This window comes from Phocaeicola sp. ICN-14070 (assembly GCF_037892625.1).
Classification (GTDB): Bacteria; Bacteroidota; Bacteroidia; order Bacteroidales; family Bacteroidaceae; genus Phocaeicola; species Phocaeicola plebeius.
The window spans coordinates 1-48,697 of sequence record NZ_JBBKBF010000027.1 but is presented as its reverse complement, the minus strand read 5'-3'; the positions used below and the strand labels follow the sequence as shown (position 1 = coordinate 48,697).

Annotated in this window: 38 protein-coding genes, 1 tRNA gene, 4 pseudogenes and 1 riboswitch; of the genes and pseudogenes, 24 read left to right on the top strand and 19 right to left on the bottom strand. The window is 41.7% G+C overall.

The features are described 5' to 3' along the window. Positions 1-384 (top strand): alpha/beta hydrolase family protein (locus tag WKT20_RS09240; protein ID WP_340417260.1); only part of this gene is annotated, 384 nt, incomplete at its 5' end. Between the two features lie 694 nt (positions 385-1,078). Here the strand turns inward: WKT20_RS09240 and nrdG are convergent. From nrdG to WKT20_RS09225, 3 genes are all read right to left on the bottom strand, one after another. Next, positions 1,079-1,540, bottom strand: a complete 462-nt coding sequence (gene nrdG / locus WKT20_RS09235) for an anaerobic ribonucleoside-triphosphate reductase activating protein (RefSeq protein ID WP_118243702.1) — start codon at positions 1,538-1,540, stop codon at positions 1,079-1,081. A gap of 17 nt (positions 1,541-1,557) precedes the next feature. Next, positions 1,558-3,942 carry an anaerobic ribonucleoside triphosphate reductase gene (locus WKT20_RS09230; protein WP_117702616.1) on the bottom strand — a complete coding sequence of 795 codons (2,385 nt, stop codon included), beginning with the start codon at positions 3,940-3,942 and terminating at the stop codon, positions 1,558-1,560. Positions 3,943-3,973: 31 nt separating this feature from the next. Beyond that, a riboswitch (cobalamin riboswitch) is annotated at positions 3,974-4,164 on the bottom strand. 257 nt (positions 4,165-4,421) lie between these two features. Further along, the gene (locus WKT20_RS09225; protein ID WP_022054638.1) at positions 4,422-5,852 is read right to left on the bottom strand and encodes a CCA tRNA nucleotidyltransferase; all 1,431 of its coding nucleotides are present in this window, start codon (positions 5,850-5,852) and stop codon (positions 4,422-4,424) included. Between the two features lie 328 nt (positions 5,853-6,180). Here WKT20_RS09225 and WKT20_RS09220 point away from each other — a divergent pair, with 328 nt between their 5' ends. Beyond that, the gene (locus WKT20_RS09220; protein ID WP_117702652.1) at positions 6,181-7,005 is read left to right on the top strand and encodes a hypothetical protein; all 825 of its coding nucleotides are present in this window, start codon (positions 6,181-6,183) and stop codon (positions 7,003-7,005) included. 46 nt (positions 7,006-7,051) lie between these two features. Here the strand turns inward: WKT20_RS09220 and WKT20_RS09215 are convergent, their stop codons facing one another. After that, entirely contained in the window at positions 7,052-7,501 is a 450-nt protein-coding gene (locus WKT20_RS09215; RefSeq protein ID WP_040312501.1) for an acyl-CoA thioesterase, read from the bottom strand. Between the two features lie 120 nt (positions 7,502-7,621). On the opposite strand from WKT20_RS09215, the gene WKT20_RS09210 reads away from it, so the two are divergent. Then, positions 7,622-8,905: an O-acetylhomoserine aminocarboxypropyltransferase/cysteine synthase family protein gene (locus WKT20_RS09210; RefSeq protein WP_007559857.1), complete on the top strand. Its 1,284-nt coding sequence runs from the start codon at positions 7,622-7,624 to the stop codon at positions 8,903-8,905. 71 nt (positions 8,906-8,976) lie between these two features. Here the strand turns inward: WKT20_RS09210 and WKT20_RS09205 are convergent, their stop codons facing one another. Together WKT20_RS09205 and pnp are read right to left on the bottom strand one after the other, a co-directional pair. After that, positions 8,977-10,149, bottom strand: a complete 1,173-nt coding sequence (locus WKT20_RS09205) for an iron-containing alcohol dehydrogenase (protein ID WP_117701752.1) — start codon at positions 10,147-10,149, stop codon at positions 8,977-8,979. Positions 10,150-10,305: 156 nt separating this feature from the next. Next, entirely contained in the window at positions 10,306-12,489 is a 2,184-nt protein-coding gene (gene pnp / locus WKT20_RS09200; protein WP_340417259.1) for a polyribonucleotide nucleotidyltransferase, read from the bottom strand. A gap of 245 nt (positions 12,490-12,734) precedes the next feature. Between pnp and WKT20_RS09195 the strand changes: the two genes are divergently transcribed. The 4 genes from WKT20_RS09195 (at position 12,735) to WKT20_RS09180 (ending at position 17,580) form a co-directional block, all read left to right on the top strand. Continuing rightward, positions 12,735-13,880, top strand: coding sequence for a TlpA disulfide reductase family protein (locus WKT20_RS09195; protein ID WP_117701750.1), 1,146 nt, complete (start codon positions 12,735-12,737; stop codon positions 13,878-13,880). A gap of 286 nt (positions 13,881-14,166) precedes the next feature. Beyond that, the gene (greA, locus tag WKT20_RS09190; protein WP_007559849.1) at positions 14,167-14,631 is read left to right on the top strand and encodes a transcription elongation factor GreA; all 465 of its coding nucleotides are present in this window, start codon (positions 14,167-14,169) and stop codon (positions 14,629-14,631) included. 53 nt (positions 14,632-14,684) lie between these two features. Continuing rightward, complete coding sequence (locus tag WKT20_RS09185; RefSeq protein ID WP_117701749.1) at positions 14,685-15,092, top strand: HIT family protein; 408 nt, start codon at positions 14,685-14,687, stop codon at positions 15,090-15,092. 118 nt (positions 15,093-15,210) lie between these two features. Continuing rightward, positions 15,211-17,580 (top strand): TonB-dependent receptor, encoded by a 2,370-nt coding sequence (locus WKT20_RS09180; protein WP_445323273.1) that lies wholly within the window; start codon positions 15,211-15,213, stop codon positions 17,578-17,580. A gap of 83 nt (positions 17,581-17,663) precedes the next feature. Here WKT20_RS09180 and WKT20_RS09175 read toward each other — a convergent pair whose 3' ends face one another. Beyond that, complete coding sequence (locus WKT20_RS09175; RefSeq protein WP_117701759.1) at positions 17,664-18,707, bottom strand: mannose-1-phosphate guanylyltransferase; 1,044 nt, start codon at positions 18,705-18,707, stop codon at positions 17,664-17,666. Between the two features lie 166 nt (positions 18,708-18,873). Here WKT20_RS09175 and WKT20_RS09170 point away from each other — a divergent pair. The 8 genes from WKT20_RS09170 (at position 18,874) to WKT20_RS09135 (ending at position 24,867) form a co-directional block, all read left to right on the top strand. Next, positions 18,874-18,957 (top strand) — tRNA-Leu (locus WKT20_RS09170). 240 nt (positions 18,958-19,197) lie between these two features. Further along, on the top strand, positions 19,198-20,091 hold the full coding sequence (locus WKT20_RS09165) for a hypothetical protein (protein WP_340417257.1): 894 nt from the start codon (positions 19,198-19,200) through the stop codon (positions 20,089-20,091). A gap of 140 nt (positions 20,092-20,231) precedes the next feature. Continuing rightward, the gene (locus tag WKT20_RS09160; protein WP_005633171.1) at positions 20,232-20,519 is read left to right on the top strand and encodes a helix-turn-helix domain-containing protein; all 288 of its coding nucleotides are present in this window, start codon (positions 20,232-20,234) and stop codon (positions 20,517-20,519) included. 5 nt (positions 20,520-20,524) lie between these two features. Next, entirely contained in the window at positions 20,525-21,598 is a 1,074-nt protein-coding gene (locus WKT20_RS09155; RefSeq protein WP_118435157.1) for an AAA family ATPase, read from the top strand. Positions 21,599-21,761: 163 nt separating this feature from the next. Continuing rightward, positions 21,762-22,727, top strand: a complete 966-nt coding sequence (locus WKT20_RS09150; RefSeq protein ID WP_119194092.1) for a toprim domain-containing protein — start codon at positions 21,762-21,764, stop codon at positions 22,725-22,727. 146 nt (positions 22,728-22,873) lie between these two features. Beyond that, positions 22,874-23,257 (top strand): MobC family plasmid mobilization relaxosome protein, encoded by a 384-nt coding sequence (locus tag WKT20_RS09145; RefSeq protein ID WP_117748691.1) that lies wholly within the window; start codon positions 22,874-22,876, stop codon positions 23,255-23,257. Then, positions 23,223-24,143, top strand: coding sequence for a relaxase/mobilization nuclease domain-containing protein (locus WKT20_RS09140; RefSeq protein ID WP_117748692.1), 921 nt, complete (start codon positions 23,223-23,225; stop codon positions 24,141-24,143). The genes WKT20_RS09145 and WKT20_RS09140 overlap by 35 nt, the downstream gene beginning before the upstream one ends. 4 nt (positions 24,144-24,147) lie before the next feature. After that, positions 24,148-24,867, top strand: coding sequence for a hypothetical protein (locus tag WKT20_RS09135; protein WP_340417256.1), 720 nt, complete (start codon positions 24,148-24,150; stop codon positions 24,865-24,867). A gap of 113 nt (positions 24,868-24,980) precedes the next feature. On the opposite strand, the pseudogene WKT20_RS09130 reads toward WKT20_RS09135, so the two are convergent. From WKT20_RS09130 to WKT20_RS09105, 6 genes and pseudogenes are all read right to left on the bottom strand, one after another. Further along, a pseudogene (locus WKT20_RS09130) lies at positions 24,981-25,102 on the bottom strand (helix-turn-helix domain-containing protein); the annotation flags it as partial. A gap of 32 nt (positions 25,103-25,134) precedes the next feature. After that, complete coding sequence (locus tag WKT20_RS09125; RefSeq protein ID WP_118435135.1) at positions 25,135-25,779, bottom strand: HAD family hydrolase; 645 nt, start codon at positions 25,777-25,779, stop codon at positions 25,135-25,137. A 12-nt stretch (positions 25,780-25,791) separates the two neighbouring features. Continuing rightward, positions 25,792-26,418 (bottom strand): NUDIX hydrolase N-terminal domain-containing protein, encoded by a 627-nt coding sequence (locus WKT20_RS09120; RefSeq protein ID WP_118435133.1) that lies wholly within the window; start codon positions 26,416-26,418, stop codon positions 25,792-25,794. Between the two features lie 80 nt (positions 26,419-26,498). Then, the gene (locus WKT20_RS09115; RefSeq protein WP_118435131.1) at positions 26,499-27,062 is read right to left on the bottom strand and encodes a Crp/Fnr family transcriptional regulator; all 564 of its coding nucleotides are present in this window, start codon (positions 27,060-27,062) and stop codon (positions 26,499-26,501) included. A gap of 314 nt (positions 27,063-27,376) precedes the next feature. After that, positions 27,377-28,516: a PDDEXK nuclease domain-containing protein gene (locus WKT20_RS09110; RefSeq protein WP_340417255.1), complete on the bottom strand. Its 1,140-nt coding sequence runs from the start codon at positions 28,514-28,516 to the stop codon at positions 27,377-27,379. 25 nt (positions 28,517-28,541) lie between these two features. Beyond that, positions 28,542-29,765, bottom strand: coding sequence for a site-specific integrase (locus tag WKT20_RS09105; protein ID WP_117984904.1), 1,224 nt, complete (start codon positions 29,763-29,765; stop codon positions 28,542-28,544). A gap of 433 nt (positions 29,766-30,198) precedes the next feature. On the opposite strand from WKT20_RS09105, the gene WKT20_RS09100 reads away from it, so the two are divergent. Continuing rightward, positions 30,199-31,008 carry a Fic family protein gene (locus tag WKT20_RS09100; RefSeq protein ID WP_118025930.1) on the top strand — a complete coding sequence of 270 codons (810 nt, stop codon included), beginning with the start codon at positions 30,199-30,201 and terminating at the stop codon, positions 31,006-31,008. A gap of 131 nt (positions 31,009-31,139) precedes the next feature. Here the strand turns inward: WKT20_RS09100 and WKT20_RS09095 are convergent, their stop codons facing one another. From WKT20_RS09095 to WKT20_RS09070, 6 genes and pseudogenes are all read right to left on the bottom strand, one after another. Continuing rightward, the gene (locus WKT20_RS09095) at positions 31,140-32,012 is read right to left on the bottom strand and encodes a helix-turn-helix domain-containing protein (protein WP_117670502.1); all 873 of its coding nucleotides are present in this window, start codon (positions 32,010-32,012) and stop codon (positions 31,140-31,142) included. Between the two features lie 37 nt (positions 32,013-32,049). Then, complete coding sequence (locus WKT20_RS09090; RefSeq protein ID WP_118166061.1) at positions 32,050-33,690, bottom strand: MFS transporter; 1,641 nt, start codon at positions 33,688-33,690, stop codon at positions 32,050-32,052. 4 nt (positions 33,691-33,694) lie between these two features. Further along, positions 33,695-34,789: an HlyD family secretion protein gene (locus tag WKT20_RS09085; RefSeq protein WP_118025928.1), complete on the bottom strand. Its 1,095-nt coding sequence runs from the start codon at positions 34,787-34,789 to the stop codon at positions 33,695-33,697. A 51-nt stretch (positions 34,790-34,840) separates the two neighbouring features. Further along, the gene (locus tag WKT20_RS09080; protein WP_340417254.1) at positions 34,841-36,166 is read right to left on the bottom strand and encodes a TolC family protein; all 1,326 of its coding nucleotides are present in this window, start codon (positions 36,164-36,166) and stop codon (positions 34,841-34,843) included. Positions 36,167-36,679: 513 nt separating this feature from the next. After that, a pseudogene (locus WKT20_RS09075) lies at positions 36,680-37,312 on the bottom strand (mobilization protein); the annotation flags it as partial. Further along, a pseudogene (locus tag WKT20_RS09070) lies at positions 37,296-37,835 on the bottom strand (toprim domain-containing protein); the annotation flags it as partial. The pseudogenes WKT20_RS09075 and WKT20_RS09070, both read right to left, overlap by 17 nt. 206 nt (positions 37,836-38,041) lie before the next feature. Between WKT20_RS09070 and WKT20_RS09065 the strand changes: the two are divergent. The 8 genes and pseudogenes from WKT20_RS09065 to WKT20_RS09030 all read left to right on the top strand — a co-directional run. Continuing rightward, positions 38,042-38,599 carry a sugar O-acetyltransferase gene (locus WKT20_RS09065; protein WP_118025927.1) on the top strand — a complete coding sequence of 186 codons (558 nt, stop codon included), beginning with the start codon at positions 38,042-38,044 and terminating at the stop codon, positions 38,597-38,599. Positions 38,600-38,875: 276 nt separating this feature from the next. Then, on the top strand, positions 38,876-39,541 hold the full coding sequence (locus WKT20_RS09060) for a hypothetical protein (RefSeq protein WP_302463060.1): 666 nt from the start codon (positions 38,876-38,878) through the stop codon (positions 39,539-39,541). 24 nt (positions 39,542-39,565) lie between these two features. Next, positions 39,566-40,156, top strand: coding sequence for an RNA polymerase sigma-70 factor (locus WKT20_RS09055; RefSeq protein ID WP_302463061.1), 591 nt, complete (start codon positions 39,566-39,568; stop codon positions 40,154-40,156). A 67-nt stretch (positions 40,157-40,223) separates the two neighbouring features. Continuing rightward, positions 40,224-41,234: a FecR family protein gene (locus WKT20_RS09050; RefSeq protein WP_340417253.1), complete on the top strand. Its 1,011-nt coding sequence runs from the start codon at positions 40,224-40,226 to the stop codon at positions 41,232-41,234. Between the two features lie 234 nt (positions 41,235-41,468). Further along, positions 41,469-44,717 carry a TonB-dependent receptor gene (locus WKT20_RS09045; protein WP_270653557.1) on the top strand — a complete coding sequence of 1,083 codons (3,249 nt, stop codon included), beginning with the start codon at positions 41,469-41,471 and terminating at the stop codon, positions 44,715-44,717. 12 nt (positions 44,718-44,729) lie between these two features. Then, positions 44,730-46,400: a RagB/SusD family nutrient uptake outer membrane protein gene (locus WKT20_RS09040; RefSeq protein WP_340417252.1), complete on the top strand. Its 1,671-nt coding sequence runs from the start codon at positions 44,730-44,732 to the stop codon at positions 46,398-46,400. 31 nt (positions 46,401-46,431) lie between these two features. Then, complete coding sequence (locus WKT20_RS09035) at positions 46,432-48,087, top strand: hypothetical protein (RefSeq protein WP_340417251.1); 1,656 nt, start codon at positions 46,432-46,434, stop codon at positions 48,085-48,087. A 265-nt stretch (positions 48,088-48,352) separates the two neighbouring features. Further along, positions 48,353-48,697: pseudogene (locus tag WKT20_RS09030) on the top strand (hypothetical protein); the annotation flags it as partial.

Below are 48,697 nucleotides of genomic sequence, written 5' to 3'. Positions count from 1 at the left end.
GTTTCTTGTGCAGGTAATCATGATAACCGTATCTACAACCGTTGGTGGAGCGAAACGCATCATGGGGTAAAAGAAGAAATTTCAGAAAAGGGAGACACTACTTTTGCCTATAAGATTGCCACCAATCCAGAGATTGTAAAGCAGTTGAAAGGACATTTGATGTTGGTACATGGAGATATTGACAACAACGTGCATCCGGGAAATACCATTCGCGTGGTTAATGCACTGATTCGCGCCAACAAGCGTTTTGATATGCTGATACTGCCGGGGCAACGTCATGGTTTCGGCGATATGGATGAGTATTTCTATTGGAGAATGGTTGATTTCTTCTCAGAACATTTGAAAGGAAAGAAAGAATCTTCGGTAAATATTCCTCAGCGATAAGATAACTTGTTGCATGTTGATTCACGGCGGGATGGCGTAGGCTGTTCCGCCGTTATTGTATCTAGGCGGTTACAAACGATTCATAAGTTCACGTACGGGCATAAAAAAAGCGAGAGTTCGCTGAACCTCCGCTGCCTTCCTAAAGAACCCCCATTTAAGGGTTCTTTTCATCTACATGATTTTTGTGTTTTCTGTTATCCTTACTTTCGTTTTTCTTTTTACCTGAAGATATTCCTAATACCTTCTCAGACCTAATTCCTGAAAACTTTTACCTTTAAAATCTAATACCTTAACTTAAATCTAATCTAAATACCTTAATCCTAATACCTTAAATAGTCTAGCTAATACCTTGAAATAAATAATTTCTTTTTTACCTTATGTATTCTAATACCTAAATGTTTTTCTCTTTTTACCTATTGGTTTCACAACCACATTGCAAAGGTAATTCTTTTTTGATTGATAGCAAGAACTTGCAAGATGTTTTTTTAATAAATAGTTGTTTTCATGATATAAATCAAGAAAAGGGCTATTTTAAGTCTTTGTGTACGAAAACGGAGGTCGTGCGCGACAACGTTTTTCGCCGTGCGCGATAACAATGTAACGAAACGGGAAACGGGTATAAAATATATCCCTCGATTTTAGTTAATAAATTCGTAACTAAAATCGAGGGATATGCTAACGAATCAATGTTCGGCTATTTCAGTTTAAGGATTCGCTGGTTATTGCTCCCGCAAAAGTTCAGAAAAGGAGAGTAGAGCGATTCGATGAAAGGACCGTCCACGAGTACGTCTATGTAGGGGAGTAGTTTCTGGCGGATAGGGTCCTCTTTCAGTTGTTCGTATGTATATCCTGTATAACACCAGATATTCATGCCCGTTCGCTGGCTGACTTCTTTCAGGACAGGCAGAAATTCTTCCGGATTGTAAAAAGGGTCACCGCCTGAAAAGGTAACTCCGTCCAGCAGAGGATTGGCATTGATTTCCTGAATGATTTGTTCCAGGACTTCCTGCGTGAGAGGTTTGCCGGCCTTCGGATTCCATGATTCCGGATTGTGACATCCCTTGCAACGATGGGTACATCCAGCCAGATAGATGGAATACCGGATGCCCTCACCGTCGACAATTGTTTCAGGATATGTATATAAATAATGTAACATGTACGTTTCCTTTCGGCTTATGCATGCTTTACACGGTCGTGCTCTTCCGCTCTCTTGGCAGAGTTCCAGCTGCTAAGGTCGCCTGTCAGGTAACCGGTGATACGGCGCATGCGCAGGATATTCTCGCTGTTACATACCGGACAACGGCTGTAGATGACTCCCTTGTAGCCACAATCGTGACAAGTATCTACCGGGTGGTTGATAGAACCGTATCCAATCTGCTCGTCGTGCATCACCTTTACAATCTTCGCAATGGCCTTCACGTTTTTCTGTGCTTCTCCATCCAACTCTACGTAGGTGATGTGTCCGCCACGTGTCAGTGCATGGAAAGGAGCTTCACATTTGATTTTCTCGACAATGGTAATCGGTTCTTTCACGTCCACATGGAATGAGTTGACATAGTAATCACGGTCGTTTACTCCTTCAATGATTCCATATTTGCGTTTGTCCATACGGGTAAATCTACCGGACAATCCTTCGGCGGGAGTTGCCAGTACCGAATAATTCAATCCGTATTTCTTTTTGTAGTCTTCGGCCACTTTGTTCATCTCTTCAATAGCCTCGTAAAGCGTGTTCCACGCCTGCTGGTTATGTCCATGTCCTTGGCCGTATAATGCCATCATAGCATTGTGTCCTCCAATAAAGCCGATACCTAAAGTACCCTGTTTCAACACATCTCCGACTTCTTCGTTGGGATGAAGGGCACCTCCACCTTTCCATACATTATTGCCCATCATGAACGGGAACTGACGCGCAAGAGCGGTATGCTGGTACTGGTAACGGGTATACAACTGCTCTGCGATGAATTCAGCCATGGAGTGTACCGACTGGAGGAAAAATTCCTTTGCTTTCTGGAGCTTGCCTTCCGGAGTCTCGTTAGTCAGACTTTCTGCTTTCCGGTGCGCTTCAATGGCCAGACGAGGCAGGTTCATGGTCGTAAATGAAAGGTTACCTCTTCCCAATGAAGTCTTTTCTCCATTCAGGTTCTCGAATACGCGTGTGCGGCATCCCATGGTTGCCAGTTCATAACGGTAACGTTTCGGGTCGTCAGCACTCCATTTCTCGTGTTTGTTGAACGGAGTATCCAGGAACATAAAGTTAGGGAACAGTGCTTTGGCCGTCGTACGGCATGCCTGCAGGAAGAGGTCGAAGTTTGGGCATTCAAACTTCACTTCTCCTGAGAGAGCTGCTTCAAAATCCTTCATGGCCAGTTGATAATCGGCTTCGGAATAGCTCACTCCGTCTTTCACTTTAAAAATCTGGATAGGGAAGACTGGAACTTCTCCATGATTCCCCAAGCCTTCGATGGTAGCTTTCAATAATTCCTGAATCACCATTCTTCCTTCTGCCGAGGTGTCCGTACCATAATTGATGGAACTGAATACCACCTGATTACCTCCTCTGGAATGCATGGTGTTCAAGTTGTGGATAAAGCCCTCCATGGCCTGATGTGTATCTTTGCGGGTTTGTGCCAGCGTTTTGCGGAGCACGTACTTCAATTCGTCTGCTGTCAGGTCGATGCCTTCCGCTTGCAAAGAATCCAAGTAAGCCTTTTCAGTCTCTTCGTTAGGAGCGATGCTGTGGAAATGGGCACGTATCCCTTTCAGGATTTCTTTCTCGTCCGTTGTGTGGCCTTTGATGTCGAGCAGCAATCCTAAATGAGTAGCCATGACTTTCTGGAAACTTTTCAGCACTCCCTTGGCCATGAAAAAGTCGAAGGCCGGAATTGCCTGTCCTCCGTGCTGTTCATTCTGGTTCGTCTGGAAAATGATGGTAGCCAGTGTAGCGTAACTCTGGATGGACTGCGGCGTACGGATGCTTCCGTTCTTGGTGTGAAATCCGCGTTCGAACAAATCATCTAAGTCATACTGTATGCAGGTAGTCGTCTTTGTGGGATAATAATCCAGGTCGTGGATGTGTATGTCGCCCATCTGATGCGCTTCTGCATATTTTTTCGGAAGAAGATATTTGTAAGTATAGTCCTTGGTGATTTCTGAAGCAAAAGTCATCATCTGTCCGGCCGGTGTATGACTTGACATGTTGGCATTGTTCAGGTTTACATCATTCTTGTCGATGGCCACAATACCGTCCATGATATGTTTGATGTGTGTTTTCCGGTCTCTTTCCGTATTTCTCCACTGACGGTAGATGATGTATTTCTTGGCCACTTCTGGCTGCCCCTTCATTAATTCGTTTTCCACAAGGTCCTGAATTTCTTCCACACCGATGGTAGGCTGCGAGAAGTGTGACACTACCTGTCGGGTAATCAGATCCAGTTCCTCTTTCTGCTGAGGAATGCCGGTTGCTTCAAAAGCCTTTCCGATGGCGTTGGTGATTTTTGCGGCTGAAAAGTTTTCCTGCTTTCCGTCGCGCTTGATGATGCGGATTTCTGTCAAATTCATTTTTTCAATTAAATGAGGTAAAACATAACTTATAATTGTGCTTTTCCGGGCAGGTCTTCTGACTGATCTTTCCCCACAGACGCCTTCCCATGAATTCGATTCACAGTGGCTTGCAATGCATGTCCAGGTTTACGCAAGAATCACAGCAGCAGGTACTGTTGCCGATTTCCACGGCATTCCCTTTTGAAACGGTTAGGTTACCTTTTGAAAAGCAGGACAAAGATAGAGATTTGGGAGAAAAATAAAAAATGAGATTTTCCGAATGTTTCTAAATTGGGAGAACTTTTATGAACGAAATCCTCCTTGTATGACATTGTAGGAGGTTTAATTGGGTAACTCTAATTTGTAATAGCTCTCAGATATTGGAAATTCTGAAATATTTTTCTAGTTTGTCGACAAGCGAATAACTATATCGGAAAAATCTTTCGAAGCTTCTGTAGGTCAAGGGTGACAGAGGCTTCGAAAGAGGTTGGGTTAGCTTATTTTTTTTCAGGCAGGTTCACGGGCTTTAGTCCCATTTGTTCCGCCTTTTTCAGCATATATTCAAAGGCTGCGTCGTGCTCGTTCGGGATGGCACCATCCAGAATCGCATCCTTGATAGAACTTTTCAGGCTTCCGATTTCACGGCAAGGCTGCAGGTTGAATACCTGCATGATTTCGGCTCCGTCTACGGGCGGTTGGAAGTTCCGGATGCGGTCTTTTTCTTCCAAATCTTTCAGCTTCTGGCGCACCAGTTTGAAGTTGTCCAGAAAGCGTTGCTTGCGGGCTTCGTTTTTGGAAGTAATATCTGCTTCGCAAAGCATCATCAGATCGTCGATGTCATCACCGGCTTCGAAGAGCAGGCGGCGTACGGCCGAGTCGGTCACTTCTTCATCGGCAATCACAATCGGACGCATGTGCAGACCGACGAGTTTCTGTACGTACTTCATTTTCTCGTTCATCGGAAGCTTCATCTTACGGAAGATTTCCGGAATCATTTTCTCACCGATGAAATTGTGGTTATGGAAGGTCCATCCTGCCTTAGGTTCCCAGCGTTTGGTTCTCGGTTTGCCAATATCGTGTAGCAGGGTAGCCCAGCGTAGCCACAAGTCGTTGCTTACGCGTGAAATATTATCCACCACTTCAAGCGTGTGGTAGAAATTGTCTTTGTGACCGCGTCCGTTGCGTACTTCCACTCCCTGCAGTGCCACCAGTTCCGGAAAAATCAATTCCAGCAGTCCGCAGCGGTCCAGGTCGATAAAACCCTTGGAAGGGACAGGTGACAGCAAAATCTTGTTCAGTTCGTCGGCGATACGTTCGCGCGAGATAATCTTGATGCGTTCCTTGTTGCGTTCCAGTGCTTCGAACGTTTCATCGTCTATATAGAAATTCAATTGCGTGGCAAATCGTATGCAGCGCATCATGCGCAGCGGGTCGTCGCTGAACGTGATGTCCGGATCAAGCGGAGTACGGATGGTACGTTCCTTCAGGTCATCCAGCCCGCCGAAGGGGTCTACCAATTCTCCGAAACGTGCCTTGTTCAGGCAAACCGCCATGGCATTGATGGTGAAGTCTCTGCGGTTCTGGTCATCTTCCAGTGTGCCGTCTTCTACTATCGGCTTGCGGCTGTCGTGGCTATACGATTCCTTGCGTGCCCCTACAAACTCCACTTCGGTATCCTTGAACTTGACTTGTGCCGTACCGAAGTTCTTGAAAACAGATACATGCGCACCTCGTCCCAGCTTTTTGCCGAAAGCCTGAGCCATTTCAATTCCGCTTCCTACCACCACTACATCTATGTCCTTGGAAGGTCTGTTCAGGAAAATATCTCTTACATATCCACCTACAACATAGCATTCCAGTCCCAGCTCATCGGCCGTTTCTGATATCAGACTAAAAATTCTGCCAGCGAAGTGTTCTTTCAGTTCCATTGTATGCATTTTTTCAATTTGCCGCAAAGTTACAAAAAAAATCCCTTTGTCCATTTTTTGCCGCTTGCTTGAAATCTTACATTTGTTTTTCTGGTTGTGGAAAGACATTGAGGAAACATCAGGCTGTTAAGAAACAAACCTTTCTGCATGTTTTACGTTTCGCTTGTGCGAACCCTATGTTTCTCAAGGCCGAAACGTAGGTTTTCCTTTCGCAAAACGTAGGTTTCCGGTGAGGGAAACATAGAAAATGCATGGAAAAAAGCAGGAATGTGCGGAGGAGTTCCGAAAATAGTTGTATTTTTGCCTGCATAGAATGATAGATAAACGTATGAAAAAGATAGGATTATTGCTCGTTCCGATGGCATTGGCACTTTCTGCTTGCCAGAACGGTGAGAAGCAGGCTGGCCAGTTGTTTCAGCGTGCGGAATCTGCGTATGCGGCAGGTGAGTACAGCCTGGCTAAATTGCAGATAGATAGTATTCGTACCCTGTATCCCAAGGCATTTGAAGTGCGCAAGGCGGGCATCAAGCTGATGCAGCAGATTGACCTGGCTGAACAGACCAAGACGTTGGCTTATCTGGACAGCATGATGACGGTGAAGCAGGCTGCGCTTGACTCCATCAAGGGAAAGTTTGTATTGGAAAAAGATACAGCCTATCAGGAAGTAGGAAATTATTTTTATCCCACTCAGGTGGTCGAAAAAAACATTGGCCGTTCGTTCTTGCGTGCGCAGGTGAGCGAATTAGGTGAGATGTCGCTGACCTCTATTTGTTGTGCGGGAGGAAGTATTCATCATACGGCTGTAAAGGTTTCCGTGGATGATACTTTTGCGGAGACTCCTACGTCAATAGATAGTTATGAAACTACAGACTTGGGACGTCCGGTAGAAAAGGCCGACTATAAACTGGGTAATGACGGAGGGGTGATTGCATTTCTGGTTGCCAATCGTGATAAGAAAAACATCCGTCTGGAATTTATCGGCGACCGGAACTATAAGACAGTGATGCATCCGAATGATGTGAAGGCAGTCGCAGAACTGAGTGATCTGGCACGTGTGTTGTCTGCCATCGAAGAAATCAAGAAAGAACAGAAAGAGGCCAACTTGAAAATCAAGTTTGTGAAACGGAAGATGGAAGAGAATACGGAAGAATAAAACTTTGTACAAACATAAGAAATCCTGCCCTAAGGGCAGGATTTTTTTATTGAATAGGCTGGGATAGTTCGCTTAATGTTTTTCCTTCATAATCACAGATAGCTTGTTTATATGCCATCGGAATTTCCATGGGTTCTTTGGTCAGTATATCATATCCCACTAATACGGTACGGCACTGGCACTTCAATACACCGCTGGCCTTATTGAAGGCTCGTTGTAGCATGGTTAAACTCTTATGCCCGAGGTGGATCACAGTCGTTTCAATCATGAGTTCGTCAGAAAAGAATACAGGTGCTAAAAAGTCTGCATTGATATTGACTACTACCACATTGAATTTGTCGCGTTCTTCTTCCCCAAACACATCGCGGAAATAGGATGTTTTAGCCAGGTCGTACAACGAAAAATACACGGAATTATTCATGTGACCGTACTGGTCTACATCACTGAAACGGATTTGTACAGGGATTTCGTGTTTGAATTGGAATTCTGCGTTCATAGTAATGCTTTTAAGTTTTCACCAAATGTACATCTTTTTTTCATGAATCTGCTATCAATGGTGGAATATTTCTTACTTTTGTCCGTCAGAATGATTTGTAGATAAATAATATTATATAAGATGGAACAGAAATTCAACAAAGAGACACTTTGTGTACAGGCTGGATGGACTCCGAAAAAAGGAGAACCTCGTGTATTGCCTATTTATCAAAGTACAACGTTTAAGTATGATACCAGTGAACAGATGGCTCGTCTTTTCGATTTGGAAGACAGCGGTTATTTTTATACTCGCTTGCAGAACCCAACGAATGATGCCGTAGCTGCCAAGATTGCAGCATTGGAAGGAGGAGTAGGAGCTATGTTGACTTCATCGGGGCAGGCAGCCAACTTCTATGCTGTATTTAATATTTGCGAGGCAGGCGACCATTTTGTCTGCTCATCTACCATTTATGGAGGTACATTCAATCTGTTCGCTGTAACGATGAAGAAACTGGGTATTGAGTGTACCTTTATTGATGCGGATGCTCCGGAAGAAGAAATAGAAAAGGCTTTCCGTCCGAATACTAAATGTTTGTTCGGAGAAACAATTTCTAATCCGGGTATCAATGTGCTTGATATTGAGAAATTTGCCCGTATTGCCCATAAGCACGGAGTGCCTTTGATTGTGGATAATACTTTTGCTACTCCGATTAACTGCCGTCCTTTTGAATGGGGAGCAGACATCGTGACACATTCTACTACGAAATACATGGATGGACATGCCACTTGTGTGGGAGGTGCTATTGTAGATAGCGGTAATTTTGACTGGGATGCGCATGCTGACAAATTCCCGGGATTGACACAGCCAGATGAGTCTTATCATGGACTTACTTATACAAAGGCTTTCGGAAAGATGGCTTATATGACCAAGGCTACTGCGCAACTGATGCGTGATTTGGGTTCTATACAGTCACCGGAGAATGCGTTCCTGTTGAATCTTGGACTGGAAACATTGCATTTGCGTGTGCCGCGTCACTGTGAAAATGCGCAGAAAATAGCGGAATGGCTGGAAGCAAATCCGAAAGTGAAATGGGTAAACTATTGCGGATTGAAGAGCAACAAGTATTATGAACTGGCTCAGAAATATATGCCTAACGGTTCTTGTGGCGTGATTGCTTTCGGCTTGGAAGGAACTCGTGAAGAGGCTATCAAATTTATGGATAGTCTGAAGCTGGCTTGTATTGTGACTCACGTGGCAGATGCACGTACTTGTGTGTTGCATCCGGCCAGCCATACACATCGTCAGTTAACAGATGAACAGCTGATTGAAGCGGGTGTGGCTCCTGATTTGATTCGCTTGTCTGTCGGCATTGAAAATGTCAACGATATTATTGCCGACCTGGAACAGGCTATGGCACAGGTTTAAAAGTTTTAAAACTGAGATAGAAAAAAGGAGGAACAAACATTCCTCCTTTTTTTTGTATCTCTCTCCGGCTTTTATCGGAAAGATTTCTGGTAAATTTGTAGCACTTCTTCATCGGTCAGCGGACGCGGGTCGAGAGTAAACAATGACCCCATGGTATCGCGTGCGTTTTGTACCATGAGAGGAAGTTCTTCTTCTTTCACTCCCCAGTCGCTCAGTTTCAATTGGTATACGTTGCATTCTTTCTGCATGCGTACCAGTGCATCGATAAAATCGCTGGGACGGTTACTCTTTTGCTGAGTCATGATTTCAGCCATTTTCATGTAACGTTTCATGCAGTCGTTACGGAATGTTTCGAAATATGCTTCGCTGATGGCAATCAGTCCGGCGCCGTGCGGCAGTTCTGGATGGAAGGCACTCATAGCGTGCTCCATAGAGTGTTCGGAAATGCAGCAGGAAGTGGCTTCTACCAGTCCGGCCAATGTGCTGGCCCATGCTACTTTCGCGCGTGCCTTGAGGTTACGTCCGTCTTTTACGGCTACTGGAAGGTATTTGTACAATAAACGAATGGCTTCAAGGGCATACAAGTCGCTGATAGGAGTGGCGCAGTTTGCTAAGAACCCTTCGGCAGCATGGAAGAAAGCATCAAATCCCTGATAAGCAGTAAGATGCGGAGGAATGGAAACCATCAGTTCCGGATCAATAATAGAAAGTACAGGGAAGGTCAGTGTGCTTCCGAAGCCGATTTTCTCTTTTGCTTCTTCATTGGTAATCACGCTCCATGGGTCAGCTTCCGTACCCGTTCCTGCAGTGGTAGGAATGGCAATCACGGGCAGTGCCTTGGTTACAGGACGTCCTTTTCCGCTGCCTGCCGGGATGTAATCCCAGTAATCTCCGTCGTTGCAGGCCATGACGGCAATGGCTTTCGCAGAGTCAATACTACTTCCTCCGCCAAGTCCGACGATGAAATCACATTTCTGTTCACGACAGGCAGAAGCTGCTTCCATTACGTGAGATTTAATCGGGTTGGGCAGAATCTTGTCAAAGACAACAGATTCCGTATTGTTTTCTTGCAACAGTTCAACGACTTTGTCGAGGTAGCCGTATTTCTTCATGGAGGTTCCTGACGAGATGACAATCAGGGCTTTCTTGCCGGGTAACTTTTCTGTCGCCAACTTTCTTAACTCTCCGCATCCGAACAAAATTTTGGTCGGGATGTGCAAACTGAATACAGGATTTGCGTTCATAATATAGCTATTTAAAGTTCATTTATCCAAAAATACGAAAATAAAAACAGAATGGTTCAGGAGGGATGTTAAAAATGTCTTTTTGTGCGTGGTGGTATCAAATAAAAAAGGCTGCCGGTAAGGGCAGCCTTTGGGGTTAAAGGATCTATAAGTAGATTATTCTTTATCCTTGTGGTTGTTCTGCGGACGACGTTCGCGCTTCGGATGATTTTCAGCCATTCCTTCCGGTTTTGGAAGCAATACCTTGTGTGACAGCTTGAACTTACCAGTTTTCGGGTCGATGTCCAGCAGTTTCACTTCAATTTTATCACCTTCTTTCAATCCGGTTTCTTCGATTGTTTCAAAGCGTTTCCAGTCGATTTCAGAGATATGTAACAATCCGTCTTTTCCTGGCAGGAATTCTACGAATGCACCGTAAGGCATGATAGAGCGAACCTTACCAGTGTATACTTCACCTACTTCAGGAACAGCTACAATAGCCTTGATCATACGCATTGCGTCGTCGATACATTTCTTGTTTGTTCCTGCAATTTCGATGCGGCCTGCACCGTCTACTTCTTCAATAGTGATAGTAGCACCGGTTTCTTCCTGCATACCCTGGATAATCTTTCCGCCCGGGCCGATTACAGCTCCGATGAATTCTTTCGGAATAGTCAGAGTTTCAATACGTGGAGCATGAGGTTTGAGTTCTGCACGAGGTTCTGCAGTGCATTCAGTCAGTTTGCCGAGGATGTATTCACGTCCTTGTTTAGCCTGCATCAATGCTTTTTCCAGAATATCGTAAGTCAGACCGTCACACTTGATATCCATCTGAGTAGCTGTGATACCGTCGCGTGTACCTGTAACCTTGAAGTCCATGTCACCCAAGTGGTCTTCGTCTCCCAAAATATCTGACAATACAGCGTATTTATCTTCGCCGGCATTTTTGATCAATCCCATCGCAATACCTGAAACCGGCTTCTTGATAGGTACACCTGCATCCATCAAAGCCAATGTTCCGGCACAAACTGTAGCCATAGAAGAAGAACCGTTAGATTCCAGAATATCAGAAACTACGCGTACGCAGTAAGGATAATCTGCCGGAATCTGTCCTTTCAATGCACGCCATGCCAGGTGACCGTGACCAATTTCACGACGCCCTACGCCACGCTGTGCTTTTGCTTCTCCTGTAGAGAAAGGAGGGAAGTTGTAATGAAGCAGGAAGCGTTCTTTGTGCTGGTCGAGTACATCGTCTACAATTTTTTCGTCCATCTTTGTACCCAGTGTAACAGTACTCAAAGACTGAGTTTCACCACGAGTAAAGATAGAAGAACCGTGAGGACCTGGCAGCGGACTGGTTTCGCACCAGATAGGACGGATTTCTGTAGTAGCACGGCCGTCCAGACGTTTGCCTTCATCAAGGATACAACGACGCATTGCTTCTTTTTCTACGTCGTGATAGTAGCGGTCAATCATCGGACCCTTTTCTTCCAGTTCTTCTTCAGAGAACTGAGCCTTGAATTCTTCGCAAATTGCATCGAAAGCATCTCCTCTTTCGTGTTTGTTTTTGTTGCCTGATTTTGCAACCGCATATGCCTTTTCGTAGCAAGCATCGTGTACGGCTTTGCGCAGGTCTTCGTCATTTTCTTCGTGACAGTATTCACGTTTTACAGTCTTGCCGACTTCTTCCATCAGCTCCATCTGAGCCTTGCAGTGAACCTTGATTGCTTCGTGAGCAAACTTCATGGCTTCCAGCAAGTCTTGTTCAGAAACTTCCTTCATTTCACCTTCCACCATCATGATGTTTTCATAGGTAGCGGCAACCATGATGTCCATGTCAGCACGTTCCAGTGCTTCGAATGTCGGGTTGATGACGAACTGACCGTCGATACGTGCTACACGTACTTCAGAAATCGGACCTCCGAACGGAATGTCAGAAACAGCCAGTGCGGCAGAAGCAGCCAGACCAGCCAATGCATCCGGCATATCTACGCCATCTGCAGAATAAAGTATGATATTTACGTAAACTTCAGCATGGTAATTGTCTGGGAACAGAGGGCGCAATGCGCGGTCTACCAGACGGCAAGTGAGGATTTCGTAATCTGAAGCCTTTCCTTCACGTTTGGTAAAGCCACCGGGGAAACGTCCGAATGCGGAGTATTTTTCTCTGTACTCTACCTGGAGAGGCATAAAATCTGTACCGGGAACTGCATCTTTTGCTGCACAAACAGTAGCCAGCAACATGGTGTTACCCATGCGTAGCATAACAGCACCATCTGCCTGTTTTGCCAGCTTTCCCGTTTCGAGTGTGATGGTTCTTCCATCATTCAGCTCGATCGTCTTAACAATAGGATTGATCATAAAAATTGATTTAATATTATTTCATCTAAAAAAGCGTACAAAGATAATGTTTTATTATGGATAAAAGCGGGTATTTATGTAAAAGTTTCAGTATGAAGTGCTTTTTATATAATAATTTGTCGTAAAACAACGGTTTTCGTCGGTTGGATGATGGATTTATCTTTTAAAAACTTTGTGACGTCATGAAAAGCCGTATCTTTGCACCTTGAATTTACATAAGAATGTGAGATTAAAGAAAATCAGGTATGAGAAGAAATACTTATCTGTTAACGGCATTGCTGTCGGCCGGACTGATGGCATGTCACAATGAGCCTGCTTTCAAGGTAGAGGGAACGGTATCGGGTGCAGCTGACAAGATGCTGTATCTGGAGCATACCAGCCTGGAAGGTATAGTAAAAGTCGATTCTGTCAAGTTGGATGAGAGTGGAACGTTTCACTTTTCAGGTGCTCGTCCGGATTCTCCTGATTTTTATCGGCTTCGACTGGATAATCAGGTGATTAATTTCTCTGTTGACTCTACTGAAACTGTGACGGTGAAAGCCGATAATTCCGGTTTTGCTACCGCTTATCAGGTGGAGGGCTCAGAAAATAACCAGAAGATAAAGGAACTGGTACTGCTTCAGGCAAACTTGCAGGAGCAGGTGAATAAACTGGGACAGTCCGGACTTCCTGCCGGAGTAGCTCAAGACAGTCTGTTCTCATTGGTGAATGCATATAAAGATCAGGTGAAGCGCAATTATATTTTTGCAGCTCCTAACAAGGCATACGCTTATTTTGCTTTGTTCCAGCAGTTGAATGGTTATATGATTTTTGATCCGCTGACGAGTAAGGAAGATGTGAAATGCTTTGCGGCGGTGGCTACTAGCCTGAATAATCTGTATCCTCATGCCGATCGTTCACGTAACCTTTACAATATGGTAATAAAGGGAATGAAGAATACCCGTACGCCTCAGGTAAAAGATGTGACACTTCCAGCTGATAAGATTCAGGAAGCTTCTATCATTGATATTGAGCTGAAGGACTTGAATGGAAAGACACATCGCTTGACAGACCTGAAAGGTAAAGTTGTCTTGATTGATTTTACAGCTTATTCTTCTGCCGCTTCGGGAGCGCGTAACTTAGCTTTGCGTGAACTGTATAATAAATATGCTTCTCAGGGACTGGTGATTTATCAGATTTCTTTGGATGCAGACGAACATTTCTGGAAGACAGCTGCAGATAATCTTCCTTGGATATGTGTCCGCGACCCGCAAGGACCTTATTCTACCTATCTTAGCTTGTACGGTGTAACCCAGTTGCCTACTGCATTCCTGGTTAACCGTAATAACGAGTTGAGCTTGCGTGTGGAAGAAAAGACAAATATGGAAGAAGCCATCAAGGATTTGTTGTAACATGTTGAAAAGCATGTACGGATAAACTTGACTGGTATTGTAAAAAGATTTATCTTTGTCGCAAGATATAAGACTCTGAGAAAGAGAGGCTGTATCAAAATAAAAATTGATTTGTCAGATTGTCATTCTGAACAAAGTGAAGAACCCGTTTGTTTCCCATCCTGTGGAGGGTTCGCTCTTCGTTCAGAATGACTTTACTTTTGTGATAAACGGTTCTTATTTTGGACAGCCCTTTACTTTTGTTGAAAATAAATAATTTAATAACGAATATTTAAGGAGAAAAATTATGGCTTACATGTCAGAAGAAGGCTATCAGAAACTGGTAGCTGAATTGAAACATTTGGAATCGGTGGAACGTCCGAAGATTGTGGCTGCTATTGCAGAAGCACGTGATAAAGGCGATTTGTCAGAGAATGCAGAATACGATGCTGCAAAAGAGGCACAAGGCTTGCTGGAAATGAAAATCAACCAGTTGAAGGCAACCATCGGTGATGCCAAGATTATTGATACATCTAAACTGAAGACTGACACTGTGCAGATTCTGAGCCGTGTGGAACTGAAAAATGTGAAAACAGGCATGAAGATGGCTTACACTATCGTATCAGAAAGTGAAGCAAACCTGAAGCAGGGTAAGATTTCAGTGAATACACCGATTGCGCAGGGCTTGTTAGGAAAGAAGGTAGGCGATGTAGCAGAAATCACTATTCCACAGGGAAAGATCTCTTTGGAAATTATGGGTATATCATTTTAATGTATAAGGCAGGTCCGCTTTGGCGGGCTTGCCTTATTTAATATCTTAACAATATGGCAACAATATTCAGTAAAATCATTGCAGGCGAAATTCCGAGCTACAAGGTAGCCGAAGATGCCAATTTTTATGCGTTTCTTGACATCAATCCTTTGGTGAAAGGACATACGCTGGTAGTTCCCAAACGGGAAGTAGATTATATCTACGATTTAAGCGATGAGGAGCTGGCTCAGATGCATGTGTTTGCCAAGCATGTGGCGCTGGCTATCCAGAAAGCTTTCCCTTGCAAGAAAGTAGGTGAGGCTGTGATTGGTCTGGAAGTTCCTCATGCACACATTCACCTGATTCCTATCCAGAATGAATCGGACATGTTGTTCTCTAATCCAAAACTTAAACTTTCTCAGGAAGAATTCATTGAAATTGCCAATGCAATAAATTCTGCTTGGAAAGCTGAAAGCAAATAATTTTCTTCTCAAAAATACCTTTGATATAAAGGATTCCTCGTATTTTCAGGCGTGGTTTTCAGTTGGACAGATTCCATGAAAACCATGCCTGTTTTTTTAAGAATTGTAGCCTATGCGTATTAGACGAATTTCTTTCTTTATTCTTCTTTGCTGTCTGTGCTGGAATGTTTTTGCAGCCGAATATCAGATAAAAGGAGTGGTGATTGACAAGTCCACCCGTCAGCCGTTGGAGTTTGTGAATGTGCTTGTAGTGGGATTGGGTATCGGGGCTTCTACCGATGCCAATGGAAATTTTCTCATCACTCAGGTGCCACCGGGTATTTACCGTCTGCAAGCTTCTTTCCTTGGGTATAAAACGGAGCTGACTCCGGAATATCGGGTGAACCACGTGACACCTTATGTACAGATTGAACTGGAGGAAGAAAATGCGTCGTTGAATGAGGTGGTTGTGGCAGCTTCTCCTTTTCAGAAAGTACCGGAGAGTCCTGTCAGCCTTCGGGTGATTGGTTTGCAGGAGATTGAAAAAGCTCCGGGTGCCAACCGGGATATTTCAAAAGTTGTACAGAACTATCCGGGGGTAGCCTTTTCTCCTATAGGCTATCGCAATGACCTGATTGTGCGGGGAGGTGGTCCTTCCGAAAACCGTTTCTACCTGGATGGGGTAGAAATTCCGAATATCAATCACTTCAGTACACAAGGAGCTTCCGGAGGTCCTGTCGGACTGATTGATGCCGATTTGATTCGTAGTGTGAAGTTTTACAGCGGGGCATTTCCTGCCGACAAAGGTAATGCGTTGAGTAGTGTACTCGACTTCAGTCTGCGCGATGGAGACATGGAGCGCAATTCCCTGAAAGCAACTTTAGGTGCCTCAGAGGTTTCACTCAGTTCCAATGGACATATTGGCAACAAGACTTCTTATTTGGTGTCGGTACGCCAGTCTTATTTGCAGGCATTGTTTAAAATCTTGGGCCTGCCTTTCCTTCCGGCTTATACCGATGCTTCCTTTAAAATTGAAACTCGTTTTGACAGCCACAACGAACTGACTTTGCTTGGTCTTGGAGGAATTGACCGCATGAAACTCAATTTGGGGATTGAAGGAGAAGATGCCGAATATATGCTCAGTTACCTTCCCGAAATCAATCAGGAAACCTATACCGTAGGAGGTGTGTATCGTCATTATTCCCAGCGGCATGTGCAGTCAATCGTATTAAGTCAAAGCTATCTGAACAACCGGAATGTAAAATATCGCGACAATGACGAAAGCAGTGAAGAAAATCTGACGCTGCGGCTGGGCTCTATTGAGCAGGAAACCAAATTGCGTATGGAAAACACCTCTTCATGGAGCGTGTGGAAAGTAAAAGCCGGGTTCGACCTGAATTACTCTCGTTACAAAAGCAATGAATATCGCAAGGTCTTTGCCAATGCCTTGCGGGAATATGATTACCATACCGATTTATCTCTCTGGCGTTGGGGAATGTTTGCCTCAGTCGACTATGCTGCTCCCGACAAAAGTTTTACAGCTTCCATGGGCGTACGTACCGGCGGAAATAACTATAGCGATAAAATGAAGGAATTGTGGCGTCAGCTTTCCCCCCGTTTGTCAGTATCTTACCAGTTGATTGAGGGGCTTACTCTGAGCGGTCATGTGGGACTGTATTATCAGCTTCCTTCTTATACCGCCTTAGGCTTCAAAGGTGAAGAAGGGGAGTATGTTAACCGTCACTTGGATTACATTTCTGTGTCACAGGAAAGTCTGGAATTGTCATGGACACCCAATGAAAATATGGAGCTGTCAGCGGAAGGCTTCTATAAATTATACGGGCACATGCCTTTCTCCTTGTCCGACCAGATACCACTCTACTGCAAAGGAAATGATTATGGAACCATTGGCAATGAAGCACTATCTTCTGAAGCAAAAGGTCGCTCGTACGGGGTGGAACTGATGTTCAAGTGGCTGCTGACCCAAAAGCTGAATCTCTCTTCCTCACTGACCATTTTCAAGAGTGAATTTAAGGATGGCGAGCAAGGAAGCTACGTACCTTCCGCCTGGGATAACCGTTTTATTCTGAATATGAGCGGAACCTATAACTTTCCCAAACATTGGAGTTTAGGAGCTAAAGTCAGTTGCATAGGTGGCTCTCCTTATACGCCTTACGATGTGGAAAAATCTTCGCTGGTGGAAGCTTGGAATGTGCAGGGACGTGCTTACTATGATTATAGCCGCTATAATCAGGAGCGTTTGCCGGTTTTCGGACAACTGGATGTACGGGTAGATAAAACCTTCTATCTGAAAAAATGTATGTTAGGATTTTATCTCGACATCCAGAACATTACAGCCAGCAAGCTGCGTCAGCCCGATGCCCTGATGAGTACGGGACAGATTGAGAATCCTTCTGCACCGCTGAGCGAGCAGCGATATGTCATGAAATTCATCCGGCAGGAGAGTGGCACGTTACTCCCTACGTTAGGAATTACCTTTGAGTATTAAGTTGAGTTGCTATAAAAAGAATGGCTTGTCTTTCCACCAGAGAGACAAGCCATTCTTTTATGTGTGAGAAGGTTTATTGTGACTCATGAATACAACTCACCAAACTTCATTTCTGCATCGTTGACAAACTTCCGGATGGCATTCTGATCATCCTTTTTGCAGATAAGCAGGGCATTCCCCTGTTCTGCCACCAGATATCCTTTCAAGTCTTGTACAACCACTAATTTATCTTTGGGAGTCATGATGATATTGTCCTTGCAGTTATATAGCAACGCATTACTGTGCGTCGTCACATTCTGATTTTCATCTTTGGGAGAAGCATCGTACAATGCGTTCCATGTGCCTATGTCTGCCCACCCGAAATCACAAAGCAGTACATATACATTGTCAGCCTTTTCCATGATGCTATAATCGATGGAACTGTTGGGGCAAGTACTGAATTTCGGCATGTCACATTCCACTTGCGGACATACCTCCGCCATCATTTCATGGAATGCCTTCATTATTGTTTTGACGTGCCATACAAAGATACCGGAATTCCAATAGAACTCATTACTTTGCACAAATACCTCGGCAAACTCCCGTAACGGCTTCTCAATGAATGTCTTGACTTTGTAAAAATCTTCTTCTTTTTCTTCCGAAACTTGGATATATCCATAGCCCGTTTCCGGATAGCTGGGTTTAATACCCAATGTCAGGAGTTTGTCTGAATGGGATGCAAATTCCAGCGATTTCAGAATATCCCGTTTGAACTCATCCATTTTTAGAATCAGGTGATCGGAAGGAGCTACCACGATGCTGGCATCCGGATTGATTTTTTGAATGACATACGATGCGTATGCAATGGCAGGTGCCGTATTCCGGTGTTCCTCTTCCACAATCAGGTTAGATTCGCTGAAACCGGGAAGCGAGTTCAGTACCAGTTCCCTGTAATGTTGGTTGGTCGTAATGAAAATATTCTCTGCAGGAAGAATCTGCTTATATCTTTCGTAAGTTTGCTGCAAGAGTGTCTGGCCAGTTCCGAAAAAGTCTAGAAATTGTTTGGGTAAGGCTTTCCGGCTGTATGGCCAGAACCGACGCCCGGTTCCTCCGGCCATGATGATGCAATAAAAATTTTTACTGTTCATGGTTGATACTGGCATTAAAGTTTGATGCTAAGATAGGGCTTATTTTGCAAGAAACGCTCGAAAAGGATTCTAAATAGTGTTAGAAAACTTTTTTTCAACTTTTTTGTTCGTATTCCTTGCACTATTGAAAAATATGTGTACCTTTGCACTCGCAATCAGAAATGATGCCCAGATGGCGGAATCGGTAGACGCGCTGGTCTCAAACACCAGTGGAGTAACATCCATCCCGGTTCGACCCCGGGTCTGGGTACTAATAAACCCTGATAATCGACTGATTATCAGGGTTTTCTCTTTCTATAAGGCGTACTAAATGTGTACTGAGCGACAAAAACAAGAATAGAGTATACTTTTGTGGTTTTCATCCTTTTATGTTTATGATTTCTTAACTATTATACTCTCTTTTCTGTCTTATTCTTGTTGATGTTTTCTCGGAAAATGCGATTTCTACCTTATATTTGTATCTGAGAACAAAATTATATAAGGTACAGTTATGGAAAATCATATAGAAGCCAATTTCAGAGCGATACAGAAGATCTTAGATAGTTGCGTAGCGCATGACTATAAAACTAAAGTTGATGCACTATTTTTAAAGCGTGAATATCTGACAAAGGCTCAGATAAAGGATTATTTGCGGCAGGAAATTTTCCGTGTTACCGAAAATATAGTAGCCATTCAGCAAAAATACCGTGTCGTGCGTGACATTGTACAGGATATGGATATTCCCGATTTTTTGTGGGAAAGCGGTTATTTTGAGGACTTGACTTCTGATGAGAGGAAAAAGTACATCGCTTTCCGTTGTTCTGATTTTGATATGGATGCATATTTGCATAATCCGTCTTGCTATGATGAACGGCTTCCCTATTTTTCTATCATCGTTAGCCTTGTGGTACTTTCCAGGTATTTGTACTTTCTGCAAGAACAGGAGAGAAAATACCATATAATCTCGGTTGTCATTCAAGAACAATCTTTGTCAAAAGAGAAAGATGACAGCATCGATGTTTCTCAAACCAAGATTGTGGGCAAAAACAATCCTTTCAAATCTACCTTGAAAGCCCGTGAAATCAAACTTTTGACTGAATGTGTAAACGAAGCGAATGTGTTTACTACTACTGTCAGCACCAAAATACTTACCGATTTTTTCAACTGTAAGTTGGACGGTGTATTGAAAGTTAATAATACCCGTCTGTTGGCTTATCTAATGATGCAACTCAGCTGTTATAACTACATCGTTTATGAGTGGCAGTCAGTTATAGCAAACAACAAGTTGATATTGAAGAAGATAAAAGGAGAACCGCTTACACGTACTGACTTGTCGAGTGCGACAGACCAGGCGAAGAACATCTATCCGAAAGGATATGAAATCATAGACAAATACATCAAATAACTGCAAAAAGGTTGAGCATAGATTGAACGCTCAAACAAAGGTCAATTAGACTTCATTTTCAACCTCTTAACTTTGCTCCCGTTAACACAAAAGACGAGGGTGCGCACCTTCATATTGTTTCACCTAAAATCCCAAACGATATGGAAAAAGACTTGGAGTTAAGAGTTTCCGAACTCGAAAAGATGTTGTTCCTTTCAAAGAACGTGCTTAGCTTCGATGAAGCGAGCAGGTTCTTGAACCTTTCTAAAAGTTACCTGTACAAGCTGACTTCAGGTAACTTGATACCCCATTACAAGCCGCAGGGCAAAATGCTTTATTTTGAAAAAGCTGAGCTGGAAGCATGGTTGCGTCAGAACCCGGTGAAGACGCAGGCGCAGATAGAGCAGGAAGCGCAAAAGTATATCCTTAACCGTCCTCTAAAGAAATAATGGCTATGGAAAACAAGAAGAAAGAGGAAATCGGACAAGGCACAGCCATGACGAAAGAGGATTTTGCAGCCCTCTGGAAAACCATCCGTCTAAAAGTGACGGACACTTATGAAGTACCGCCCGAAATTCTTTGGGTGAACGGCTCTACTATCGGCACGTTGGGCAATTTCAGCGCATCCACAGGCAAAGCCAAGAGCAAAAAGACATTCAACATTTCCGCCATTGTTGCGGCTGCATTGAAGAATGACGAGGTTCTGAAGTATTCGGCATATTTGCCACCGAACAAGCGCAAAATTCTCTATGTTGATACCGAGCAGAGCAAGTACCATTGCCATAAGGTCATGGAACGTATTTTGCGCCTTGCTGGACTGCCGACCGATAAGGATGTGGACGATTTTGTTTTCATTGTGTTAAGGGAGCAGACCCCCGACAAACGTAAGCAGATAATTGGCTATATGTTAGAGAATATGCCCGATGTGGGGCTGCTCATCATTGACGGAATCCGTGATTTGATGTACGACATCAATAGTCCGAGCGAATCGACTGACCTAATCAACCTTTTGATGCGCTGGTCAAGTGGGTATAATCTGCATATTCACACCGTACTGCATTTGAACAAGGGGGATGATAACACAAGAGGACATATCGGTACAGAGCTGAACAACAAAGCTGAAACCGTCCTGCAAATAACGAAAAGCACGCAGGACGGCAATATAAGTGAAGTAAAGGCGATGCACATCCGTGACCGGGAGTTTGATCCGTTCGCATTTCGCATTAATGACAACGCTTTGCCTGAAGTCATGGACGGTTATGTATTCCAGCAAACCAAGCAGGACAGGAGCTTTCCGCTTACAGAGCTGACGGAACAGCAGCACCGGGAAGCATTGGAGAACGGTTTCGGCAAGCAGGTTGTACAAGGCTATTCCAATGTGATAGCGGCATTAAAACAAGGTTACGCAAGTATCGGCTACGAGCGTGGACGCAATGTCCTTGTGTCGCTTAACAAGTTCCTTGTGAACAAGCGCATGATTGTAAAAGAGGGCAAGGGCTATCGCTACAATCCCGATTTTCATTATTAAAAGTCGGTTTGGTTTAGTCCGGGTGTATATATAAGTGGAACGGACTGTCTGTCTCCCGGTATCAACAGCAGGCAGGTTTAGTATGGTACGGGTATATATATGACGGACTAAACAGGACTGGCGCACTTTTCAACTATTTTTTTATCCCCAAAAAGAAAATGTTATGAACATCGAAGATGTGAAACAAATACCCATTGCAGACTATCTGCATAGTTTAGGTTATTCGCCCGTCAAGCAGCAGGGTAACGGCTTATGGTATAAATCACCACTGAGAGAGGAACACGAAGCGTCCTTTAAGGTAAATACAGACCGCAACCTTTGGTATGACTTTGGTGCAGGGAAAGGCGGCAACATCATCGCCCTGGCAAAGGAACTTTACTTTTCCGACAGCCTGCCCTACCTTTTAAAGAGGATAGAAGAGCAGACCCCGAATGTTCGCCCAGTCAGTTTTTCTTTTTCCCAGTGTAGGACAGAACCAAGTTTCCAACATTTGGAAGTCCGGGACTTAACTCATCCGGCATTGCTCCGTTATTTGCAGGGACGGGGTATCAATATTGAGCTGGCAAAAAGAGAATGTAAGGAACTTCATTTTACCAATAACGGGAAGCCATTCTTTGCTATCGGGTTCCCGAACATGGCAGGAGGTTACGAGGTTCGCAATTCCTTTTTCAAGGGCTGCATTGCCCCGAAAGACATCACCCATATACGGCAGCAGGGAGAGCCGAGAGAGAAGTGTCTGGTATTCGAGGGATTCATGGACTATCTCTCTTTCCTTACGCTCCGCATGAAGAACTGTCCGACCATGCCTGACCTTGACAGGCAGGACTATGTTATTCTTAACTCGACTGTCAATGTGCCGAAAGCCATTGATGTGCTATACCTGTATGAACGCATCCACTGTATGCTTGACAATGACGAGGCGGGGTATAAGGCTACACGGGCTATCGAATTGGAATACTCCTACCGTGTGCGTGACTTCTCGCACAATTACAGAGGATATTCGGACTTGAACGATTACCTGTGCGGCAGGAAGCAGGAACAGAAAAACGCAGCCAGCCAAGTACAGGAAATAAAGCAGAAAACCGGACAACGTGCCGCCCCAAGACAAAAGAAGGGCAGGGGCATTTAATCCGGCAGGATTGCCAGCGGCTGGCGGTTTCATAGGGAGAGCAAGGTTATGTTTCGGTAGACCGAAACCACCTTGCTTTGCTCACCGCAAAGGAAATCGCTCCCGTTGGTCGCAATTTCTAAGACACCATCAAAAAGTAAAAAGGCATGAAAAAGATACAGGACAAGCCAGGCGGTCGCCCGGCAAAGAAACGGACGGAAAAGCAGAAAAAGGTAGTCAGTACGAAGCTGACCGAGTTGCAGTATTACGCCATCAGGAAGCGAGCTGGGGAAGCCGGGTTGCGCATCAGTGAATATGTTCGGCAAGCAGTTATTTCGGCAGAGGTCATACCCCGGCTGAGCAGGCAGGATGCAGATGCTATCCGCAAGCTGGTAGGGGAAGCCAACAATATCAATCAGCTGGCGCATCGGGCAAATGCCGGAGGTTTCGCATTGGTGGCGGTGGAACTGGTGAAGCTCAAAAATAGGATTGTTGAAATCATAAATCATTTGTCGAATGATTGGAAAAATAAAAAAGGGAAGCGGTTTTAAGGGCTGTGTGAACTATGTGCTTGGCAAGGAGCAGGCGGTTTTGCTTCATGCGGACGGAGTTCTGACAGAGAGCCGGAGCGATATAATCCGCAGCTTCTGTATGCAGACCGGGATGAATCCCGACTTAAAGAAGCCTGTCGGACACATTGCGTTAAGTTATTCGGCGGTGGACGCACCCAAACTGACGGATGAGAAGATGATACAGCTTGCGCAGGAGTATATGCGTGAAATGAAAATCACCGATACGCAGTACATCATCGTGCGCCATCAAGACCGGGAGCATCCACACGTGCATATCGTGTTCAATCGTATAGACAACAACGGCAAGACTATTTCAGACAGGAACGATATGTACCGTAACGAACAGGTATGCAAGAAGCTGAAAGCCAAACACGGGCTTTATTTCGCCAAGGGGAAAGAGCAGGTGAAACAGCACCGATTGAAAGAGCCGGACAAGTCGAAATACGAGATTTACATGGCTGTTAAAAATGAAATCGGCAAATCCCGCAATTGGCAGCAGTTGCAGCAAAGGTTAGCGGAAAAGGGTATCACTATCCAATTCAAACGAAAGGGACAGACCGATGAAATACAGGGTATATCCTTTTCCAAAGGAGAATACACGTTCAAGGGTTCGGAGATAGACCGCAGTTTCAGTTTCTCCAAACTGGATAGATATTTCGGAGATGCAGGAATGAATGTTACCGAAAGCCAACAGCAAACAACTTTCGCATCCATCCGGGAACAAATACCCACACGGAGCAATGCTGAAAGTCCGTTTATAAGCGGTTCGCTCGGTCTGTTTTCTGCATCACCGTACCCGATGGATGAAGAACCGAACTTGAATTTGAGAAAGAAGAAGAAAAAGAAAAAACAACTAAAACTGTAAAGATATGGAAGACAATTTGATTTTAGAGGGGCTTCTCTCTATGGTTACAGAAATGAAAGAGAAGCTGGAAGCGCAGGTAATGCCAGCCAGCCGGGAGGAAACTCTCGAACGGTTGGGAGCGATTGAACAGGCATTGTCGAGACTGCACAGTAACCCGGCTGTTCCTATGGAGAAGTTGCAGACTATCCAAAGTCAGCTTGACGATGTACGGAACAAGATGCAAGGTCAGCAGCAGCATATCAAGGACACCAAGAGAATATCTTTGGAAATCTATCGTAATTTTAAAATAATGGTTGATACCTTGAATTCCTACAAGACGGATAAAGAGGAAGTTGCCCCCTTGCCGTTCTATCAACGGATTTATAACAAGGTTACTTCTTGGATCCGTCCGGGATTGTTTATTTTTTCGGCAGTGCTGGTTCTTTGTTCCGCTTCCATATGGTTGAATATCCGTTTGGCTACACGGATGCAGCAGTTACAGGATAACGATATGAAATACCGCTTTTTGCTGATGCGGGGTTGGGCAAATGGAGAAGTCCTTGATATACTGGAAACCAAATTCAACTGGCAGAGGGATAACGATTTCATCCAAAGTTTGACAGATTCTGTGATAGATTTTGAATATCGCAGCAAGAAACAGGCGGAAGCGTTGGAGCGAGCAAGATTGCTTAATGAACAAGCTGAGCAGTTGAGAAAGGAAGCTGATAAATTGGGTAAACCATAAACGAAGTAAAGCCGGAGTTATGAACTATGTTCAACGCTTCGGCTTTTTTCAAATTCATTTTTTCCCTTCGTGCAGTATTCTTTCTCGAATTTTCGAAATGTAGTTGCGCTGAATCATTCTTTAATGAACTCTCAGACATCGGAAAATTTGTAATACATTTTTTCGCTGATTATGAAGTAAGGTAGTGCACCGATAGTCCGGTAGATTGCAGGGTTTTGTTGCTTATTTTAAACAAGCAGTCAGTTTTCTTCTTTTACTATTTTTAATTTAGTAATTATGCGATTCATATTTTAATAGAACTTTGTTTATATCATTGGGTACTTTAAAATAATAGTCTGCACGTATAGGATTACATACATTATTGCTCCATAAAACCAATCCGGAATCAACACCGGCATTGTTAGCACATTGAATATCATAAATACTATCACCGATATAGAGAGCGTTTTCGGGACTTGCATGGGCTTTAGCCAAATATGCTGCTAAGGGTGCTGCTTGGGGTTTATGTTCATCAGTATCATCGGCACATACAATTGTGGAAAAATAGTCCGCTAACCCTAATGGCTCAAAATCAGAATAATATTCTTGATATGTTTTGGAGGTTACAATGCCTAAAATATAGCCTCTTGATAAAAGGGATTGCAAGCATTCTTTGATACCTTGAAAAGGTTGAATAGTGTGCTGGAGCAATTTCATATTCCTATCCCATCGTTTCAATGCATCTTCTATGTCGGGTATTTTGAGTAATTCCAACGCATTTCTTCCGGTAATGCCTAAAGCAAATTTCAGACTTTCATATTGAGGTGTGCGTCCTGTTATTTCTGTAATTGTTTTTATTAAAGAGTTGATGACTGCATATTCCGTATCTATCAATGTACCGTCTATGTCGAATACGATATGTTTATATTTCATGTGTTTGATTTATTAGTCAAATAATACTTGCCAGTTTCTATCGTAGTAAGCTGAAAAGCACATTTTAATTTGTTCTTCGTTATTTTTCTCTTTTGCAAGAATAGGTAATTCTTTCAATCCGAAATAAGCACTCTCATCCGTTTCAATATTGGGTCGGAAATATCCGCTTTCAATCTCACAAAGAACAAAAACTTTACAAACATTGTAGGCATAGGGGGGAATATTATGCAAATTTCTATCTTGTATAGCTATTATCCGGATAGCTTTTACATTTAATCCTGCTTCTTCTTTTACTTCTTTTTCTGTATTAGTCTTGATACTCTGATTTATATCGACCCAACCACCGGGTAAAGACCAAGTTCCATTTTTCTCTTTCACAAGCAGTATTTTATCATCTTTGAATATAGCAGCTCGTGTATCTAATTTAGGAGTTTGAAATCCTGTTTCATTGCAAAACAGATTCTTTACCTTTTCTATGGGTATTTCACTTTGCAGACTAAGCATTTCTGCTGCAATTTCTCTAATGCGTTCAAAGCGTTCTATATCAAATACATCTTTGGAGTATGTCAATCCCCCTTGGGCAATGAATTGTAGTTCTTTTGCCCATTCAAGCCATTGTGGTTGTACTATTTTATTCATATAGTGAATGTTAGTATCGTTATATTAATTTACAAATGTATGGAAAATAAAATTATCTATTTTTGTCCTATGTTAAAAAATCATCGGCTTGACCGGATTCTGCTAAGAGAAGGTTGTGTTATTCCTAAAAAAGAGGCAATATGTCCTAAAGTCACTCGGTGGAAAATGCTGGGATATTCTTTTATCAACTTTTCATAACGTTCTTGGGCAGACAAGTTCAGCCGGGAAATATGAATGTCCTGTAAAAGTAGAAAATTTTCTTGCTGTAACACTCTCATCCAATTGGCAATGTCAATACGGGATTTATATAAATCATTCAACTTGTCTATAGAAATGGAGTAGGTTAAAGTTTCTTCTAAGGTTTCTACATATTCAAATCCTGCTTTGTGCCGATATAAATCCCATGAACCACAAGTTGCATCGCCTTCCATAGAAAACCATGTTGTTATTTCTTTTCCATTATGCAGGATAAATGAACGTGTTATACCTTTTTCTATAAAATAAACCTGATTATCAAAACGACCAGCTTGTATGATGATAGTTTTAGCCGGAAAAGTATGTTGTTTGAAACAGTACTTTAGCAGGTGCAATGAATCATGCGAAACAGGATAGAGTTCTTGTATCTTTCTTATTATATTATCCATTATCAATGTTTTTGCTCTTTCTACAAAAATACGAAAACAGAAAGGGATAATATTGTTGCATTCATAGTTTAAAAAGGAATTTGACTATTTTTAGCAAGGTGGGATGAAAAGAGAACCACGATGTTGATATGTGATATAGGTAAAAGAAATAAGTGGTGCAAAACTACGTTTAGTTTATCCTTTTGTCTATATAGCCAAAACGAACTAAACCTATTTCTATTGACAGCAAAATACGTGTGCTGGCGAAAAAAGAAATAGTATTACCTTTTTCGCCAGTATCGTTTTTAGCAATCTTTTTCAGTCTTGATTTATCCTTAATAGTTTGAGGAAGAAATGAACTCTTTTATTTCTTCCTCACTTGGAAGTTCTATCATGTATTTTTGTACGAAGATATTCGGGTCTAATCCGGCAGTGGCATACTTAACCAATGTATCTCCCTTTTCTGTGCAAAGCAGAATACCGATAGGCGGATTATCATCCGGCTGCATCACTTCCGCCTTGAAATAGTTCAGATACATATTGAGTTGTGAAGCATACTCATGGCGGAACTTGTCTATCTTCAATTCCACGATAACGTGGCACTTCAAGATGCGGTGATAGAACACAAGGTCGGCAAAGAAATAATCTTCGTCTATCAAAATACGTTTTTGTCGGGCTTCAAAGCAGAAGCCATGCCCCATTTCCAGCAGGAAGCGTTGCAGGTTGTCAAGAATGGATTGCTCTAAGTCGTTTTCTGTTACTAAGGCTCGTTCATTCAATCCTAAGAACTCTAAACTAACAGGGGTGTTGATAACATCTTTAGGTTGTAATAGGGTTGCTTGTTGCTGGACTAAAGCGGAGAGGGCTTCTTTGTTTTTGGAGAGTCCGCTACGCTCGTAATATAAAGATGCTATTTGTCGTTCCAACTCCTTTACAGACCAGCAGCCACGAATAGTTTCCATTTCATAGAAAGCACGTTTTACCGGGTTTTCAATTCCCGATATGGTATTTAAATGGGTGGAAGATAATCTGTTGAATAATCTATCAGCCGGAATCATCCATGTTTCGGTTTGTGGGTGTTCTGTTGATAGTTTCCAAACGCCATTTTCAGATTCGGCGGTCACCAACCGCCGAATTGGTTCGGTGAATTCGGCGGTCAATGACTGCCGAATTTGAATTTGCGATGTAATATACTGTGCAATAGGTTCTTTTAGCTGTGGATAAACAAGATACAGCCGTCTAAATTCACGGAATCTACGTTCATTTAGTCCTTTTGTATTCAGCCGTTGTTCCAATTTCTTCAAAAGCTGTTCTCCGTATGCGGCACGGTCTTCCCCATTTTGTTCAAACTCCACGATATAGCAACCCATAAGCCAGTTACGGGAAGTAAGGGCAAGGTTTACAGCGTGTGCGGCTTGTGCCTGCAACGTGTTCTGTATCGTGCTGATATGTTTTACTAATGATTCAAAGTCCATAGTTACAAAGATAGGTCTTTTATGGTTAAAACTTTAGTTCGGGCAAGCTGTTTATTGCTTCCTCTTTTAATTTATCCACCGCACGGGTGTACTTCTCCGTATGCTTTAATCCGCTATGTCCTAAAAGGCTGGCTACGGTTTTGATATTTGCCCCATTGTTCAGAATATTCACGGCAAATGAATGTCGAGCGCAATGCCAGCTTATATGCTTGTCTATTCCGGCTCTTTTTACCCAACGCTTAACCGATTTGCAGCAGCTTTCGTATGTAGGTAAATCGAATATCAAACAGTTCTTGTCTGCCGGAGCTTCGCCAATAATGGATAATAGACCATCATTCAAGGGAATAACTACACCGCTACTGGCAGAATGTCCCTTTGTTTTACTTTGTTCAAACTTCAATAACCGATTTGCGTAATCCACATTCCTATAGGTAAGGTCTTTTACATCGCAGAAGCGCAGACCGCAATACAGACAGAAGATAAACGCTCGTCTGATTGTGGGGTTTTCGTTGTCATAATGACACGCCATCAGCTTTTGTATTTCTTCGGGCGAAAGCACATCTTTCCGAAGCATCTGGCTATCTACTTTGCAGGTGACATCTTTACAAGGGTCTTTCAGCATTACATCATGCTCTATTGCATAGCGAATGACTTTCTTGAAACGCTGGTAAATGCTTTTAGCACCTTCGCCAACGCTTCGGGATTGCAGATAAGCTACAAACTGTTCCATCATTTCTTTGGTGATGAGTTCCGGTTTAATGCTACACTCATTCATGGGGTACTTTTCTTTTAAGAAGTCTTTGAAACGGCTCAGCGCAATTTGCACCATGCGAATATCTTTCTTGGTATAGCTGTTGATATAGGCTTGAAAGTAGTCCAAGAAATTAACAGCCCTGTCTTTCTTTAAGCGGTAACCCAACATGCTTTCTTTAAACTCCTGTTCACGCTCTGCACGTATGCGCATGGCGAGTTCCAAAGTTTCCTTGTTCTGTTGCCGTTCCGCAGGAGTACGGGGTTTGTCTATCAGATACAGGCTAAGGTTTTCTTTTCGCCTGTTATGCTTTACTGCAAACTTGGGTTTGCCTTGCATTTTCCCACTATCGTAATACACCTGATTACCGTTTTCATCCAATACGGGCTTTTCCTCTCTACCTAAATAATACTCTAAGTAAAGGCTTATTCTACCGTCCGAGAGCTTATTTTGCTCCAACTTGGGGTTCTCTTTCGTTTTATTTTCTAACTTTGCCATTGTTTAGAGGTTTTATCCCGATTTAGGTACCGTAACCGGGTAATTACACTAAATAGTTGATTTTCTTTTGTTTTCCGATATTGCAAAGGTACAAAAGAAAATGAGATTTCAAAGTGTACTAAAAGTGTACTGAATAACAGAAAACGGGCAAAATAGGGCAAAAATGGAGAAAACAGGAAATATGCAAATAATTGATAATAAGGAAAATAAATTCTTTTGTTTTCCTATGATTTCTATGGCTTGTACCGGGTCTGGGTACTGAATGAAAGGTTAAGTGATTAATTGTCAATCGCTTAGCCTTTTTGTTTGCCTGATTTCTCCCCACATTTTCCCCACAGGCGCAAAAATATAGTAGTAAGTCATTATTTTCTTTGGCTACGCAATACAAATACACTACCTTTGAAAAGAGATAAATCCAATTAAATAAAAGTCAATGGAACAAGGTGTTTGGCAGGAGATTGAACAGTTGTACCAACAATTTCAGCAACTTGGTATTAGTGAAGCGGTGGACTATGAAAAGTACTACCTCTATTCTCTTATTACCCATTCTACAGCAATTGAGGGTTCTACACTCACCGAAGCGGAGGCACAAATGCTTTTCGATGAGGGGTTGACAGCTAAAGGGAAACCTTTGGTGTATCATTTGATGAATGAGGACTTAAAGAAGGCATATGAGCTTGCCAAAGAGGAAGCCAAAAGTAAGAAACCAATTAATTCAGCATTCTTGCAAAAGTTGAATTCGACATTGATGCGTACGACAGGCAGTATTTATAACGTTATGGGTGGCTCTTTTGATTCTTCCAAAGGTGAATTTCGCTTGTGTGGCGTGACGGCTGGTATTGATGGACGTTCTTATATGAGTTATCAGAAAGTCCCTGCCAAAGTAGAGGAACTTTGCGCTTTATTACAGGAAAAACAGAAGGCAGTGGGAACATTTCGGGAACAATACGAACTAAGTTTCAATGCCCATCTTAACTTAGTGACCATTCATCCGTGGGTCGATGGCAACGGAAGAACCGCCCGCCTACTGATGAATTATATTCAGTTCTGCTACAACCTTTTTCCGACTAAGATATTTAAGGAAGATAGGGAAGAGTATATTTCTGCCTTACGTCAATCACAGGAAGAAGAAACAAATCTGCCTTTTCTGGGCTTTATGGCTGTTCAATTAAAGAAATCGCTCTCTTTGGAAATTGAACGATTTAAGACTTCTCAAAAGAAAATTTTTAGTTTTATGTTTTAGTTGTGATCGTGTTGTTAGTTAATATAGAAAGAGGCTGTCTCATATAACTTGCGGTGAAGTCGTACGAAATCATCCATTTCGCACTTAGTAGTTGCTTTTTTTATACAGATCTTAGCCATAATGAAGGCGAATTAAAAAGCGATGTTCTTGCGATATTGTCCAGGAGACATGCCCATTTGCTTTTTGAAGAAAGTTCCAAAAAAAGAGGCATTAGGAAAATTGAACATATCTGCAATTTCTTGTATGTTTTTCTGTGTATTTTTTAAAAGAGAAATACTCTTCCGTATAATGGACTTAGACACCAAATCCTTTACTGTATATCCGCATATTGATTTGCATATGACAGAAAGGTATTTAGGTGAGAGACATAATTTATCGGCATAAAACTCCACTCCACGTTCCTGCATATAATACTGTTCAATCAGCGAAATAAGCTTTAAGAACACCTCATTACGATGTCCCATCGCATTCTGATTGTTCATCAACTTACGATTATAGAGCGAACAGAGCCGATGGGTCAGTGCCAGCAGCAACAGTTTCTGCTCATACTGACGGAAAGTATCATTTTGAAGAAGGGTAGCATCAAGCTGCATCATATAACGGAGTAACTCATCCTCTTCGCCAGTCTGCCAAACATAACAAGGTTTGGGCACTAACTGAGAATAAAGGTACATAGATACGACCTGATTCCCTAAAATATCACGGATAGGTTCAACCTGATACAGCAGGAAATGCACATCCAAATCAGAAGACTCTTCCATAACCCGAAACTCCGCTCCATCAGGAATAAACAAGGTTTCTCCGGCAGATGCTCGCATCACACAACGATTCAGGGCAAAAGTAAAAAAACCTTGCATACAAATCACTATTCCCACCCCACTGACCAAAAATGGGGTGTGAAAGAGAATTGGGAAGGAGGAAATACTTCCTTCCGAACTGCATATGTCATCTCGCCTAAACAAAGCCTTTCCTAATAATGTAATACGTTCTTGAACTGTCTTCATACATGCTTGTCCGTGTGCATTAGGCACTTTCAAGCGACTAAGATACTAATTTTCTCTTAGAATAAGGCACAACCAGCACAAATATTGCACATGCCAGACAGGCATAGAGTGTCCAGCCTGCCATTTCCTTGACTGCAGCCAAAGTGGCCTGTATCTGAACACGTCCCTTGACGGACATGGCTGCCATGTTCACTGCTTCAGCCTTACTTTTTCCCTGATAACTCATGCCACGTACGGTACTCATAAAAGAAGCGGAAGCGTCAGGATGTAGCAAATCAATATCTTGTGCATAACGGGTAACATAGTTCTGCTGACGCTCCTGCAGGGCATTGGTATATACTGCCGCGCCCAAACTGGGAGCAATGACCATACGGATGGTAATCATGGTACAAATCCATGATGACAGAAATTTATAAGGCATCCGCTGAGTGGCATAAGTGGGAATGAGCGAATAGAGCATCATCATGCCTGTGGAACGGATAATAACCGGATATTTCATCCGTTCATACAGACCATCCGTCTGCACCTCAAAATACATAAAAAGAGCAGCCAAGCCCAACATGACAAATCCGCCTGCAAAGATATATTTGAAATGCACCTTCTTCATGCTGAGAAAGATGGTAATCATCCCCCCGATGAAATAGCCCAACATGGTCCAGTTGCCCAGCGAAGCATTCTGCCAGTTATCCAGTTTCATGCCAATGCCGGCAAACACATTGACAAACATGGCGCTGGAATTGAGAAACATTAGCAAAAAATAGAACAATGCTCCCATACGAATGGTGCGCAACTTCAGCACGCCCACCTGATAATACGGACTGCGGTGTGTGGATTCCATATAAAAGAATAAAGCACCCGTAAGAACTGCAGTAATCGCAGCCATGCGGATAGTAGGATCATCCCACCAGTCCAGCACCTTTCCATACACCATGACATATGTAAAACACACCAGCGGAATGCAGAACAAGGTAGCATTGCCAAACTGACGGAAATTAATGGGGAAACGCTTGTTTTGGAAGCGATGGTATGGCATGGTTACGAAAATAACCAGGATACATACCAACAGCATCCCCATCATATAGTAATACACATACTGCCATTCATATTCATAAGCCAGCCAGGCAGTCAGCGATGTTCCCAGCTGTCCTAATATCATAAAGAACAGATAAATGCCAGGCTGCGCTATGCTTCGTTCAATATCAAGCTTATCCCAGCCCTCACCGTCTACCGGCTCCAGCCCCGGCTTAATTTTCAAATAGGCCTCAATGCGCCCTGCATAAAGGATTAAGGTGAACAGGTTGACCATCATCAGTACCATGCGAAGGAAACCCATCAACACACTACAGAGAGCCAACAAAAAGATACTGTCGGTTTCGGCACAAATATAGCTGAGCACATACATCATGGAAAAACCGGCCAGACACATCATTTTTTCTCTTCGAATCACCACCAGCCGGTATAAAAACGGACAAAAAGCAGCCATCCCGATGGAGGTGGCAAAATTGGTAAAAGTGATATGTTCTGAGATGATACCCAGCCCGCTCATCATCTCAGTACTGTTCACAGAATACACACCACCCACAGTAAGAATGGGGATGAACATCAACACCAATATCAGAATGCCCAACCACTTGGGCACCCAATTGTAGAACGGATAATTTCTTGGATAAGAGGGCATAACATCAGATTTTAGCTTTCACAACCACCATCATACCTGCAGCCAGGCGATCATTGTCTTCTTCAGAAAGATTGATAAAATCAATGCGAACCGGAATACGCTGTTGAATTTTTACAAAATTACCGGCAGAATTATCAGTAGGAACTAAAGAATACTTGGCTCCAGTTGCACCGGAAATAGCAGTAATCTTACCCGTAAACTCTTTATTACTTACTGCATCCACCTTTATCCTTACTTCCTGACCGATAGCCAGATTTTCCACTTGAGTCTCTTTGTAATTGGCAATCACCCACTTCTGAGTATCCGGCAAGATATATGTAATGGTCTGCCCGGCAGTAATGTATTGACCTTCCTCTAAAGCCCGACGTCCCAGCTTACCGTCACACGGAGCCACGACTACAGTATAAGACAGATTCAATTTGGCCATCTCCAACGCCGCTGTGGCACGCTGAATACCGGCTTCCACATTTTCACGACGATGCGAAACTTCATTCACACCGGACAAGGCTGCACTGCGCTGACGTTTCGTAGCTTCCAGTTTGCGTTGTAGAGCAGAATATTCAGTTTCAATCTGCTCCAGCTGTATGGGCGTAGCAGCATTACGTTTCACCAGATTTTCATAACGCTGACGGTCTTTTTCCAATTTTGCCAGACGAATTTCAATTTCAGAAATAGAAGCATCATACACCGAAGCTGTAGTTTGTGTCGTCTGAAGTGTGGCACCAATTACAGTAGCTCCGGCCAATGCATCCTTCAAGGCAGCCTCAGTTTCCATCACACGGATCTTGTATTCACGGTCATCCAGCACCAACAGCGTATCACCTTTGTGCACTTCCTGATGTTCGGTGAAATAGATTTTCTTGATATAACCTGAAGCACGCAGATTAACCGGCGAGATATATTGCTCTATTTGAGCATCATTACTGGATTCTGTATTTTTATAATCCAGAAACAAGAAAGTAACCTGAATAATTCCCCAAACTAAAATAGCTATACCAATCAGGCTTACCACACGCTGGCGGGTGCGCAATTTTCTCAATTTCTTAGCCTGTTCGTGATGTGTGCTCATTGCAGCACTGTTTTTATCTGTTGTTTCCATATGTTTAAAATTGATAGCTGATCATTGACTATGAATAAAATAATTGAGAACTTACTTCAGCAGACTTTCTACACGTCCAGTCAACTTCAGCAAAGAAAGGTGAGTTACACGATAGTTATAATGCGCACTGATATAGCTGTTCTGCGCTTCACTCATACGCATTTCATCCTGTAAAACCTCTGTCATGGAGGCAATACCCTCCCGATAGCGGTCAGATGTTACCTCATAGACATCCTCCGCCAAAAGATAATTATCCTTTTGTTTCTTGAAATTGCGTTGGTTATTCATCAAATCGTTCGTAGCGTTGACATATTGTGTCTCCAGATTCTTCCGCGTATTCTCTTGCGCCAAACGAATATTCTCCAGATCAATTTTCGCCTTGCGAATTTTATACCTCTTATCCAATCCATCAAAAATAGGGACACGCAGTGCCAAGCCTAAACCATAAGAACGATACCAATGATTGGAGGGTCCGGAATGAAACCAATGATGAAGCTTATCCGTATAAGCCGTATACATCCAGTTGCCCGTCAATGTAAGTGAAGGAATGTATCCATGGGAAATCATCTTTTTCTGCCGTTCTGCCAAGTCGCTCTTCGACTGAAGCAACTGAAGCTCATACAGATTTTCTGACAAGCCGGTCAATTCAATCGGAGCAATAGTTTCAGCATTCACCGGTTCCAGCGTTATATCTTTCTCTGCCGGATAATCCATCACATATTTCAGCATATTCAGCTGTTGAGCCAGCATGGCCTGTGCATTGTCATACTGTACCTGCAAGTTTTCCAGGTTTATATTGACACGCTTCACATCCACCTCCATAGCCATGCCATTGTCATAGAAAGCCACCGTAATGTCACGCAATTCCTCCAGACGCGCAATATTGGCTTTAACCAGCGTTATCTGCTCGGCCGTGGCCTGTCCCAGATAGTACATCTTAGCAATCTGCATCATCAAGTCCTCGCGCGCTTTTTCATAAGACAGACGGCTGATTTCATCCAATACCTTCGAAATGGAAAGAGCGGTATAAACCGTCTGATTATAGAGTGGCATTTGAAGCTGCAATCCGGCTGCGGCATTATACTGCAGCGTCTGGGTTACATTATAAGGTTTGTCATAAGCAGAACCATCTGTTACGGACACTGGAGGATCGAAGTTGTCGTTAAAATTAGCCACTCCATTAATTTGCGGTAATAACTTGGCACGGTTTTCAGAAATAGCATATTTGCTTTTTTGAATCTCATTGCGCTGTCCCCGGAGAGAAAGGTTATTTTCAATACCCCAACGAAGACAATCATCCAAAGTAAGCACCTCTTGCGCACGGCTGCCTACTACAGCACCCCATGTAACGGTAAAAATGAATATTAGTTGTTTCATATCAATACTTTCATAATCAACTGCAAAGATAGAGGGATATCCAAATAGGGCAATATTCACTTTTAAGAAGATAATATTCATTTTTGCCTTTTTTCTAGAGATGAGTCTTAGGCTCAAAATCATTTTCCATGCCGCTGTCATCGCTACAAGATGAGAGTGAAAATGCGATTGTGGCAAATAAATAGATGCATTGCTTAATGTTCATATGAACTATGTTTATTGGTTAATTGTCATTCCTAACGCACGAAGCGTGAACCACAAATCGTTCACCTGTGTCGGAGGTCCTAGGAAAACCCATACAAACAGATATAACAATAGCAGCCCACGCTATAGCGTGAGAACCACTATGCCATCATCGTTTGTATGTCTTAAGAAATTTCCCAGGTTTCCGATACCACGACCAGCATAACGCTTCTTCTAATTCTAACATGTCTTGGAAAGAGTTTCCTCAATCCATTGGCAAGATACACAATTTAATTGATAATCGGGAATCTAGAGTCGCAAACTATCAAGTTACATCTTAATTCCTCTACTTTTCTTTTCTTCCTGTTGCGACAGTCTTGTTCCGTATCTAAGCCTGTGCCATTGCTCCCTGAACCAGTCGGCAATCGGCTTCCTGTTTATTGTCAGGCTCAGCCTGCTTTCATCGTCAGGGTCATTTTCCGCCCTTAAAATATCATCCTTTATATCAAAGTTCCGTCTGTGCTGCTCCGAATAGATTTTACCGCTGCATTTCAAGGCTTCTTTCTTGACCAAAAGACTTTCGGTCATTTCTTTAGAGAACCCCAGCATGGCACAGAACTTTTCCATGCGAAGCATTTCCCTGAACATCGGGAACCACCTGAAAGCCTTGTCTATGATTCTGGCGAGCTGTGACAGTTCCTTTTCTTTCATGTCAAGTTCCTGTCTGTGCATTTCTCTGAGATTGTGGATTTGCGTATCATGCTGTTTCTGCATCTGCTGTATTTGGCTCTGCAATTTTTCAATATTGGTGTCCCGTTTTGAAACCTCGTCTTGCAGTTTTTCGTTGGCACGTTCCAGTTCTTTCAGTTTTCCGCTTCCGAAAAGAGAAGCAACTCCGCTTGTTATGGCTGTCGCTGCTGTGGTGGCTGTCTTCTTTAATTTGTCAGTGCGTATTTCTGATTTGCTGCAGGGCTTCCATTCCTGCACGGTCATTGTCATGGAAACAGTGGATGCGTTCATAGCTGTCCAGCGGATAGAGTGCCTTGGAAACATTGGCAACAGAGTTCAGAACCATGTAGTCCTGTCTGTCGAAATCGGGGGATTGCGGACAGCTTTCAAGCTTTAGTGTCAGAAAGGAAAGGTAGTCCATGAACCCCTCAAAAACGTAACATGCTTTTCTCGGCTCTCCCGATTGTCTGATATGTGATATTTCTTTCGGTGCGATGCAGCCCTTGAAATATCGGTTGCGGATTTCATATCTGCCCGATATGTTCGGAAAAGCAATGGCGAAATACCGTTTGTCGTTGTTGGTGAAGTGTGCCTCACGGCATTCTCTTTTCGCCAGTGCCGTATTTATCCCCCTTTCCTGCAGGTAAGAGAGCAGGGCAGGAGAAGACAGCTGTACGATGTCAAGCTGCTGGAAACTCGGCTTGGTGGCAGATTGCCTGTGAAAAGAGAAAGACATAGGATGGACATGTGGTGTTTGGGTACGATCTTGTTTTTACTAAAGATATTATAGCTTGTAAAAGATTCTCAACATATAAGTATAAGCCTTGAAGTGTGTGTATTCGCATTTTCAGGGCTTTTCTTGTTTTTACCTATATGTAGTAAAATTAATGAGTATCAAATCTCGTTGCAGATAAACAAAAATCCTTCTACCTTTGAGTCTGGTAATTTTAGCAATTAAAGCCTATGAAAACAGAATACGAAAAAATGCGCAGTCAGGAACTCTATTATTTTTCCGACCCTGAGATACATGCCAGTCTGGTACACGCCAAGAAAGTCTGTGCCCGCTTGCGTTCCATGACCATCTACGATGAAGACTACCGTCAGGTGATAGAAGAACTGATTCCCGGTATACCGCAAAGCACTACCATCTGTCCGCCTTTTCATTGTGACCACGGTACAGGCATTATTTTAGGGGAAAATGTGTTTATGAACTATGACTGTATCATGCTCGATGGAGGCTATATCCGTATCGGAAAACATACTTTGATAGGTCCCCATTGTCAGTTCTATACTCCTCAGCATCCCATGGATTATGTGGAGCGCCGTGAAGAAAAGGAAACCGCCTATCCCATTACGATAGGTGAGGACTGCTGGTTGGGCGGGAATGTGGTGGTATGTCCGGGAGTAACCATTGGCAATCGCTGTATCATTGCAGCAGGCAGTGTCGTAACCAAAGATATTCCTGATGATTCTTTGGCGGCTGGTGTGCCGGCAGTGGTAAAAAGAAGTCTGAAGAAATAACCTGAATCTCACTAGATATAGTTTTCAGATGCTTCTGTGAATACTCCATTTTGTCTTGTTATATTCTCTGTTTCACAGTGCGGGATTTGTATCCCACACTGTGAAATATATATCCCACACTGTGGTTTTTGTATCCCACAGTGTGAAACAGAGAATTTGTTACTGGCGAATAACTTTTTTCGTAGGGAGATTTCTGTTTTTGTTTAGATTCTTTTGCATTTTTGTGTTTGGTATAAATGAAAAAAATTAACTTTGCGCAAACCCAATCTTTGAACTATGGATGCAAAACTCTTTTTAATGGCTGGTTGTCTGGCTGGAATCGTTTCTGCGTGTATGCATGAAAAATCGGATAGCGCATCTGATATTCAGCAGGCTGTGCATACACTCGTACTCGAAGCTGACAGCTTGATGCAAAGTGATTCTTTATTTTGGAATCAGCCAATTGACAAGTTGCATCCGCAAGTATGCATCCATGATTCACTCATCCGTCAGAAACTGGACAGTGCATTGGCTTTACGTCCTGACAAGCAGACTTATTTGTTGAAATACTGTTATTTGTTGCAGAGCTGGCGTCTGTTGGAAGTATTGGACTTATTGCGTGAAATGGATGGATGTATGAGCGATTCCATGTCGTCCGAATTGCTGCACCTGAAAGCCGTACTCGAAGATTACAAGGGAGATACGCTTACCGCCCGAAGAGATTTCCTGCGAGCTGATTCTGCCTATATGATAAAAATTCAGCAAGTAGCACAGGATTCTCTGATGTATGGTTTTGCCCGAATCGAAAAAGCACTGAATCTGTCACTGATGCAAAACGATTTCCGCCCGCTTCATGAGGAAATCGCGTTTTATGAGCAGGTGCATTCTTCCTCTATTAATGGAATAGAACAATGGAAACAAATATCAGATAAAGCCACCTATTATCGAAAACTGTTTGAATGAATTGAATTTACGCTACAACAACAGATGAAAATCGAGGAGCAAATTATCATAGAGCAACTGAAACGAGGAAATGAAGAGGCTTATAAATACCTCTACCGTCATCATTATGCCTTGTTGTGTCATATAGCGCATGAATATGTGGGAGATGATTTTCTGGCCGAAACGCTGGTAGGAGATGTCGTTTTTCATCTGTGGGAAGTACATGAGACACTCGACATTCAAGTTTCCTTGCGCAGTTACTTAGTGCGTGCTGTGCGGAATCATTGCATGGATTACCTGTCCTCCAAGAAAGAACGTACGGAAGTGGCTTTTTCTTCTATTCCGGAAGAAGGAGAGATGCGTTATCTGCTATCTGACGATTATCCTCTGGGAAGTTTGCTGGAACATGAATTGGAGGAAGAAATTCATCATGCCATCCGAAATTTGCCGGAAGTCTGCCGGAAAGTTTTTATCAAAAGTCGTTTCGAAGGGAAAAAATACGAAGAAATTGCTACAGAGCTGAATATTTCTGTGAATACAGTCAAGTATCACATAAAGAGCGCATTATCATCTCTTCATTCAGAACTCGGGAGGTACCTGATTATCCTGATTTTATTTTTTTCGACTTTCAAGTAAAAAAAAATTGCGTTTTTCGCCTACCCGCTCAGGCGAAAATTTCGTCTCACCTATAGAAACCCTGAAAATGGAAGAAAGAAATTCACATATCGACGAACTGATTGCCGCTTTTCTGAGTAAAGGTCTGAGCAAGGAAGCACGTGAAGAACTGGACGCATGGATTGCCAGTTCAGAAGAAAACCGACGTTATTTCATGCGGCAGCAGGAAGTCTGGTTTTCTGCCGTACAGGAGGAAGAACGTACGCGCTACGATGCCGACCGCGCTTTTGAAACCTTCCGGAAACGAGTGGAAGCAAGTACAGCTCAGAAACAATCCAAGAAAGTCATAGGTTGGAAAACAATCTATAAATATGCAGCCGCTGTGTTGGTAGTAGGACTTATTTCCTTCTTCTCTTACCGCCAGGGAGAAAACAACCTGCAAAATGCATTGACTCAGGTAGAGGTAGAAGCTCCTCTCGGTGCACAGACACGCCTTCGTTTGCCCGATGGTACACTGGTAGTGCTGAATGCCGGTTCTCGTCTGGTCTATCCGCAGGATTTTGGAGTAGACAACCGTGAGGTGGAATTAAGTGGAGAAGGATATTTTGAGGTAGAGCGTAATGAGAAACTCCCGTTTCATGTACAGACTCCTTCCTTGTCGGTCAGAGTGTTGGGTACCAAGTTTAATTTTCGCGACTATCCGAACGATGAAGAAGCTGTAGTTTCCTTGTTGGAAGGAAAAGTAGCATTAGGCAATCGTCTGCGGGCAGAAGCAGAGATGATTCTGCTTCCGAACGAACAAGTGACGTTGGATAAAGCGGAAAAATGCATGAAAAAGGAATTAACAAAAGTAAAAAACAGCTTAGGATGGACCTCAGGAAAATTATTTTTTGATGAGACGCCATTACCGGAAGTTGTAAAGATATTGGAACGCAGTTACGATGTACATATCACTTTTGCTACAGATTCTCTTCGGGACTTTCGCTTTTATGGAAGTTTTTCTCGCGGTGAACAAGGCATTAAAGATATTCTGGAAGCATTGGAGAAAACCGGAAAAGTACGCTATATACAAAATGAAAAGGAAATAACCTTATATTAACCGATTGTTAAACACACTAAAATCTTCATGTTATGCAAAAAGTGGATACCTGATTTAGCTTTTTAGTGGAAGAACATAAAAAAGCCGGAAGAAGGGGAGTTCCTCCGGCAATACCTTAGTTCTTTCTAACTTGTTAGTTTTTAAGATGTTTTCTAAGGAATACAGCAAAAGTAATAAAACATTCCTTGTAAAACGCCTTTTATCAACAGTTTTTAATCTTAAAATCTTAGGTTTATGAATTACAGAAAAAAAGCCATGTTAATGGCCGGGGCTTTGCTATGCCTTAATTTAAGCATATACTCACAGAGTATATCATTGAAAATGAGCAATGTATCGGTGAAGAAGGCGATGACGGAACTTCAAACCAAGAGTGGTTATTCTTTCGTATATATAGCTGGTGATGTGGATACAGACCGTACGGTTTCAGTTAATGCCAGTCAGCTGAAAGATGCGGTTGCTCAGATTTTGAAGGGACAGAATGTGTCGTATGAAATTCAAGGTAAAAATATTGTTATAAAGAAAGGGCGTAAACAGCAGACTGTATCAACAAAGAAAAGAACTGTTTCAGGTACTGTGAAGGATGTAAAAGGTGAACCTATTATAGGAGCTACAGTAGTTGAAAAAGGAACTACGAATGGTACTATAACTGATTTTGATGGAAATTACACATTGTCTGTTAATGAAGAGGCTACTTTGTGTATCAGTTATGTGGGGTATATTTCTCAAGAGTGCGCCATGACTTCTAATGGTATAATGAAAGTTATTTTGCAAGAGGATTCCAAGACTCTGGATGAAGTTGTGGTTGTAGGATATGGAACCCAGCGTAAGTCTGACTTAACAGGCTCCGTAAATCGGGTAAATATGGAAGATATACGAAATGCGCCCAATGCTAGTTTGACTCAATTTTTGCAAGGGGTTACACCAGGCTTGAATATTGGCCAGGTTAATAAAGCTGGAGGGGCGGCAGACATACAAGTCAGAGGGCAATCAACTATAAATGGAAGCCAAGATGTATTAATTGTATTAGATGGAATTATCTATAATGGAACAATGGCTAGTATTAATCCATCGGATATTGCTTCTGTTGATGTACTTAAGGATGCAAGTTCTAAAGCTATCTATGGAGCTTCCGCTGCTAATGGAGTGTTATTAATCACAACAAAACGAGGCAAACGAGCTCAAAAGCCGGTTATTAATTTTTCTGCCTCATTTGCTTCACAATCTCCAACTGTTAAACTTCATCCTTTTAACCGTGATCAAAAAATAAAATCCATTTATGATTATTATTGGGATCAAGGAGCCTATTTAGGTCCTGATTATGTGGAGATTAATCCTGATTTTGATATCAGAAGTAAAATAGATGCAACTCAGGTAGTAGGATATGATAATGGAACTGATTATAATTGGGCTGATAATGCTACTCAAGATAGTTATTATATGGATTATCAAGTTAGTGTGAGTAATGCTACAGATAAAACAAATTTCTATATTTCAGGAGGATATACTAAGCAGAATGGATATGTTGTAAATGATAATTTTGATAGAAAGAATGCTCGTATAAATGTTGAAACTCAGGTGTTTAATTGGTTAAAAATTGGGACACAAACATTTGGCTCATTTATGGATTATTCAGGTGCATCCCCCGATTTGCGTGTAGTTTATATGTATAGTCCTCTTAATGTCCCATATACTGATAATGGAGATCTCATTTATAGTCCTAATGCTAGTCTTACAAATCCTTTTTTAGCATTAGAGTCACAAGATACTGAACAATCAAACATGTTATCTGCTTTGGCATACGCTTCTATTGATTTGCCTTTTCTTAAAGGTTTTAATTATAGAGTGAATTGGGGGAATAATTATAAGTGGGAGAAGCATTTTTATGCAAATAGATGGGGCTCAAATCAAAATGGTTATGCTTATAAAAACAATAATTCTACTTATGATTATACTATAGATCATATCTTAAATTATAAAACCAAGATTGCTAATGATCATTCTTTAGATTTAACTGCAGTTTTTGGGTTAAGGTCACAAAGATATGAATATACTACTGCTAATGGAGAGCAATATAGTGATTTAGCTTTAGGGTATAATAGTCTAGAACAGGCCGTTATACAGAAAATAGGATCTGAAGCTTGGAAGGAACAATATCTTTATCAAATGGGTCGGATTAATTATAACTATCGATATAAATATTTCTTTACTGCTACATTGAGGCGTGATGGATTTTCAGGCTTCTCTCCTAACAATAAGTATGCGTTATTCCCTTCATGTGCTGTCGCTTGGACAATCTCGAATGAAGAGTTTTTTAAAGTTCCATTTATTAATAATTTGAAATTAAAAGTTTCTTATGGAGAAAATGGAAATTTAACGAGTCGATATTCCACTATGGCCAAAATGGATGGCAGTCGTTCTTATATTTTTGGAGATGGAGCAAGTACTGCTAATGCTCAGTTCGTTTCTAGTATGGCCTCAAATCTACAATGGGAAACGACAAAAGGTATGAATTACGCTTTGGATTTATCACTTTGGAACAGTCGTTTCAATATTTGCATAGAATACTATAATACAAAAACTAGCAATTTATTGTGGAATGTTAACATTCCAACAATTACTGGTTTTTCGACGATTCCATCTAATATAGGAGAGTTAAGTAATAAGGGAATTGAATTATCGTTAGATGCTGATGTTCTGAGAATTGGAGATTTTAATTGGAATTTAGGTTTTAACTTTTCTAAAAATAAAAATAGGATTACTAAACTTCTTGGAGATATAAACAATGATGGAAAAGAAGATGATTTAATAGCAAGTGGATTATTTATAGGAGAATCAATAAATGCTATATATGATTATAATATTCTTGGTCTGTGGGGACTTGAAGATGAAAAAATGGGTCGTATACCGGAAGGAACATATGTTGGATGTGAGAAAATTGAAGATTTGAATAATGATGGGAAAATAGATGCTGAAAATGATAGGAAGATTTTAGGTTCAAAGGATCCTGCATATCGATTTAGTCTTACAAATAGGTTTACATATAAGAATTGGTCATTGTATATGTTAATCAATTCAGTTCAAGGTGGTAAAAACGGATATTTGGGAGCTAATGATGCCGTTAGTGATTTGGGTAATAATTCTGGAGATAATATGATTCGAAATAATTTGTTTGCAGAAATTGATTATTGGACACCAGCAAATCCAAATGCTGAGTATAGAATTCCTGTTAAAGTACCTAGTGTGACGCCAAGTTATTGGAAAGATCGTAGTTTTATAAGATTGCAAGACATTTGTTTAAACTATACTTTTGACAAAAAGTTATTGTCTAAAATTGGTATTCAGGCATTATCATTATCTTTATCTGGAAAGAATTTGTTTACCATTACAAAATGGAAGGGGTGGGATCCAGAAACGGGAGATGGGTTAGTTTTTGCATACCCAGTCATGAAATCTTATGCTATTGGCTTAAATTTAACCTTTTAAAATAATTTGCAGATGAAAAATTTACTCTTAATATTAGCATTGGCATGTGTTACTTTGTCATCTTGTTCTGATTTCTTGGACGAAGAGGCTTTAGACTTTAAAAGTGCAGATAATTCATTTGTTACTAGTAGTGATTTTGATAAATCCGTAAATAATCTGTACTGGTTAGTACGTTCCGAGTTTTACTCGGGAAATGAGCAACAAACTTTTGATTATATTTTTGGTACTGATTTAGTTTATGATGGCCAAATACAGGGGGCTCAACGTTTTAATGACTTTGATAATACGTGTAATCCAAGCAATACATATTTAAATTCACATTGGACAAACTTATATAAGATTGTAGCAGAAACTAATACTATTATTTCAAGATTGCCTGCATCCTCGATGTCAGAAGATAAGAAACAAAAATTTGAAGCAAAAGCTAAGTTTTTTAGAGGATTTGCGTATCGGACTTTGGCCTATCTTTATGGTGGTGTTCCTATTGAATTGGAGGAGATTTTTGTTCCTAAAAAGAATTATGTGCGCAGTTCTAAGAAGGAAGTTTTGTCTCAAGTTATAGAGGACTTAAAGTTTGCAGCCGAAAATCTTTCTCCTATTACAGAAGTTGCTGATGGAGAAATTTCTCAACCAGCTGCATATCATTTACTATCAGAAGTGTATTTGGCGAATCAACAATATGAAGAAGCTTATGATGCAGCAACTCTTGTTATTGATAATCCGGATTTGGATTTAATGAAAAATCGGTTTGGGTCATTAAAATCTGAACCAGGTGATGTGTATTACGATTTGTTTCGTGCTGGTAATCAAAATAGAAATAGTGGTAATACAGAAGCTATTTGGGTTATACAATATGAGACTAATGTGATAGGAGGTGACAATGGAACATCAAATGTATATGGAAGTGGATATAAAGCAGAAAGAGTTTTTTGTCCATTAGTGCGTGATTTACGTGTAGATGGAGAAGGGGTTTCTCCATTTCTATGGCCGAACTCGACTTTTAGCTCTGGTGGTCGTGGTGTTGGTTTTGGTATTCCAACAATATATTTTTCGAATACTATTTGGGAAAACTCTGATTGGAATGATATGAGGAATTCCAATTATAATATAGTTAGAAAATTTATATGTGATAATCTTGAGTCTAAGTTTTATGGACAAGTTCTTGATACAGAGAACCCGCCTGAGGGTATAGAAGTTCCCTCTAGATCGTGGTTTGCCTATCAAAGTAAATGTACCACCCCTGGTCAGCATCCTGAAGAGTTGTTTGATAATTTTGAAACATTAGCATTAAGTAGTAATGCTGGATTTACGTATGCAGATCAATACCTTTTTCGTCTTGCGGAAACTTATTTATTGAGAGCTGAGGCAGCTTTAGGGATGAACCGAAAAGATTTGGCAAAAGCAGATATTAATGTTGTTCGCTCGCGAGCTAATGCTAAACTTTGTTCTGAGAATGATATAGATATTGATTATATTCTTGATGAACGAATGAGAGAGCTAGGGCTTGAAGAGAAGAGGCGTTTGACTTTAGGTCGACTTGGTTTAGTATATTATAGGACAGTTGAAGTTGCTCATAATCCATTGGTAAGGAATATGGCTGAGAAGCATAATTTGTGGCCTATTCCTTATGAAGAGATTGAGCGTAATACAGAGGCTGTATTAGAACAAAATCCAGGTTATTAATATATAAACCACTTATAATTGTAAGCATAGAATGAAAAAAATAGTTTATATTTTATGTCTGTTGATGACAAGTACACTTTGGAGCCAATCTCGTTATAATATTTTGTTGAATATGGTTCATCACAATCCAGGAGAACCACAATTCCTTTCCAGATATACGGACCCCAATTTTATATCAGGCTTGGGATATATGGGACAAGTACCCAAGATTGAGGTGCAATGTGGATTGACTTATGATAAGTGGAAGACAGATATAATACCTCAACGTTCCGAGGAGCGTTTTTGGATTGAACGTCATGCTGCTTCGGTGAGAATGTATTTAAAAAGAGTTAAAGATGCGGGACTTGAGGCGTTGCCATTCACGGATATGTTAGTTGTACCTAAATCTGTGATGGAAAAGTATGGTGATGAAATGAAAAATGAAAAAGGTCAGGTTTCAATTCTTAGGCCTATGACACAGGAAATTCTTCGGGCGCAAATAGATGAACTATTTTGGAGATTTCCTAATTTAGACGGATTGGTGATTAGACATGGAGAAACTTACTTGCATGATGCTCCTTTTCATAAAGGAGAATCTCCAGCTCGTTCTGTTGAGGAACATGTTTTATTTTTAAATATCTTACGCGAAGAAATTTGTGTAAAGCGCAATAAAAAATTATATTATCGCACTTGGGATTTTGAAAATTTGCATGTTAGACCAGATATGTATATAAGTGTCATGAATAGCGTTCAAGTTCATCCTAATTTGTATATATCTATCAAGCATGTCAATTATGATTTTAATCGAGGATATCCTTTTAATAAGACAATAGGGATTGGTGAGCATAATCAGATAGTTGAAGTCTCAATTAATCAGGCTGGATGTTATGGGAAGAATGCACATCCGTATTATATAGGAAAAGGAGTTATTGAAGGATGGAATGATTTGGATGAAAAAAAGGGAATTCGAGATTTGTATGATACTTCCATTGTCAAAGGTTTTTGGCTTTGGACATGGGGAGACGGTTGGTATGGGCCCTATTTTGACAATGAATTTTGGGTAAATTTAAACGAATATGTTATTAGGACATATATTAATTCTCCTCAGAGAAAGGAAGAAGAAATCTTCTATGATTATGCAATGAACGTTCTACATTTAGACAGGACGAGTGCCGAATATTTAAGACGTTTATGTCTATTAAGTGAAGACGCTGTTTTTTTAGGTCAAGATACAAAACTTTTAAAACGAAACGTGTGGTGGATTCGTGATCAATTTCTTACTGGTATAAATTTAAATGAGGTAGTAGAGAAGGGGATGGAGAATCTAATCTTAGAAGAGAAAAGGAATAATCTAAAAAGATGGTATGAAATGGAAAGTCTTGCAAAAAAGATACGTTTACCCAATTTAGAAGATAAAGAGTTTGTGGAAGTTTCTACTATCTATGGTAGAATTAAGTATGAATTGGCATTTCAAATATGGCGTATTCAAATTCTTTTAGCACAGTATGATGTAAGAGGAATAAAGATAGATTCCATGGAAGCGAAGGATGCAATACATGATTATGAACAGTTGTGGAATTCTTGGGAGGACCTTAAAAAAACGTATCCATGTTGTCCAACTTTATACGAAGATTGGAGAGCAGTGAATGTAGCACCGCCATTTCAAGAAAGTTTAAGTCGGTTAAAGTCTTTAATGACTAAAGACTAATTTTATTGTTTGTAAAGTATATTAATCAATCAAGTTGGAAGAAAAGGATCCTTTTCTTCCAACTTGATTGATTATCGATTTTGTCCTATAAATTTACATTTTTATCTTATTCTTTTTTTTATTTGTAAGCAATTAGTAAACCCCGTCTTGCAAGGTCTATAAACATAAAGAGATGCCTCTTAAAAAGTAACCATTCTATTTTCCGCCTTGACACGCATGTTCCCTAAACCTACCTTTGCGCCGTAACCCTTAAACAACAATGATTATGGCAAAAGAAAAAGTAAACTATCAGGAGGTATATGACCTCTACCAGTTGTGCAGCGAGACTAAGGATCTTCGTGAGTTCTGTGCGGATTATGGAGTAAATTACGACAAGTTCATGAACTGGCAGCGTCACCGGCTGTGGAGCGAGAAGTTAGGCAAGACAGTCTAGGTTGAGCAACCCAAGGTTGCCAAAGTCCGGATAACCGGCAAGCCTTGCAACAGTCCAACCGTATAGTTGGAGGTGAAACAACCTGAAGGTGAATCTCCGATTAAGTGGGTAAAACTGCAATTGACATCAGGTGCCACATTGTTCCTGAGAAACACCACAGTTCTTGACTTGAGCCTG

What these genes read in the sequence shown, in the direction of transcription:
- nrdG (WP_118243702.1), bottom strand. Translation starts at nt 1,540, where the DNA reads ATGTTACATTATTTATATACATATCCTGAAACAATTGTCGACGGTGAG.
- WKT20_RS09230 (WP_117702616.1), bottom strand. Translation starts at nt 3,942, where the DNA reads ATGAATTTGACAGAAATCCGCATCATCAAGCGCGACGGAAAGCAGGAA.
- WKT20_RS09225 (WP_022054638.1), bottom strand. Translation starts at nt 5,852, where the DNA reads ATGGAACTGAAAGAACACTTCGCTGGCAGAATTTTTAGTCTGATATCA.
- WKT20_RS09220 (WP_117702652.1), top strand. Translation starts at nt 6,181, where the DNA reads ATGAAAAAGATAGGATTATTGCTCGTTCCGATGGCATTGGCACTTTCT.
- WKT20_RS09215 (WP_040312501.1), bottom strand. Translation starts at nt 7,501, where the DNA reads ATGAACGCAGAATTCCAATTCAAACACGAAATCCCTGTACAAATCCGT.
- WKT20_RS09210 (WP_007559857.1), top strand. Translation starts at nt 7,622, where the DNA reads ATGGAACAGAAATTCAACAAAGAGACACTTTGTGTACAGGCTGGATGG.
- WKT20_RS09205 (WP_117701752.1), bottom strand. Translation starts at nt 10,149, where the DNA reads ATGAACGCAAATCCTGTATTCAGTTTGCACATCCCGACCAAAATTTTG.
- pnp (WP_340417259.1), bottom strand. Translation starts at nt 12,489, where the DNA reads ATGATCAATCCTATTGTTAAGACGATCGAGCTGAATGATGGAAGAACC.
- WKT20_RS09195 (WP_117701750.1), top strand. Translation starts at nt 12,735, where the DNA reads ATGAGAAGAAATACTTATCTGTTAACGGCATTGCTGTCGGCCGGACTG.
- greA (WP_007559849.1), top strand. Translation starts at nt 14,167, where the DNA reads ATGGCTTACATGTCAGAAGAAGGCTATCAGAAACTGGTAGCTGAATTG.
- WKT20_RS09185 (WP_117701749.1), top strand. Translation starts at nt 14,685, where the DNA reads ATGGCAACAATATTCAGTAAAATCATTGCAGGCGAAATTCCGAGCTAC.
- WKT20_RS09175 (WP_117701759.1), bottom strand. Translation starts at nt 18,707, where the DNA reads ATGAACAGTAAAAATTTTTATTGCATCATCATGGCCGGAGGAACCGGG.
- WKT20_RS09165 (WP_340417257.1), top strand. Translation starts at nt 19,198, where the DNA reads ATGGAAAATCATATAGAAGCCAATTTCAGAGCGATACAGAAGATCTTA.
- WKT20_RS09160 (WP_005633171.1), top strand. Translation starts at nt 20,232, where the DNA reads ATGGAAAAAGACTTGGAGTTAAGAGTTTCCGAACTCGAAAAGATGTTG.
- WKT20_RS09155 (WP_118435157.1), top strand. Translation starts at nt 20,525, where the DNA reads ATGGAAAACAAGAAGAAAGAGGAAATCGGACAAGGCACAGCCATGACG.
- WKT20_RS09150 (WP_119194092.1), top strand. Translation starts at nt 21,762, where the DNA reads ATGAACATCGAAGATGTGAAACAAATACCCATTGCAGACTATCTGCAT.
- WKT20_RS09145 (WP_117748691.1), top strand. Translation starts at nt 22,874, where the DNA reads ATGAAAAAGATACAGGACAAGCCAGGCGGTCGCCCGGCAAAGAAACGG.
- WKT20_RS09140 (WP_117748692.1), top strand. Translation starts at nt 23,223, where the DNA reads ATGATTGGAAAAATAAAAAAGGGAAGCGGTTTTAAGGGCTGTGTGAAC.
- WKT20_RS09135 (WP_340417256.1), top strand. Translation starts at nt 24,148, where the DNA reads ATGGAAGACAATTTGATTTTAGAGGGGCTTCTCTCTATGGTTACAGAA.
- WKT20_RS09125 (WP_118435135.1), bottom strand. Translation starts at nt 25,779, where the DNA reads ATGAAATATAAACATATCGTATTCGACATAGACGGTACATTGATAGAT.
- WKT20_RS09120 (WP_118435133.1), bottom strand. Translation starts at nt 26,418, where the DNA reads ATGAATAAAATAGTACAACCACAATGGCTTGAATGGGCAAAAGAACTA.
- WKT20_RS09115 (WP_118435131.1), bottom strand. Translation starts at nt 27,062, where the DNA reads ATGGATAATATAATAAGAAAGATACAAGAACTCTATCCTGTTTCGCAT.
- WKT20_RS09110 (WP_340417255.1), bottom strand. Translation starts at nt 28,516, where the DNA reads ATGGACTTTGAATCATTAGTAAAACATATCAGCACGATACAGAACACG.
- WKT20_RS09105 (WP_117984904.1), bottom strand. Translation starts at nt 29,765, where the DNA reads ATGGCAAAGTTAGAAAATAAAACGAAAGAGAACCCCAAGTTGGAGCAA.
- WKT20_RS09100 (WP_118025930.1), top strand. Translation starts at nt 30,199, where the DNA reads ATGGAACAAGGTGTTTGGCAGGAGATTGAACAGTTGTACCAACAATTT.
- WKT20_RS09095 (WP_117670502.1), bottom strand. Translation starts at nt 32,012, where the DNA reads ATGAAGACAGTTCAAGAACGTATTACATTATTAGGAAAGGCTTTGTTT.
- WKT20_RS09090 (WP_118166061.1), bottom strand. Translation starts at nt 33,690, where the DNA reads ATGCCCTCTTATCCAAGAAATTATCCGTTCTACAATTGGGTGCCCAAG.
- WKT20_RS09085 (WP_118025928.1), bottom strand. Translation starts at nt 34,789, where the DNA reads ATGGAAACAACAGATAAAAACAGTGCTGCAATGAGCACACATCACGAA.
- WKT20_RS09080 (WP_340417254.1), bottom strand. Translation starts at nt 36,166, where the DNA reads ATGAAACAACTAATATTCATTTTTACCGTTACATGGGGTGCTGTAGTA.
- WKT20_RS09065 (WP_118025927.1), top strand. Translation starts at nt 38,042, where the DNA reads ATGAAAACAGAATACGAAAAAATGCGCAGTCAGGAACTCTATTATTTT.
- WKT20_RS09060 (WP_302463060.1), top strand. Translation starts at nt 38,876, where the DNA reads ATGGATGCAAAACTCTTTTTAATGGCTGGTTGTCTGGCTGGAATCGTT.
- WKT20_RS09055 (WP_302463061.1), top strand. Translation starts at nt 39,566, where the DNA reads ATGAAAATCGAGGAGCAAATTATCATAGAGCAACTGAAACGAGGAAAT.
- WKT20_RS09050 (WP_340417253.1), top strand. Translation starts at nt 40,224, where the DNA reads ATGGAAGAAAGAAATTCACATATCGACGAACTGATTGCCGCTTTTCTG.
- WKT20_RS09045 (WP_270653557.1), top strand. Translation starts at nt 41,469, where the DNA reads ATGAATTACAGAAAAAAAGCCATGTTAATGGCCGGGGCTTTGCTATGC.
- WKT20_RS09040 (WP_340417252.1), top strand. Translation starts at nt 44,730, where the DNA reads ATGAAAAATTTACTCTTAATATTAGCATTGGCATGTGTTACTTTGTCA.
- WKT20_RS09035 (WP_340417251.1), top strand. Translation starts at nt 46,432, where the DNA reads ATGAAAAAAATAGTTTATATTTTATGTCTGTTGATGACAAGTACACTT.